This window comes from Hyphomonas pacifica (assembly GCF_000682675.1).
GTDB lineage: Bacteria > Pseudomonadota > Alphaproteobacteria > Caulobacterales > Hyphomonadaceae > Hyphomonas > Hyphomonas pacifica.
On sequence record NZ_AWFA01000008.1, the window covers coordinates 1 to 57,477 of the forward strand.

The window sequence follows — 57,477 nt, forward strand, 5'->3', positions numbered from 1 at the left end:
GCTCGAACCGCTGACCCTCTCGGTGTAAACGGAATGCTCCCTTAATAACTACAACAGATTCGCTGTAAACTATGAGCGAATTTAGACTGAAACCTTGCGCGAACATGTAAACCAACAAATCTGTCGGTAATCATCCCCGTCAATGCACGTTAATCTGATCGATCCTTCGCTCCGGTTCACTCCCATTTGGACAGCGAAGAATGCCTCCTCCTTGAAATGAGGCAAGATACTCGGTCGAAAATGGCGAAATGTTTCCAGGGTAGTAGTCCGTTGAGATGAACTGCGCTCCGGAATCAATTGCGGCGCGCAGCCGCCGCTTGTCGTTGGTTCGGGCTTCCTTCGTACCGATGTCCGCTGCAACACGAACCAGAAATCCCTGAGCAACCAGCTTCTGTATCTCTTCCTCATGTCCAAACAGATCCCAGAACATCATGAACGACGCCTCATCATCGGTAGTCGGGTATTGGGCAAACATGACCCGCCCCCTGAGAGACGGATGTCCTTGTCTGTAGACTTTCGATGCCTTCGGCTTGTCTTCATCAAGAACGAACATAAATTTCTGCTGCGTATCAGCCAGACGCGGCCAACCCTTTTCAAGAATCGCTTGCCGGAGAGAGTCGGAATCGCCACGAACGTCATCCGGAACCAGCAACCGGCCTGGCCCGAATACTTCCAACAAGAGCTCGTCTATATCTGCTAGCAATTCAGCATCAAAATTCGGTGGTACGAGCAGTCCACTGAATATATGATCATCTTTTAAATTGAGTGTTACAGTGATCAGCGTGTGCTCCGGATGCTGATCTGACCACTGCTTCAATGCGATCAGGCAATCCCGAAATGCCAAACAATGCGAGTAGTTGTCATACCCTTGAATGTGCATGACTTTGAAGCCTGTCTCATTGATGGAGGTCTTGCTGTACGGTGGGGGATCCCCTTCCCGCAAAAATTTCAAATTGGGTGGCTGCTCATACAAGCCACCCTCTGGGTCTGCGTAAAAGTCGAGCTCAAGCAATCGCAGTCCCAGGTCCAGTTGCACGTCCAGCGGGGGGTGCTCATACTCCAGCTTGCTCTTCAAGCCGGGCCGCAGGCGGGCAGGCCGACCAAGCTCCCCGCAATAATTGTGTATTTTCCAAGTCGCGCTAAACCCAAACTATCAATCCCTTGTTCCAAAGCTAAAGACAGGAACCGGGGGCATCGCCCCGGCTCCCTTGAAGCATGCATCGTTGCTAAAATTGGTAGGTGAAACCGACCCAGTGCAGGGTTCCGGAGTCCCGCTCCTGGCGGAAATTACCAAAGCCGGTCTTCGAATCGATCGGCTCACCTGTCAGGTTGTTGGACCTCGCCTGTATGATGAGATGATCTGTCAGATTGTACCGCAATTGCGCACTGATGATGCCTCGAGCATTCCAGATGTCGTCGTCGGCGGGCGAACCTGACAATGTGTACAGGTACTCCGATTGGTAATTGTACGCCAACCTTGCTTCCAATTTTCCGTATTGGGCAAAGAGAGAAGCATTGAATATGTTTTCCGGTTGGCCAATGAGCGTCGGCAGCTTCCGCGTGTCTCCACCACTTCTAGTAACCGTCGCATCTGAACCAACATAGGTGTAGTTCGCCGAGGCGCCCAGGAAGCCGAGAGTTGGATGGATGAAACTCAGATCGTTCAATACAGTTCCGATTTCAAAGCCCTCGATCTTATAGGTATCGAGGTTGATCGGAATACTTTCTGTCAGATCAACTGTTACGGCGTCTGCACCGGTACCACCGAAGGTAAAGGCACCATCGGGCGTCGGCGTAATGATGACCCCTTGAGTTGTTACTCGAGGTGTTGCGATCTCATTTGAAATGTCCTTCCGGAACACAGCAACGGAGAAGAGGCCGTCGACCCACTTGGGATAATACTCCAACGAGATGTCGAAATTATCCGACGTTCGCGGTTCGAGGTCTGTATTTCCGCCTGTGATCGATGCCGTATTGAAAACCGGATCATACCGCAATGTGCTCTTGTTGGCCCGGAGGTCGTAATAACTCGGGCGGCTCACCGATTTTGAGACCGATGCCTTCGCAACAAGACCACTCGTCAAATCGTAAGTCACAAGCGCCCGCGGCAACCAATTGTCATAGCTGTTGCTGTCGGAGATCGAAACGAAACCATCATCATCCGCAGTGTCGGTCGTTGGACGGAAGCCTGTCGATTTTTCTTCGGTCTTTTCATAGCGGACGCCGCCGATGAACTCAAAAGGTCCAGCCTCATACTCCGCCTGAACATATCCAGAATAGACCGACTCCTCGACCGTAAAGTCATCGACAATGGAATTGCTGATCGAGCTTGCACGGGCAGTGAAATTTTCAGGATGCGCATCAAAATAACCTTGGATCGCATTCTGATCGGTGATCCAAAGAGGGTAGTTGTGCGTGCCGGTTGGTAACGTGAAAGACGTGCTCCCCACGAACAGACCGAGATTGTATTCGGACAGGGGAACGTCGCTGTTCAGGTCATAGTCGACCCAGTCCTGATCCTGTTCCCTTTTGGTGTTCGAAGCCTTTACGCCAAACTTAATAGCGAAATCGCCCGTACCGATATCGAATGGCTTGCGATAATCAATTTTGGCTTCGAGCGTTGTCTCTGTATTGTCGCTGCCCCAATATCGGTGCCCAGGCAGCGCGCCGTAAAGTGACAGGTCATTATACGCCGTTTCGTCCAGCAACGTCCGCACAGGGAAGTTTTCATTGTCGCCATGAAAGTCGTAGGTGTAGGCGAGACGTGTGTCACCAGTGGCTGTTGCATCAAAGCCAGTCCTGTACTGGGAAGTCGGATCGCTGAATTTTCCGACCCCATACAACGCATTGAACGACAACTCGTCGCGATCAAACAATGTATACTCACCACCTGATTGCAGGGACCATAGCTTGTTCGTCGTATCCCATGTCACGAGGGCCGGCGTTGACCTGACCTTCGCATCGACCAGGCCAGTATATTGCGTCTGGCCGATCGGCTGCGTATTCGCCCGCCAGTCCCATTCAACGCCTTGCCGGTCCGATTTCTCGAAAAAGTCGTAATAAAATCCCTGCACAAATGTGTAGGCATCGTCTGTCGGTTTCCATTCGAGTTTGGACAACGCGCCGGAATACTCACGATCATACCGCCAGGCAAACTGTGCATCGACCCGGTCAGCTGAATAGACATCCGAGGTCGACGCGAATGCATCGTCCGACGACAGTCGGGCGCCAGTTGCCGCATCGTAATAGTAATAGGTTCGAACTGCAGGATTGTAGAGAAACCGATCTTCCTTCGCATGAGTCCCCGCAAACGTGAAGCCAAATGCATCATTCTTACCGAACGTGTTTGAGTATGTTCCGGTCAGGCGATAGGTCGGACCTTTATCGGTTCAGCCCTCATTACTGGAGAAGCCATAATCTGCTGACACATTGGCGAATGCATCTTCACTATCGAATGCACTGCGCGTCTTGAGGCTGATATAGCCGCCAATCGCCTGCCCCTCCAGGTCTGGGGTAAATGATTTGAAGACCTCGGCTCGCTTGAGCACGGATGACGGAATGACATCCAGAAGAACCGTGCGTTCATTATTGGCTGTCGAAGCAATGATCCCACCATCGAGCTGGGTGTAGTTGTATGTCGAATTCAGTCCACGGACCGATACATAGCCTTCCCGGTCAAACCTGAAATCCAGCTGAAGCGATACGCCCGGAATGCGCCGCAGTGCTTCGGCGATATTGAAATCCGGCAGCTGTGCGATGTCATCGGCCGTCACGAAATCTGCAACAGCGTCTGTGTTTCGTTTTGCTTCAATGATCTCTTGGTTCTGGAGGCGCGCTCCGCGAACGACAACGACATCCTGAATAAATTCGGGATTTTCTTCCGCCTTTGAAATCACCCCTGTCTCATCATCAGCAAACGCGGCACCCGCAACGAATGCAATTGCTACAGGCGAAATGGCTCCGATGCACGTGAGCCGGCGAAAAGTCTTTCTTCCCAACATAATCCCCTCCAGAGGTCTGAGTTAACCGATGGAAAGGCCCATAGCATCGGTATGCGACAATTCAATTACATTACGTAATTGAATTGATAATTGTTGTCCCTGTATGAAACGTGTAGCAGTTAGGCCACGGCAAATGATTTGGAGGTGTAAGCGAGTGACTCAGACGTCGGCCCCACAGCTGTCATCCAATGAACGACGCGTGCTCGACGTGATCTGGCGAGAAGGCCCAATCGCGCGCCAGGATATTGCCAGACTGACTGGGCTCACGGCAGCATCCATTACCCGTTTGACAAAGCAACTCGATGATGAGGGACTTCTAGCCACAAGTCTTGAAAAGACGGGATCCCGAGGCAATCAACGCCAGCCGATTTCGATCAATGCAGACGGCGCGCTCTCATTCGGCGTGAGCTTCTCCCATACCTTTGTTGATGTGGGCCTGATGAACCTGGGGGGCGAACTGCTGCAGACCATCAGGTCCCCCCTTTCAAAGCCGACGGTGGAGAATGTCGCCAGCGCTGCGAAAGCCGGGGTCGCCAAACTCTTGTCGTCCAGTCGCCGAGATAGAAACAAAATCATCGGGATCGGCTTTGCGCTTCCGGGCGATTTTGCATCTGAGCCACCTTACCTGCAGGCCCACGCATATTTTCCAGCACTCCGAGGGGTCGATATCCTGAAGAGCCTGGAACCGCACTTTGAGTTTCCCTGCTTTGTCGAGAATGATTGCAACACCGCCGCTTTCGGTGAACGCGTGCTCGGCTTCGGGAAGCTTTACAGCACATTTCTTTCAGTATTCGTGGGTCACGGAATTGGAAGCGGGCTTATCATTGACGGAAATCTGTTACGTGGCGTTCACGGAAACGCCGGAGCCATCGGTTATATGTATCCCATGGATCAGCCACGCCCCTCCGGACAGGATTTATTCGAAACCGCTCAGAAAAACGGCGTTGCCGCACAAGACTTTTCCGACTTCGAAAAACTGCCCTTCGAAAAAAATCCACCGATCACGAAATGGTGCGAACGTGCCGGTAGTCAACTGTGCGAAGGTCTTAGCATTGCAGCGCGCCTTTTCGATCCCGAGGCAATCATCATCGGCGGGCGCCTGCCCCCGCCCTATCTCGACGCTCTTGTTCGATGGATCGATGTCGACGCTTTCTGTGCGGCCGGCGCTCCATTGCGCAAACCCGTCATTCGCGCGTCGGACCTGGGCGCCAGAGCAGGTGTGATCGGAGCCGCTGCCTTGCCGATTTACCATACATATCTAAGGTCAGACATGACGCTCGCGAGTGACAACTATGTCAACGGCAGACGTTAAAAAGATTGCTGCGTCTGGAGAGACTATTTCTCGTCTCGCCCTCGCCGGCTTTTCCACAGCCAACTTTGGTAAGTCGGTTTTCTGGTCGGCTGCGGATACATTCTGTCTGGTATTCGCAACCGACACTTTGGGGATCGAGCCGACGATTGCTGGTTCGATTATTTTGCTGACAATCGTCTGGGATGCAGTTTCAGACCCCTTGGCTGGCACGATGATTGACCGTGTTCAATGGCTCCACAAGCGCTATGGAACCCTCATCGCCGTTTCAGCACCTGTCAGTGCAATCCTTTTGTTACTTACCTTTGCAACTCAATTTCTGCCTGTCCCGGCGAGAGGTCTTTGTTTTGCTGCCTCACTCTTGGGATTCCGGACCGCTTTCACCCTGATCGATATTCCTGAAAATGCTCTGTTCTCCAGGATTGCCCGAACCAAGGGTCATCGAATATTTGGCGCTGCCATCCGCAAGCTGATGGCGACTTTCGCGGCTGTATCCATCTCAATGAGCACCGGTTGGATATTCGTAGAAACAGCCCCATTTACGGAAGGCACCCGCATCTTCATCGGTGTTTGTGTCTTTGCACCAATTGGCGTCTTGGCTATTTACTGCGGCACAAAGAGCATCGGCAAATGGGATCGAGCGATTTCAACCACTGTGACACGCCGCCGGATTGGGTTCGCAAGCTTAAAACCCACTCACCCCGCCTTTGGACTAACGATTCATGTACTTCTGGTGTCCCTCGGCATGTCATTGTTTATGGCCGCGTTGGTCTACTATGCGAGGTTCATCCTTGGAGACAATGCATGGTTTGCATCGGCCATGACAACGCTACTGATTGCGCAGACTGCTGGTATATTCCTGTGGGGATATCTTGCGACCCGATGGACGACGACTTTAGCATTGATGTTGGCGACTTGCTTGGCGTCATTCTCATGTATTTTCTTTCTGGCACCTCCATCATCCGAAGTGCTTATTTTTTCCTGCTGTGTTTTTGGGGTATCCGCTGGCGGACTGAATTCACTTCGATGGGCCCTTGCACCGACCGCAATTGATCAAGCTGAAGAAATCCTTGGGTACCGAGATGAAGCCGCCACAATGGCATTGCTGAGTCTGTCGATAAAATCCGCGATCGGACTTGCGTCTGTTTTTCTAGGAATGGCCTTATCGGCTTCCGGATATGAAAGCGGCGCAGTTGCGGATGAGGCGCAATCAATGACGTTCAGATTGGCCGTTGCAGCCATATCGACCCTGGTCATTCTCGCTGCAATCGTACCGCTTAGACAAAAGAACTTTGTTGTTCACTAGCAGAGCCCAATTAAACCAAGTTGCCCTGCGCTATGATCCGCTCCGTGCCACAAATCGCCTGCAAATTTTGTTCACAACATCGCACAAGATAAAAACGGGGATGAATGCCCCTTAAGGGACCAAGTGCGGATCGCGCAGCACGTGCACTTACCCTGCTTCGAGCTGTAAACTAGCGAGCCAGTTTACAGTTCAGATACACAGCGAATAACCCACAACACCTTGTAATACTTTAGTTTATGGTGGGCGGTAACGGGCTCGAACCGCTGACCCTCTCGGTGTAAACGAGATGCTCTACCAACTGAGCTAACCGCCCCTTCGCGCCCAAATGCACGGGCTTGAGGAAAAAAGCAAGACGGCCATTCAGTGTTTGAATGGCCGTCTGCAGTTTAGGGGTGTGGATAGGCCTTAATGCGGCCCTTGGTGCGGGCGGGCCGGATCAGCCGCACCGGCACCTGGCTGGCCCGCGAGCGAGGCCTGCAGGGCCGCCTCATCGGCTTCCGACCACTCGATCGGCGTCAGCGGACGTGTCAGCGCGATCTTCAGCACTTCATTGATGTCCGACACAGGCACAATCTTCAGGCCGGTTTTCACATTCTCCGGAATTTCCTCGAGATCCTTCTCGTTCTCTTCCGGGATGAGCACCGTCTTGATGCCGCCACGCAGGGCCGCGAGGAGCTTCTCCTTCAGGCCGCCAATCGGCAGAACACGTCCCCGCAGGCTGATCTCGCCGGTCATGGCCACTTCCCGGTCGACCGGATTGCCGGTGAGCAGGGAGACAATAGCGGTCGTCATGGCGACACCGGCTGACGGGCCATCCTTCGGCGTCGCGCCATCCGGCACGTGCACGTGGATGTCGGTCGTGTTGAACACGGTCGGCTTGATGCCCAGCATGACCGAACGCGAGCGCACCAGCGAGCTGGCCGCCTGGATCGATTCCTTCATCACATCGCGCAGATTGCCCGTGACCTTCATATTGCCACGTCCCGGCATCTTGACCGCCTCAATGGTGAGCAGGTCGCCGCCGGTTTCCGTCCAGGCGAGGCCTGTGACCGCGCCCAGCTGGTCGGTCTCATCTGCCAGGCCGTAGCGGAATTTCCGCACGCCTGCGAACTCGGCAAGATTGTCGGACGTGATGGCCAGCGTTGCGCCATCCTGATCGGCCAGCTTGCGCACGGCCTTGCGGGCAAGGCGTGCAATCTCGCGTTTCAGGCTACGGACACCGGCTTCGCGGGTGTAGTAGCGGACGAGGTCGCGGATCGCTTCATCGGACACCGTCCACTCACCTTCCTTCAGGCCGTGATCCTCACGAACCTGCGGGATGAGGTGACGCTTGGTGATCTCCACCTTCTCGTCTTCCGTGTAGCCGGCAATGCGGATGATCTCCATCCGGTCCAGAAGCGGCTGGGGCATGTTGAGCGAGTTCGCCGTCGTCACGAACATCACGTCTGAAAGGTCATAGTCGACTTCCAGATAATGGTCGTTGAATGTCGAATTCTGCTCAGGGTCCAGCACCTCCAGCAGCGCAGACGCCGGATCGCCGCGATGGTCCATGCCCATCTTGTCGATCTCGTCCAGCAGGAAGAGCGGGTTGCCCGATTTCGTCTTCTTCAGGGACTGGATGATCCGTCCCGGCATGGAGCCGATATAGGTCCGGCGGTGGCCGCGGATCTCGCTCTCGTCGCGCACGCCGCCCAGCGACACGCGCACAAAGTCGCGTCCCGTGGCTTCGGCAATGGAGCGGCCCAGCGAGGTTTTACCCACGCCCGGAGGGCCAACGAGGCATAGGATCGGGCCCTTCATCTTGCCCGTGCGTTTCTGCACGGCGAGATATTCCAGAATCCGCTCTTTCACCTTGTCGAGACCATAATGGTCATCGTCGAGCTGTGTCTCGGCCTTCTCCAGATTGGTCTGGATGTCCTTGCGCTGCCCCCATGGCAGGGCGAGCAGCCAGTCGAGATAATTGCGCACAACGGTCGACTCGGCAGACATCGGAGACATCTGACGCAGCTTCTTGATCTCGGCCTCGGCCTTGGTGCGCGCCTCTTCCGACAGCGGGGCGTCAGCAATCTTCTGCTCCAGCTCGGCCAGCTCATCGCGTTCACCGCCATCGCCGCCTTGCTCACCCAGCTCGCGCTGGATCGCCTTCATCTGCTCGTTGAGGTAATATTCGCGCTGGGTTTTCTCCATCTGCCGCTTGACGCGGTTTTTGATCTTCCGCTCCATCTGCAGCATGCCCATCTCGCCTTCCATCAGCGCGAAGACCTTCTCAAGACGGTCCTTCACATCCGGAAGTTCAAGCAATTCCTGCTTTTCAGACAGTTTGACAGACAGGTTCGAGGCGACCGCATCGGCCAGGCGGCCAGGCTCGGTCAGCGCGGCAATCGTGGTAACGGATTCCGGCGGAATCTTGCGGTTCAGCTTCACATAATTCTCGAACTGCTCCTGAACGGCGCGCATCAGGGCCTGCACGTCTCCGTCAGCACCTTCAGCCTCGTCCAGACGCTCAACCTCGGCTTCGAAATAGTCGCCGCGATCGTGCAGCTGGTTGAGGCGCGCACGGGTCTGGCCTTCGACCAGCACTTTGACCGTGCCGTCCGGCAGCTTCAGCAATTGAAGAATGGTGGCAATCGTACCGACCGCGTGCACGTCATCGGCGCCCGGATCGTCTATCGCTGCGTCGCGCTGGGCGACGAGCATGATTTCATTATCGGCTTCCTCGATCATTTCGAGGGCGCGCACGGATTTGTCACGTCCCACGAAAAGGGGCGCAACCATGTCTGGAAACACAACGATGTCCCGAAGCGGCAACACCGGAAGGTTTTTGATTCTTGGCATATCCTATGCCTCCTTCATTATGGTGAGCCCCGACTGGGCGGCGGCTCGGCATACCCTATTCCCTAAACGTCAATCATGTCGGGAGTCGGGCGTTTCACCAGATGTGGAGCGCGAGGGGGGGCTCTTCAAGCCAAAGGATGCGCTGGACCGCTCATCAATTGTGGAAACTGATGACAATTATGACATTGCCGCCTTGCGGGCTTTCTCTGTGGCGACTTCCTTGCGCTGGTTGGACAGGAAGGCAGACAAGAGGCCCATATCCGGGTCCGTCGACTTCCCTGCCCCCAAAAGGCGCAATTGCTCGTAAAACCACCCCATTGCGCCGAAGCCATTGAGGGTCTTGATCAGCTTGAACGGCGAATTTGGGCCGAAAATTCCGGGCCCCAACTGCAAAGTCTTCTCCCAGCTTTTGGCCTCTTCCAGCTCTCCGGACAAAAGTTTCGCCGGCACATCCGTATCGACGCAAAGCGGCCGGCCAATCCCGATCAGATCCGCTTCCCCTTCCGCAAGCGCCGAATTCATCGCCGCCGCCGTGCGGAAGCCTCCGGTCACCATCAGGGGCAGCTGGCTGCGCGCCTGTACACCCTTGGCATAATTTAGGAAATACGCCTCGCGCTTGCGCGTGGACTCGCGCACCTCTTCCTCAAACACCGGCTGCAAGCCTTCGAGGTCCATCATGCGCGGCTGCTCATAATTGCCGCCGGAAATCTCGACAAAGTCGATCTCCAGCCCGTTCAGAATGTCAATCACAGCCAGGCAATCCTCAAAACTGAAACCGCCTTTCTGGAAATCGGCCGAATTCAGCTTCACCGAGATTGAAAGGCCTACACCGCCTGCACGCTTGGCTTCCTCCACGCACTCGACCAGCAGACGCGCCCGGTTTGCCAGCGGGCCGCCATACTCATCCTCGCGCTGGTTCGCCAATGGCGACAGGAAGGAGGAGAGTAAATAGCCATGCGCGCCATGCACCTGAACGCCGTCAAACCCGGCCTTTTGCGCCACGCTTGCGGCGCGGCCAAAGCCCTCGACCACGGCGCGGATTTCCTCTGCCGTCATCGCGCGCGGCTCGCCGAACTGGCCCCCAGGCAGGCCCAGCGCCACCGGGCTCGGCGCTGCAGGGCGTGGATTGATCAGTTTCGGCGTCTGCCGCCCGGCATGGCTTACCTGCATGATCATCACCCCGCCCTGTGACTTGCCCGCCTCTGCCCAGCGCGACAGGCGGCCCATCTCATCCCCGGAGGGCGTACGATCTATGACCACATTCCCGGCACGTTCGAGATGATTGCGCTCAATCTGCACATTTCCTGTGATCATCCCGCCAATACCACCTTCCGCCCAGCGGCGATACAATGTCAGATGTGCTTCAGTTACCTGGTTGCGGGGATTTGCGAGTCCCTCTGTCATGGCCGCCTTCACAAGACGGTTTGGGAGTGTGACACCACTCACCAGGGTTAACGGGGTATTAATCGAGGCAGTCATCTTATGTCCTCCCATATCGACACTGAGTCGTTCGCCCTTTACGGAGACATCATATGGCTGCCGCCAAGCAAGCAAAGCTGTTTGACCAAATGAGTACAGAAAGTACCGGCTATTCGGCGAAGGATATTGAAGTCCTTGAAGGCCTTGAACCTGTCCGCAAGCGGCCAGGTATGTATATCGGCGGCACGGATGAGCGCGCCTATCACCATCTCTTTGCCGAGGTGCTCGATAACTCCATGGACGAAGCAGTGGCGGGCCATGCCAGCCGCATCGAGATCAAGCTCGACACCCAGGGCTTCATCACGGTGACGGATAATGGCCGCGGTATTCCGGTTGATCCGCACCCGAAATTCCCCAAGAAATCCGCGCTCGAAGTCATCATGACGACACTACATGCGGGCGGTAAATTCTCAGACAAGGCCTACGAGACCGCTGGCGGTCTGCACGGCGTCGGTATTTCCGTCGTCAACGCCCTCTCGGAACTGGTCGAAGTGGAAGTTGCCCGCGACAAGGTGCTTTACCGGCAGACCTTTTCTCGCGGCATTCCGCAGGACAAGCTGAAAAAGGTCGGCAGCGCACCGAACCGCCGGGGCACGTCTGTCCGCTTCAAGCCGGACTTCCAGATCTTTGGGGATAAGCTGCGCTTCCGCCCGGCCCGCCTGTTCCAGATGGCACGTTCGAAAGCCTATCTCTATCGCGGCGTTGAAGTACGCTGGAGCTGTGACCCGGACCTGCTGCCGGAAGATTCCAAGGTGCCCGCCGAAGCGACCCTCTCCTATCCGAATGGCCTTGCCGATCAGCTGGACGAGGTGTTCAAGGGCAAGGCGACGATCACCGATGCGGCCTTTACCGGCCTCGTCGACCAACGCGGCGAAGGCAAGGTTGAATGGGCGATTGCCTGGACACGCGCCGGATTTGGAGAAGCGGACGGCTTTGCCCGCTCCTATTGTAACACCATTCCGACCCCGGACGGTGGCACGCATGAGGCGGGCTTCCGCTCAGCCATTACAAAAGGTCTGCGCAATTTCGGCGAATTGACCGGTAACAAGAAAGCTGCGGAGATTACGGCGGAAGACATTATGGGCCATTCCGGTCTGCTCTTGTCTGTCTTCATCAAGGGCCCGGAATTTGTCGGGCAAACCAAGGACAAGCTTTCCACCACGGCGGCCTTCCGCCTTGTTGAAAACTCCGTGCGCGACCGGTTTGACCACTGGCTTGCCGGCTCTCCGAAAGAGGCTGACAAGCTGCTCGGCTGGGCCGTTGAGCGCGCCGAAGAGCGACAGCGCCGCCGCAAACAGAAAGAGATTTCGCGCAAATCCGCCACCAAAAAACTTCGCCTGCCGGGCAAGCTGGCCGACTGTTCCGACAAAGGCCCGGAAGGCACGGAACTGTTCCTGGTCGAGGGTGATTCCGCTGGCGGCTCTGCCAAGCAGGCACGTGACCGGAAATCCCAGGCCATTCTGCCCCTGCGCGGCAAGATTCTGAACGTCGAAAGCGCCTCGCTCGACAAGATGATGAACAATCAGGAGATCAATGATCTGGCCCTTGCTCTGGGTACGGCGCTTGGCAAGAAGTTCAACATGGATGATCTGCGCTATGACCGCATCATCATCATGACGGATGCTGACGTTGATGGCGCCCACATTGCCAGCCTGCTGATCACTTTTTTCTATCGGATGACGCCGGGCCTGATCGAAAACGGACGTCTGTTCCTGGCCATGCCGCCACTCTACAAGCTCTCCAACAAAGGCACGATCGTCTATGCCATGGATGATGCAGACCGGGCACAGAAAATGAAGGAGCATTTCAAACCGAACCAGAAGGTCGACATGACCCGCTTCAAAGGTCTCGGCGAGATGAACCCGTCCCAGTTGAAGGAAACCACCATGAACCCTGCCACACGCACGCTGGCTAGGGTGACTTTGGAGGCCATTGATGATGTTGAAATTCCGGCCGAGGAACTGATTAACACATTGATGGGCAAGAAGGCTGAATTGCGCTTCCGATTCATCCAGGAGAATGCCGCCTTCGTCGAAGAGCTGGATATCTAGGTTAACAAATTCTGACACACGGCCCGGCAATTATTCCCGGAAACCAAAGTTGACCCTAACCCTGTTTAGGTAAACTTGGGCTATGTCATCTAACGGGCCAAAACTTCAGTTCAGGAAAAGGACGCGGCCGCGGAAGCTGATGCGGCTGGAAACCTTTTGGCATCGCTATGTTGTCGCCCTTAGCCTGATTCTGGGCCTGTTGCTGACCAGCCATGTATTCTCGCTCGCCGAACTGCGCCATGGCGCGCATGACGCGGCAGCAATCAATATGAGCGGCAGCCAGCGTATGCTGTTGCAACAAATTGCGCATGTGATGCACGACTATGTTGAAACGCCAACTGAAACGTCGCGCACAAGGCTGAAAGACAGTATCGAACTGTTCGAAAGCTCGCACTACGAACTGGTCAAACTGAGCCAAGAAGACGCTGCGCTCAAAAGGCTATACTCGACCGGAGAGGCTCCAATTCACACGAAGGTCCTGCGCCTGATCAATGACGTGAACTGGATACTCGTGGATGCGCGCGGAACGGAGTTTGCCATTCGGGATATCGAACAGATGGCCGATGGAGAACTGAGTGCGCAGCTGGGCGAAGCCGCGGATGCTTTTGAAGCCCTTGCCCGCCGCCGCTCGATTCAACTTACAGCCATTCAGGACTTTTCCCTCTACGCGGCCGTTCTGACAATTATCGGTGAAATGCTGCTGATCTTCTGGCCAGCCCACAAGACCATCAAGCGAAGCTTTGCCCAGCTGAGGGAAGAGCATGACGCCACCGAAGCGGCTCTGAAGAGACTGTCCAACTTTGCCAGCCTGGCTTCCGACCTGTTCTGGGAGACCGATCTGGAAGGCCGTGTAACCTATGCGGAAGGGCGAGCACTGACCTATTTCAAGGGCGGACGCGACACGATTCAGGGCTGTGACTATCTGGACATCATCCAGATGGATGACAAGAACCTCGCCATTATTGCCAAAGCCATCAGCATGCTGAGAGACTATAAAGATGTTCGCGGCATCTTCACGGATGCCAGCGGGCGCAATTACAGCATGCGCCTGGCGGGAATGCCGCGCTTTGACAAAAATGGAAACCTGGCCGGCTATTTGGGCACAGCCGATGACATCACGAGCGATGTGGAAGAACAGGAAGAAGTCCGCAAACTTGCCTATACGGACCCGCTGACCGGCCTGTCGAACAAGCGGGCCTATGATGAGGCCATTCCGGATCTGGTAGCGACCTCCTCACCGGCCAGACCGATTTACCTGCTGGCCCTGGACCTGGATGGTTTCAAGGCGGTCAACGACACTTACGGCCATGGCGCAGGCGATGAAGTGTTGAAGGTCGTCGCGGCGCGGATCAGATCCATCATCCGGGATGACGATATGGCCGTGCGTGTGGGCGGCGATGAGTTCTTCATCATCTGCAATGCGATGCCGTCTCACCTGGCCATCATGGGCCTGGCCCAGCGCCTGAACGACCGGCTGAGCGCGCCCTATTCCCTGTCTCATGGTACAACCGTGCGTGTCAGCGCCTCTATCGGGGTGGCCTGCGCGCCGCATGATGCGACCGAGCATGTCGCGCTCTGCGAGGCTGCCGACCAGGCACTCTACGCGGCCAAGAAACGCGGCCGCAACCAGACCTGCTTCGCCCGCGACCTGGAACAGGGCGAATTGCAAGCCTCATAAGGCCGCCTCAGCCATGTGCCAGCAGATGCGACCGGAAATGCGGCCTGCGTTCCGGCTCTCAATCTTGAATTTTTCAGGAAATTCAGCCGGAGCCTTCCCAGCCTTCCAGACCGGCGCGGATCATGCCGGGCAAAAGGCTGGCAATCGCGCCAAGCTCCGGCGATAGACGAAAGGCGCTATCCACCGGCCCGGTCATGGGCTTTGGCTCTCACTTCGCCTGCGCCGCTTCAGGCTGCGCGCGCGGCGATTGCGGCGTGAGGCCAATACGCCGAGATCATCTATTTGGCGTTGTGACGGAGGCGCTCGGTTTGTGAGACAGCTTTTGCGGAAAATGCGTTCCGTCTCACCCCGGCCCCTCTCCCGAGGGGGAGGGGTGAGTCTTCAATTGATAATCCCGGCGCATCCGCCTAAATGCTCCCCATGAGCAAAAAGCTGAAAATTCTGGTCGCGCAATTCAATCCCGTTGTTGGGGATATTTCGGGCAATCTGGGGCTGGCGCGGCAGGCGCTGATGGAGGGCAAGGCCCGCGGGGCGGATCTGGTCGTGCTGTCAGAGCTGTTCATTCTGGGCTATCCGGCGGAAGACCTGGTGCTGAAATCTGCCGCGGTGGAAGATTCCATGAAGGCCGTTCAGGCGCTGGCCACGGATACGGCAGACGGCCCGGCCGTTCTGATCGGCAGCCCCTGGGCCGAAAATGGCAAGCGGCACAACAGCGTCGTCTGGCTGGCCGGCGGCAAGATCACCGGGCGCTATGACAAACGCGAGCTGCCCAATTATGGCGTATTCGACGAGAAGCGCATCTTCGATGCCGGCGAAGGCCCCCCGCCCCTTTTCGAGCTGAACGGCGTGACGCTGGGCATCGCGATCTGTGAGGATATCTGGTATCCGCGCGTGCCGGGCCAGCTGGCCGAGGCGGGCGCGGAAATGCTGATCGTGCCGAATGGCAGCCCCTGGCGGCGCACCGTGCAGGTGGAGCGCCACACCAGTTTTTCCGCCTGGCACAAGACGGGCGTGCCCTACCTGTTCGTCAATCAGGTGGGCGGGCAGGACGAACTGGTCTTCGATGGTAGTTCGTATGCGGTTGATCATGACGGGACGGAGCATCAGTTACTAGGCGATTTCGTCACCGGCACGGCGATGGTCACCTATGATGGCGAAACGCACCGCTTCGACAGCGACGCGCAGGCGAAGCTGACCGGCGGCTGGGAAGCGGAATATCGCGCGGCGACGCTGGCGCTGGGCGATTATGTCAACAAGAACAAATTTCCCGGCGTCGTGCTGGGCATGTCGGGCGGGATCGACTCGGCGCTGACGGCGGCGATTGCCGTGGATGCTCTGGGGGCGGATCGTGTCTGGTGCGTGATGATGCCGTCAAAATACACGTCCAGCGAAAGCCTGGAGGATGCCAAGGCCTGCGCCGAGGCGCTGGGCGTGCGCTATGATATCATCAATATCCGCCCCGGCGTGGACGCGATGGACGAGATGCTATCGGGCGCCTTTGCCGAGACCCAGCCCGACACGACGGAAGAGAACATCCAGTCCCGCCTGCGCGGGGTGACGCTGATGGCACTGTCTAACAAGTTCGGCCACATGGTGGTGACAACCGGCAACAAGAGCGAGATGGCCGTCGGCTATGCGACGCTGTATGGCGACATGTGCGGCGGCTACAATGCGCTGAAGGATTTCTACAAGACCGAAGTGTTCGAACTGGCCAAGTGGCGCAACACGGCGGTGCCGAAGGGCGCGCTCGGCCCCGGCGGCGAAGTGATCCCGGAACGGATCATTACCAAGCCGCCCTCGGCTGAGCTGCGCGAGGACCAGAAGGATGAGGATTCCCTGCCGCCCTATGACGTGCTGGACGACATTCTGCGCGGGCTGGTGGATCTGGAAGAGCCGATCGAGGCGATCCTGGCACGCGGGCATGATCGGGCGTTGGTCAAACGGATCGAACATCTGCTCTACATTGCCGAATACAAGCGCCGTCAGGCCCCGCCGGGCGTGAAAGTGGGCGGCAAGAATTTCGGCCGTGACCGGCGCTATCCGATCACGAACCGCTTCCGGGATGATTGAGGGCTGAGGTTTTGCTTCGGGTCAGGGCGGCTCAAAAGCCGACGCTATTCCTGGTCCGGCAGTGCGGCCTCGGGCTCTATCCCTTCATAGGCGTTGGCCATGGCCGCCGCACCGGCGCGCACCTCTGCCACATCATCGGGCGCAATGTCTGACGCCTCGCCATAGCCCATGATCGGAGACGCGACGACGCCCGGCAGGTCCACCATGGTAGAATAGAGCAACCAAGCGCGGCTGCCATCCTCGCACTCGACATTGACCCATTGGTCTTCCGTCGGCGCTGGCAGGCTGGAAATATCGCTGATCTCGCGCAGCTCGGCCTCGTTGATGTCATACTCTTCGCCGCCAAAGGAGACGATGGTGAACCCCTCCCCCAGATAGCGCAGATAGGTCAGCTGGTCGCCGGTCTTGAGGTCCAGCGTCTTGATGCCGGTATCGGAAACATATTCGATGGACGCATCCTGGGAGAGCGTTACCGGGAAGGTCTTCGTGGCGACGAAGAAATCGAGATCGTCCTTCTCGACCCGATCGCGGTTCCACAACTGGTAGTTGGCATATTGCGGCAGCGGGCATTCAAGGTCTGCCGGTACGCCGGAATTGGGCTGTGACCAGCCATTCACTACAACACCGGGGTCCAGCACAGCAAATCCGGCGGGATATTCGCCCGGCCAGCCAGGGCTGACATACCATCCCTCGCCATAGCCGGAGACGGCCTGGTAATCCGTCTCGCCATCCGACTTTGCAATTTCTGCAGGCGTTTCAATCGGGTCGGGGGCTTCCACCACCGTTACGTCCGGTTCGACCGGCTCTTCAACCCGTTCCCCACAGGCCGCCAGCAGCCCTGCTGCAGCCAAAATCCAGCCCCGTCTCATCCACATCTCCTCGATGACGACTCACCTGCCCGTCGCACATTATCATAAACAATAGCAACAATGTGGCATCCCTCCCTTGGCTTTTTCCGCAATTTGATGTCGAAAGCGGCTTAAGTGACACAGGTTTTGTTCCAATGACTGCACCGATCGTTCGTTTTGCCCCTTCGCCCACCGGCCGCCTGCATGTCGGCAATGTGCGTACCGCGCTGATCAACTGGCTGTTTGCCCAAGGCCAGCAGGGGAAATTCATCCTGCGCATCGACGATACCGACGTGGAACGCTCCACAAAAGAACATGAAGACGCGCTGAAGGTGGACCTGGAATGGCTGGGCCTTGTCTGGGCCGACACATTCAACCAGTCCGACCGGTTTGGCGAGTATGACGCCGCCGCCGACAAGTTGCGCGAGATGGGCCTGCTGTATCCCTGCTTCGAGACGGCCGACGAGCTGGAGCGCAAGCGCAAGATCGCGCTGTCGCGTGGCCGCCCGCCGGTCTACGACCGCGCCGCGCTGGACCTCAGCGATGAGGAGAAAGCCAAGCTGGATGCCGAAGGCCGCAAGCCGCACTGGCGCTTCAAACTGTCCGGCGAGCGCGTCGAGTGGAACGATTTGGTACGCGGCCCACAGAGCATCGACACGTCCAGCCTGTCCGACCCGATCCTGATACGCGAAGATGGCTCCTACCTGTACACCCTCCCCTCCGTGGTGGATGATATCGAGGCCGGCATCACGCATGTCGTGCGCGGCGAGGATCATGTCACCAATTCCGGCGCGCAGATCGAGATATTCAAGGCACTCGGCGGCACGGCGCCGGACATGGCGCATACGCCGCTGCTGATCGGCGCGGATGGTCAGGGCCTGTCGAAGCGGCTCGGCTCTCTGTCCATGGGCGAGCTGCGCGCGCAAGGCTATGAGCCGATGGCGGTCTGCAGCCTGCTGGCAAAGATCGGCACGTCCGATAATGTCGAAGCGCGCGAAAGCCTGGACCAGCTGGTCGAGGAATTCAGCTTTGACAAGATCGGCCGGGCCCCGGCGCGCTTTGACGAGGCCGAGCTGCTGGCCGTCAACGCCACGCTGCTGCACGCCCTGCCCTTTGACGCAGTGAAGGATCGCCTCGCTGCGGTCGACCCGCGCGCCGCCGATGAGGCCTTCTGGACCGTAGTACGTGAGAACTGCTCCCTGCTGCCGGACGTCGCCGCATGGGTGGAGACCGTGTTCGGCACAATTACGCCGGTGATCGAGGATGAGGACAAGGACTTTGTCGCCACCGCCGCCACGCTGCTGCCGGACGGCGAACTGACGGGCGAGACGTGGAGCCAGTGGGCTAATGCCGTGAAGGCAGAGACCGGCCGTAAGGGTCGCGGCCTGTTCATGACACTGCGCAAGGCGCTGACCGGCCAGGACCACGGCCCCGACATGGGCGCCTTGCTGCCCCTGATCGGCCGCGAGCGGGCACTGGCGCGGCTGCAGGGCTAGGTCATAAAGCGGACTGGAATAAAGCTGGACGGTTAAGTCCCTGATTTCCAGTGCGTTTTCACTTTTTGGAACAAAGTCAGAACTTTTTCCTTTCCAAAAGATGAATATTCTGCTTATGTTCTCTTATTGAAGAACACGCGGAACACGGGGGCCGCAGCCCCCGAAATCTTGAGGAGTTGCACAATGGTACAGTTGGTCATCAAGGGATGTGAGTTTGACCCGGCCCATGCGAAGGATGTTGTCTTTGGAGACGGTTTCCGCATGGAACTGGACCAGGCCATTGAGCTGGCCATGGGCGGCATTGAGTTCTGGGCGGCAGAAGCAGACGGCTCTGCCGCAAAAGTCAGTGTCGAGAAGAATGAATATGGCGAACTGATCCTCAAGACCGAGCCGAGTGCCCGCGCCGCCAATCATTTCGGCGAGATCTGCGCCCCGCCCATCGTGCACCGCCGCTATCGCGCCGAAGCCCATCATACGCCGGTGCAGATCCATCACGGTTACGCTGTCGCAGCCTAGGTTACGCAGCGGCCCTCACCTTCCAGACGTTTCTTCCCCTGCGGTCACCACACCCAAGCCATCGGCCGCAGACAGGATATGCCGCTCTCCAAACCGGGACATCCGGGATCACACCAGCCTCTGGAAGGTGGGGGTTACTCTGTCGGCCTTGCGCTGTCGCGCGCAGGAAAGGCCCGTTTATCGCCCCTTCCCTACAGCACTCATGCAGAGCAACGTCGAAGCATGAACGGAACGGAGACTTACTCCGCCTCAAGCGTAACGAGGACATCGCCTTCGGCGACCTGATCGCCTGTGGCTGCCTCGACAGACTCCACGATGCCGTCGCGCGGGGCGGCGAGCGTGTGTTCCATCTTCATGGCTTCCATCACGGCCACGGCATCGCCCTTGGCCACACTGTCGCCCGGCTTCACATTCACGGCGAGCAGCTTGCCCGGCATCGGCGCGCTGACGTTGTCACCGCCCAGAACCGCTTCAACATCGGCGTCATAATCCGGCACCTCGACCAGAACCGTATCGCCACCGGTCGTCACCGCATAGCGGCGCGGGGAAAGATCCGTCACGAAGGGTAGCGGCGTTTCGGTCGGCAGATCATACGAGGTCGGATCAAGCCAGTCGGCATCGGCGCCTACGGCGACGGCTGCCTTGCGCACCGGGGCAGCATTGGCCCGGAAACCATCGCGAATGTCCCATGGCATGGCACCGCCTGCATCATCCAGCCGAATATCAGCAACCGCCAGAAGCGAAGCGAGTTCATGGTCGCTTTCCGGCTGGGTCAGCGCCTTGTCCTGCTCGGCAATCCAGTTGACATGATGCGTGCCCGTCCGGAAGGCCTCCGACAGGGCACACCGGCGCAGAAAGCCCGTATTCGACGGCACACCGGCAAGCTGCGTGTGCGACAGGGCCTCCGTCAACTGATCAACCGCGTCATCCCGATGATCGCCATAGACGATCAGTTTGGCAATCATGGAGTCGTAATTCGATGGCACACGGTCGCCCGTTTCAAAGCCGGCATCCCAGCGGATCGTCTCACCATCCACGGGCTGCAGCAGGCCGAATTCCAGGATCAGGCCTGCGCCGGGGCGAAAGCCATCAGCCGGGTCTTCGGCGCAGATGCGCGCTTCAATGGCATGGCCCATAAGCGGGATTTCCGTCTGGTTGAGCGGCAGCTCCCCGCCGCTCGCGACCAGCAATTGCCAGGCGACCAGGTCTTGCCCCGTAATCATTTCCGTCACCGGATGTTCCACCTGAAGCCGGGTATTCATTTCAAGGAACCAGAACGTGTCGGTGGCGAGCGGCTTTGATCCGTCCACGATGAATTCCACCGTACCGGCGCCTTCATAGCCGACTGCCTGGGCGAGGCGCACGGCTGCATCCGTCATCGCGGCGCGTACCTCTTGCGGCATGCCGGGCGCGGGCGCCTCTTCAATCACTTTCTGGCGGCGGCGCTGCAGCGAGCAGTCGCGCTCATACAGATGCACGACATTGCCATGGGAATCGCCAAACACCTGCACCTCGATATGACGCGGCTGCTGGACCAGTTTTTCCAGCATCACCCGGCCATCGCCGAAGGCGCTTTCGGCCTCGCGCACAGCGCTTTCCAGTTCGGCCTTCAAGTCTGCGGCCTTGGAGACAAGGCGGATGCCGCGCCCCCCTCCCCCGGCCACGGCCTTGATAAGCAGCGGAAAGCCAATCTCCTTGGCAGCCTTGGTCAGCGTTTCGGCATCCTGCGCCTCGCCGCGATAGCCGGGCAGCACGGGCACGCCCGCTTCCTCGGCAATGCGCTTGGCCTCATCCTTCGGGCCCATGGAGCGGATCGCTTTCGGGGATGGCCCGACCCAGATCAGCCCGGCATTGCGCACATCCTCGGCAAAGTCGGCATTCTCGGACAGGAAGCCATACCCCGGATGGATCGCATCGGCGCCAACCGCCTTGGCTGCCGCGATGATGGCATCGCCCTTCAGATAGCTCTCCGGCGCGGGCGCGGGCCCGATATGCACGGCCTCATCAGCTTCGCGCACATGTTTGGCGCGGGCATCGGCATCTGAATAGACGGCGACAGTCCCGATGCCGAGCTCCCGGCAGGTTTCAAAGATGCGGCAGGCGATCTCGCCCCGGTTCGCGACGAGCAGCTTCTGGATCTTCATCTGAGGGCCCTCCCGGCACCCGGCGCGTGCCTTTGTGAATGGCGGCGACCAGGACAAAACTTATGATCATCAGCAGATACCACGAACCGAGTTTTGATAAAGAGACCATTTGCCAGCCATGTTCTTGCCCGGGATAGGCCCATGCCCGGGCGAATGTTCCAAGATTTTCGGCAAGCCAGATAAAAAGCGCCACCAAAAGGAAGCCAATCACCAAGGGCATCGGGCGATGCGTCTCGTCTGCGCGAAACCAAACCAGGCAAGGCCCATAGATCAATGCCGTCGCGATGAAGAGCGCAATCCTGATATCCGGCAGCCAGTGATGCGCAAAGAAATTCACATAGATCGCTGTCGCCAGCACGCCCTGCATCCAGAGCGGCGGGAAGCGGTCAAACCGGAAATCGAAGATGCGCCACACCCGCGCGAGGTACGAGCCGACGGCAGCGTACATGAAGCCTGTGAACAGAGGCACCGCGCCTATGCGCAGCACGCTGTCTTCCGGATAGATCCAGCTGCCATGGGCTGTCTTGAACAGCTCCATCACCGTGCCGACAATGTGGAAGACGAAGATGATCTTCGCCTCTTCCCAGGTCTCCAGCCCGGTCCACAGCATCATGATCTGGATGCTCACAGCGCCGAGAACCAGGGCGTCATAGCGCGACAGTGCCGCATTTTCCGGATACCAGAGGAATGTGCCCAGCAAGAGGCCCAGCATCAGGCCGCCAAACAGACAGGCCCAAGCCTGCTTGATGCCGAAGGCGACAAGTTCGAACGCGGCCTGGCTCCATGGGCCCTTCACGCAGCGCGCATGCAGGGCGGCGCGGGCCGCATGCAGATAAGTCTGTGCTCTTGTGGACGTGGTCCCTTCAGATGTCATGCCCACTCTATCGCCTCCCTTCACGGCGCAAATGCGGCCAGTAGCAAGCGTGGCAAGGCATTTGAGAGGGTCATTTTCCGGCTTTGCCGATAGCGGGCAAGTGTCGTAAGGATTAACGCACAGAAACCAAGGGGAGTTATCTCATGGCCTATGCTTCAGGTGTGCGCCTCAGCAGTGTTGCAGGCATCGTCGGCGCCGTGGTGGGCGGCTATATCGGCTACACGCAAGCGCAGGATGTCAGCAATCTTGAGCCTGTGACGGCTGCCATCATTCTGGGCGCCATCGGCATGGTTGCCGGCAGCGCAGGGGCCTTTATCCTGAAGTCCCTGCTGCAGTTTGCGATCTACATCATTCTCTTCGGCGTGGTCGCCTATGTGTTCCAGAACCAGATAGAAACGCTGACCGGTATCAATCCGGTCGACGCGACCCTAGCCTTTTTGAGGGATATGGGGATTCCCGTTTAGGGAACCTCCGGCCTCCCAATTCCCGTACCTAGCGGTTCCAGTCCGGCTTGCGCTTTTCCAGGAAGGCGGAGATGCCTTCCTTGCCCTCATCTGAGGCGCGACGATAGGCAATGCGTTTTGACGTCTCGTGGCTGACCTCCCGGTCAATGAACACGCCGGCGACATCGCGCACCAATTCCTTGGCGTCAGCAATTGCGCCAGGCGCTGCGGAGAAAACAAGATTGGCGAGGTGCTCTTCCATGGCGAGCATTGCCTTCTCATCTTCAACGACATACTGGATCAGGCCGATTTTCTCGGCATAGTCGGCATCGAATGTCTCGGCGGTCACAAACAGGGAGCGGGCAAGCCGCGCGCCAATGGCCTCAATGACATAGGGGCTGATCGTAGCCGGGGTGAGGCCGAGGCGCACTTCGGAAAAGCGGAACTTTGTGTCCTTCATGGCCACGGCCACATCACAGGCTGCCACCAGACCAGCGCCGCCGCCCATGGCAGCTCCGCGCACAAGAGCGAGCGTCATTTGCGGCATCTCGTAAAGGGCACGCAGCATCTCTGCCAGATTCATGGCGTCCCGCTCATTATCATCGCGCGTATGGACTTCTGCGGCCAGCTTCATCCAGTTGAGGTCTGCGCCTGCCGAAAAGCTCTGCCCATTACCGCGCAGGATCATCATGCGGATTGTGCGTTGGTCTGCGATGGATTTGAAAGCGTCCGTCAGCTCGGCAATCAGCTCCGCATTGAAGGCATTATGTACATCGGGCCGGTTCAGTGTGACGACCGCGAGGCCTTCCTGCGTCATTTCAAGCTGGATAAGATCATATTCGGCGTCGCGCATGGGGTACTCCATTGGCTAGAGCCTTCCTTCCTTACATCAGGGCAAGCCAAAGGGAAGAGGGATCGCCGTCTTGTGTGCAGCCCTATTCGCCGCACCAGCGATAGACACGGCCGCCATCATGCTTTTCGCCCGTGTCCTCGACACCGGGGAATTTGCCCGCTCGGACAGCCTCAAGGAAGTTACGGCCCTTGCGGACCTTGTCGCCAATATAGAGCTGGTCCCAGTCCGGGCCGTAGACATCCGGAAAGTGAAACGGGCCGGGCGCGCGCCGGACAATACGTTTCCGCAAGCGGTTGATTTCTTCATCGTCCATCATTTTTCAAGGTGAGGAATCCTGCACGACAATCAAGATATGGGCAAAAAAAAGGGGACTCGCAGGACCAGCGAGCCCCCCATTCAGGAGACAGAGCAGGCAGACTACCAATCAGGCGTCGACACCCTGCTTTCCTCCTTCGAGGTGGACTGTCCCCGCCATGCGTCAAGGGCTTCAGTGAGTTCTTCTTTGGAGACAGTCCTGTTCGAATTGAGGTCCAGCTTTGTGAATTTCGCTTTCGCTTCAGCCTCGCTGACAATGCCAGCGTTTGCCTTATAGCTCACAAACTCATCCTCCGTAATCAGAACATCATCGTCCAGGTCCAGCAACGAGAAGTCAGGCATTTCGCCTGCATGCCCCATCAGGGCGGTCATCATGGCTGCGGTGACAAGAAAGCTGGTGCGTCTGATCATCTCCGAAATCCTTCCACATTTCCGGCCGCTGACCAGAGCGGCCAGGATCAATTTACGCCAGAAGGCCGGTAATGATGCGTGAAAAGGGGTTCACGAACGAATTGTAATGAAGGCACCTAAACCGCGTCTTCGCCAATCTCACGCATGAAGGCGAGCCAAGAATCCACTTTGGACTCTGTCAGTTCCCCTGCCCCGCCGATGATGGTGTGATGCAGCGGCTTGAAACCGGACAGGCCGAGCACACCGCGCTCAAGACCTTTCGTGGCCGCCGCATCCATGCCGAAGCGGTAAACGAAATCCGGCATACCCATCGTCACCACAACACGGGCGGACTTTCCCTTCATCATCTGTTCGGGCCATCCGGAAGTCGACTGCTGGATGAAGAAATTCCCGCTGGCGGCCAGCTCCAGAAAGGATTTCAGCTTGGCCGGCATTGCGCCCAGCCAGAGCGGAAACGCGATGAACAGATGATCGGCATCAGCGATCTTTTCGCGTTCTGTCAGAACCGGCTCCTCCGGCGGAGTATCGAATTCGGCCTGGGAGGTGAGATAGGGCAGGTCCAGCGTAGCGATATTAATCCGCTCTACCGCATGGCGTCCTGTGTCTGCGCCTTCGGAATAGGCATTGCACAAGGCATGGATCAAATGCTCAGGCGCCGGGTCTGGATGGCCGTCTATAATACAGATCTTGTGAGACATGGAAGTTACCTCCTGCCATAACGCAGAAGGCATTCTACCATGCGTTCATGACGGTTGTGCTACGTACGGGTCCCTACATCCGAAACACGCCGAAGCCACGGTCCGGGAACGGAGCGTTGAGGCTGGCCGACAGGGCAAGGCCCAGAACGCGGCGTGTGTCTGACGGAGCGATGATACCATCATCCCATAGACGCGCGGTCGAGAAGTAGGGCGAGCCTTCGGCCTCGTAGAGATCGCGGATCGGCTGTTTGAAGGTCTCTTCCTCCTCCGTGCTCCATTCCCTGCCCTTGCGCTCGATGCCGTCGCGCTTAACCGTCGCCAGCACGGAGGCCGCCTGTTCGCCGCCCATGACCGAGATGCGCGCATTCGGCCACATGAACAGGAAGCGCGGCGAATAGGCCCGGCCGCACATGCCGTAATTGCCTGCACCGAAGCTGCCGCCGGTCACGACCGTGAATTTCGGCACGCTCGCGGTGGCGACGGCCGTCACCATCTTGGCGCCATCCTTGGCTATACCGCCAGCCTCATATTTAGAGCCGACCATGAAGCCGGTAATGTTCTGCAGGAAGACGAGCGGGGTACGGCGCTGATCTGCCAGTTCGATAAAGTGCGCCGCCTTCTGGGCGCTTTCCGAAAACAGGATGCCATTATTAGCGAGGATTGCGACCGGCATGCCGTAAAGGCGCGCAAAGCCGCAGACAAGGGTCTCGCCATAGAGCTTCTTGAACTCATGGAATTCCGACCCGTCAACCAGGCGCGCAATCACTTCGCGGGCATCATAAGGCTCGCGGACATCCTGCGGGACGAGACCATTCAGTTCTGCCGGATCGTAAAGCGGCTCGGCCGGTTCGGTCAGCTCGAAGGGCTGCGGCTTTGGGGTTGCCAGCGTACGGACAATTGACCGAACGATGGCCAGCGCATGCGCGTCATGGGCGGCATAATGGTCGGCCACGCCGGACTGGCGGGCATGCACGTCCGCGCCGCCAAGATCTTCTGCCGAGATCACCTCCCCTGTCGCCGCTTTGACCAACGGCGGACCGCCAAGGAAGATAGTTCCCTGCTTGCGCACGATAACCGACTCGTCGCTCATGGCCGGCACATAGGCACCGCCTGCCGTGCAGCTTCCCATGACGGAGGCGATCTGCGGGATGCCCTTCGCGCTCATCTGCGCCTGATTGTAGAAGATGCGGCCGAAATGCTCGCGGTCCGGGAAGACTTCGGACTGGTGCGGCAGGTTCGCGCCGCCGCTATCGACCAGATAGATACAGGGCAGATGGTTCTCCATCGCAATTTCCTGTGCGCGGAGATGTTTCTTCACCGTCATCGGGAAATAGGCCCCGCCCTTCACCGTCGCATCATTGCAGACGATCAGGCATTCGCGGCCCTCGACACGGCCAATGCCGGTGATCAGGCCCGCGCCGGGGGCCTCATTGTCGTACATGCCATTGGCGGCCAGCGCGCCAATCTCAAGAAAGGCGCTGCCTGGATCCAGAAGACGCTCAACCCGCTCACGCGGCAGCAGCTTGCCGCGCTCAACATGGCGCTGACGGCTGGCCTCGGGACCACCCAAAGCGGCCTCTTCCGTCTTTGTATGCAGTTCGGCAAGTAATGCCTGCATCGCGCTTCTATTGGCGGCAAATTTGCTACCGGACACGTCAAGGCTGGATTTCAGAACCGGCATAAAGCCTCCCACTGGAATTTTAAGCCTGCTTAACCGCCCGAGCCGCATGTGTCACGCGTGCGTCACGTGAATTTGAAACAGAAGGGCTAAAGAGAAAGGCTATGAAAAGGATATCAGAATGGGCATGTTCTGGGACATGGGCATAGATATTACTCCCCGTCTCCAGGCGATTTCCTTTCTGAAGGATGTGCCCGGCCGCGCGATGAAGGCGGCAGGCAAGGAAACCATCTGGTTTTCCATTCCGGCGGGCAAGCCGCTCTTCCTCGCCGGAGAACCTGCCGACACGCTGTATTTCGTCATGTCCGGCACGCTGGGCATTTTCCGCCAAGGGCCCCACGGCAAGACCGAATTCATCGGCCATATCCGCTCCGGCGAGCCTGCGGGGGAAATGTCCCTCTTCCAGGGCGGCATTGACCTGACGGGCGACGGCCTGCCGAATGATGCCCCGCATAACAGTTCCGTCTATGCCATCCGCGATACCGAAGTGGTCGGCGTCTCCCGCAAGGGGTGGGACCGGATGGTCCGCGCCGAGCCGGAATTGCTGGAATCCATGATTCGCATCATCCTGACGCGTCTTGGCAAGCCGATGGAGCGGGTGGCGAGCGCCGCGCCGAAAGTCTTCGCGCTGGTGGCTACCTCCCCCACGATTGATCTGTCGCTGCGGGCGCGCGCCCTGAAACAAGCCTGTGACCGGCTGGGCAAGAAATGCATCATCGTGACCGAGCGCCAAGGCGATGAAAAACCGGCCGCCTATTTCGATGAGCTGGAACAAGCACATGATGTCGTGATCCTTGTCTCTTCCATTGGTGATAATGCCTGGTACCGCCTGTCGACGCGGCAGGCAGACCGCATCTGGGTTGTGGGCCGCGCCGATGCGCACCCGTCCAATCCGCTGATGCCGGATGATGAGTCCCCGGCCCGCACCCTGAAGCTGGTCGATGTTGTCTTACTGCACCACGCCGAGGACCGGCCGGGCGCGCCGCCCAGCCGCTGGCTGTCTGCTGCGGGGGGCAGCCGGATTTTTCACTGGGGCGGCATGGAAGGCAAAGACTGTAACCGTCTGGCACGCATCATGTGCGGTGTCTCGATTGGCCTGATCCTCTCCGGCGGTGGCGCGCGGGCCTATTCGCACATTGGCGTCGTAAAGGCGCTGCGGGAGTTGGGCATCCCGATCGACTTTGCCGGTGGGGCCTCCATGGGCTCGGTCGTCGCGGCGTGCGTGGCAATGGGATGGAGCAATGAGGAAATCGAGCGCCGCATCCGCAAGGCCTTTGTCGATTCCAATCCGCTCGGGGACTATCACCTGCCCGTTGTCGGCATGGTGAAGGGCGCGCGCGTCAACAATCGCCTCAAAGAGCATTTCGGCGATGTGGACATCTGCGACCTCAAAGTGCCTTTCTTCTGCACGTCGACCAATCTGACCTCTGGCAGTTCACGCATTCACCGCACAGGACTGCTGCGGGACGCGCTGCGAGCGACGATCTCCCTGCCTGGCATTCTGCCACCGGTCGTGGACGGCAAGGATGTGCTGGTGGATGGCGCAGTGCTGAATAATTTCCCGGCCGATGTGATGCGGGATTTGCATCGCGGCCTGGTCATCGGCTCTGACGTGACCCGCCAGCCGGACAATATGGATGTCGAAGAATTCGCCAACCCGCCGAGCTTTTTCCAATGGGTGTTCAAGAACGGATTTTCCAGCGCTCCGCCCATTGCCGGCCTGCTGATGCGCGCGGCAACCATCCGTGCAGATACACAATTCGGCCACGACATGACCGATGTGCTTATCCTGCCCGACATGGCAGACGTGCAGCTGCGCGATTGGAAGATCTATGATGACGCCGTTCAGGCGGGCTATGACGCCACGATCAACGCCATGAAAGACAAGAACATCACAGCCATAAGCGGCGCAGCCTAGACGCTAGGCCGTTTCGCCGAACAGTTCCCGGCCGATCAGCCAGCGGCGGATTTCGCTGGTCCCCGCCCCGATCTCATACAGTTTGGCATCACGCAGCAGGCGCCCGGTCGGGTATTCGTTGATATAGCCATTGCCGCCAAGAATCTGAATTGCATCGAGTGCCAGCTTCGTGGCGGTTTCTGCCGCATACAGAATGGCACCGGCGGCATCCTTGCGCGTTGTCTCGCCCCGGTCACAGGATTTAGCGACGGCATAGACATAGGCCTTGGCCGCGTTCATCTGAACGTACATGTCTGCGACCTTGCCCTGAATCAGCTGGAACTCGCCGATCGACTGGCCGAATTGTTTACGGTCATGGATGTAGGGAATTACGACATCCATGCAGGCCTGCATGATGCCGGTCGGCCCCGCCGACAAGACGGCGCGCTCATAATCGAGGCCGCTCATCAGCACGCGGGCTCCGCCATTCAGCGGCCCCATTATGTTTTCTTCGGGCACTTCGCAATCTTCGAACACAAGCTCACCGGTTTCAGAACCGCGCATGCCCAGCTTGTCGAGCTTCTGCGCAACGGAGAAGCCCTTCATATCCCGTTCGATCAGGAAAGCGGTGATGCCTTTTGATCCGGCGTCCGGCTCCGTCTTGGCGTAGACAACCAGCGTGTCGGCGTCCGGCGCATTGGTGATCCACATCTTGGTGCCGTTCAGCACATAGCGGTCGCCTTTTTTCTCGGCGCGCAGCTTCATGGAAACGACGTCGGAGCCGGCCCCGCTCTCGCTCATGGCGAGCGAGCCGAGATGCTCTCCGCTCATCAGTTTTGGCAGGTAGCGGGCCTTCTGGTCATCACTGCCCCAGCGGCGGATCTGGTTCACGCAAAGGTTCGAATGCGCGCCATAGGACAAGCCGACAGACGCAGACGCGCGGGAGATTTCCTCCATCGCCACGACATGCTCAAGATAGCCGAGGCCCGTGCCGCCCCATTCCTCTTCAACCGTAATACCCAGCAGGCCCAGCTCACCCATTTTGGGCAGCAGGTCACGCGGGAACGTATCTGTCCGGTCGATCTCAGCGGCGCGAGGCGCAATTTCATTCTGGGCAAAACTTGCCACAGTTTCGCGGATCATGTCCGCTGTTTCACCGAGATCGAAGTTCAAAGTGGGATATGTGTTCGGAATCATGGCCCTGCCCTAGCAAGGCTTTTCCGCCCTGTCAGCCTATTCTTGATGTGCCAGCATACGATAGAGGTAGTAGACAGACACGAAAAGCAGAAAGCCGCTACCCAGAGCGATCAATGGCCCTGCATAGGATTGGCTCGCAGCTTGGCCCATCTGGTTTGCAGCTGTGCCGACAAACCGGCGCATCCCGTCATACAGGCCAATCATGCCGAGACCGGCCAGCAAGGCGAACGGCACCCAACGCAGATTGCCCTGTCCCTTGTCAAAGCCAAGCGGGCGATCATCCAGCGGTGGCTCGACCTTGGCCGGATCCACATAGATCGGGGCCAGATCATCAATCAGGCGTCGGTCTGTTTCCGGCAGGCGCAGAGGCTCCAGGCTGAGCGAGGCATCAAATTCAGGAGTTGACTGACGTCCGTGGCGACGACGCTCTGACATGGAGGCAGGTGGCGGTGCTTCATTCGTTCCTTCCGGATCAGCCAGTGCAGACACCGCGCGGGTAATCTCGTCCACGGTCGGATCACCACTCTCCTGTGCCCCCTGCTCTCCTGAAGCACGCGAGGCATTCTCCCCAAGGATACGCGTCAGGCGCTCTGCAACGGCGCGGGCGGCGGCTTGCGGTGCTGTCTCCCGATTAACCGTTCGCGCAGCACGAAGGCGGTCTGCTTCCGTTCTTGCCTCGACAATGATGGGGGTTTCACGCGGAACTGCCGGGCCGGAATGCGGGTCACGCTCCGGCCGCACAAGCGCGCCGGGAATGGCTACGGGGCCATTAGGCTGCGACAGGAAGAGCGCAATTTCAGCGGCTCGGCGACGTGCCAGCGCATCAATGATGCGCGACTGGCCATCAACACGGCCGCGACGCCAGCTCATCATCGCTTCGCTTGCCAGAATGCGGTCGCCAGAGTTCAGATAGGCCAGCACATCGGACGACTCAAAGGCCTCTTGCCCGATATTGAAAACAAAGGAGGCCAGCGCGTCGAATTCATTCTGGCTGAGCGGCGTGAACACACAGGTGTAGAGAGCGTCTTCGATCTTTTTGAGATCGTGGAAGCGCAGAATCAGCTCGGCATCGAAGGCGCCTACGGTCAGGCCAGCCCGCGCCGTTTCGGTATGGCCATATCCAAGCAGCCACCGCCCATCCGGCAGGCGGCTGGCACGCGCACGGAAGCCCTCGAAGCTCTTGATGAGCTCGACCCCCTTATCTGATGTGCGCATTTGCCGAGCCATGCAGCGGCATCCCATTTTGAAACACTTGGACTTTTAACTACCCACCAGTGCTGCAAAACTCGCGCCCATTCACCCAAGGGGCGAGAAACTGCGGAAAATCCCGCATGTTTACAGCAGAACGAGTGTGGCGAGGCCCAGAAAACTGAAGAAGGCCATCACATCTGTCAGCGTCAGCACAAAGACGGACGAGGCGACAGCCGGGTCCGCGCCGAGACGCTTGAGACCCAGGGGAACAAGAATGCCGGAAAAGCCTGCCCAGACGAAAGTCGCCATCATGGCCACCCCCATGACGAGCGCCAGTTCAATGTCCCGGAACCAGACCAGGGAGATCAGACCGACCCCCACGGCGAAGATCAGACCATTGACCATACCGCTCATCACCTCGCGCCAGATCGCGCGGCGCGCCGCATCGCCATCCAGCTGGCGTTCTGCAATCGCACGCACGGCAACGGCCAGGCCCTGACTGCCGGCATTGCCCCCCAGCGCCGCCACAACGGGCATCAGAACCGCCAGCGCCACAATCTGAGCAATCGTCGCCTCGAACAGAGAAATGATTGCTGACGAAATGAACGCCGTAAACAGATTGACGCCCAGCCAAGGGGCACGGGCCTTCACTGTATCCCATACCGTGTCCGCACCATCGGCCGAATTCACGTTCAAAAGCGAGAGCAGGTCTTCCGCGTTTTCTTCCTGCATGACGTCGACCATGTCATCGACGGTGATCATACCGACAAGACGGCCGCCATCATCGGTCACCGGCGCGGAAGCCAGCGAGTATTTGCGGAACTGGAAGGCCACCTCTTCCTGGTCCATCTCCGGCTTCAGGGTGGAGAGCGGGTCTTCCATGATATCTGATAGCTGCACGTCACGCGGAGTGCGCAGCAACGTGGCCAGCGAGACCGTGCCCAGCAGACGGTGCCCCGGATCGGTCACATAGAGTTCGTAGAACACTTCCGGCAATTCTTCGCCCAACGCGCGGGCATGGTCGATGGCGTGACCAACGGTCCAGTATTCCGGCGCGGCAACGAATTCCGTCTGCATGAGACGGCCAGCCGTTTCCTCCTCATAGGACAGGCCGCGTTCCAGCTGGGCCCGTTCAATCGGTGCCAAATCTTCCAGAATGCGTTCGCGGCGTTCATCCTCAAGATCTTCAAGAATGGTCGTCGCGTCATCTGAATCGAGTTCATCGAGCGCGCTGGCGACGGCGGCGTCCGGCAGAACTTCAACCGCTTCTTCCCGATAGGAATCACGCAGCTCGATCAGAATGTCGGCAGGCAGTTCTCCGCCGAGCAGCTCCACGGCTTCGGAAAAGGTGTCAAAGGACAGCGCTTCCAGCAGGTCTGCTGCGTCCGCCGGGTGCATGCGCTGAAGTGTGCGCGCCAGCCAGCGCGTATCATGCTCATCGACCGCATCGATGAGATCATCCAGCAGTACCGGGTCGACATTCGGCATCTCGGCGGTCTGCGTCGGCTGGGCAGGCGTTTCACTCATGGCATTCTCTTGCCGGGCCTAAGCCATGGCGGCAAGGCCCGATTATCCTGACCTAGCAGGGATTCGCGCGAAATTCACAGGCTGCCCACAAGGCAAAGAGCATGGCGTGGAAATTGGCCCCTCCCCCGCAGATAGAGACGGGTTCAAAGCAGGGTGCGCAAACCCGCCTTCAAACGCCCCAAACCTTCTTCCCCCAGACGGGTCTCTGTACGGTTTTGCACTTCCTGCCAGAGCGGATAGACCTCTTCCAGTCGACCTACGCCCAGCGTGGTCAACAGCAGACGGCGACGGCGGCCCTCGCTCTCCTCCCCGCGAAAATGAGGCCCGCCTTCTCGAGAGGCTTCAGGTTTCGCGAGAGGGTCGTGCGGTCCAGCGCTAGCAGATCCGCCAGTTCCGAAATGGAGTCCGGCTCGTAACGGTCCACAGAATTGAGCAAACCAAACTGGGTGACTGTCAGGCCGACAGGGCGCAGCGCATCATCATATTCCCGGGTGATCCTGCGCGCGGCCCTCAGCAGTCGTCCGGCCATGCACCGCCCAGTTAATGCGCCGATCAGCTGGCACGCACTGATGGGGCTTCCCTGCGCTTGCTGCACCTTTGCAATAAAGGGGTAGCCCAGCGGGATTTGACCGCGCAAGGCCGCGCCGCTGCCCTGGCCAATGCCGGGAAGGTGCGCCTGCGCCCCGGAAATCTGGAAGAGGCCGTCATCTACCCCTCCAAAGCGCAGAATCTTGGGGCACCAAAGGGCAGCGTCATCAGCTTGAGCGCCGCCCTGATCCGGATGAATCGTCCGGAAGAAGCCATCGAGACCCTATCAGACCTGAATGGCGTATCTACACCGCTGAAGCCGATAGCGCTGCACAATCGCGCCATGGCACAACTGCAGCGCCACAATGCAAAAGCGGCCTATCTTGATTTGCTGGAAGCTAAGCGGCTCGCACCGGGCTATGCGCCCGCACAGGAATTGCTGACGCATTTCACGCTGACGCCTTATCCCGCAACGGCGGATACTGGAGAAAGCGCCTTAAAATCCTGAAATGGGCTGAATGCGCCCCGAATGGCGCATAGCTCTTCATGTCTGGAAATAAATGGTGCGGTCGAGAGGACTCGAACCTCCACGGGTTGCCCCACAGCGACCTCAACGCTGCGCGTCTACCAATTCCGCCACGACCGCACATTTCTCATTCGAGGCAGACGGGCCGTATAAGGCGACACTAGCCCTTTGTGAAGCCCCGAATGTCGCCTATATGCCTCCCGTAATGCAGAAATTTCCAGACACCGAATGGGCCGTCTCTGACAGCCAAGTCCCTTACGAAGATGCCGTCCAGTTCATGGAGGCCCGCGCCCGCGCAATTCGTGAGGCCGATGCGCCGGATCTGGTGTGGTTCCTGGAGCATCCACCGCTCTACACGTCCGGCACATCCGCGAAGCCTGAAGACCTGCGCGATGCGACGCGGTTCCCGGTTTTTGATGCCGGGCGTGGCGGCCAGTACACCTATCACGGCCCCGGCCAGCGGGTGGCCTATGTGATGGTGGATGTCGCCCGGCGCGGGCGCGATGTGCGCGCTTTCGTGCAAAATCTAGAAGCCTGGATCATTGCTGCGCTCCACGCCTTCAATGTCGAATCAGGTCCCCGAGATGGCCGTGTGGGCGTCTGGGTAGACCGCACACAGGCTGGCGGCCCGCTGCGTGAAGACAAGATCGCCGCCATCGGCGTGCGCCTGAAGAAATGGGTCAGCTTCCACGGTATTTCGCTGAACGTGGAGCCGGAGCTGGAGCATTTTTCCGGCATTACCCCGTGCGGCATTGCAGACCCGCGCTATGGCGTGACCAGCCTTGTAGACCTTGGCATTCCCGCCACTCTGGCAGAGGTGGACATGGCCCTAAAAGCCGCGTTCGAGACGGTCTTCGAAAGCCGCCTCGTGCGGGTTCAGGCGCCGCTGGACGGCAAGGTTCAGGCCGTCGTCTGATAGGCTGTCGGCGCGGTTGCCAGTTTGCGCTGTTCTTCCTGCGTCAAATCACTCCCGGTGCGGACCGGGCCGACGCCGCCATTGGGCAGACGTGCGACATGCAGCAGAGTCCACAGCATGACCGGAAGTGCCGCCAAGACCCACAGCGCCGTGGCCATACCCATACCCCCGCCCAGCGCCATTTGCTTCATGGTTGGCGGAGGGCCGCGGCGGGGTTGTGTCTGCCCTGACTCAGGCTTGGCTTTAGCCTTGTCCGCTGCCGGAACAGCATCTGGGACGGAGCCCTCTTCACTTTCGACCGCCGCCTTGGCGGCTTGTGCCTTCTGCGCCTCGTAGCCGGCAACCCCCATCGTTACCCCGCCCGCAAAGCCGACCAGGCCAAGGATCAAGGGAATGAGTACGATCATCGCCTTCAGGGTCGAGCGGTTGGCATCCGCAAAGCGCCGGACATGCGCCACCCAGGAGGTAAAGGCTGTGACAATTGTGAAGATGAAAAACGGCACCAAGAGAGCCGGAATGGGCAGAGGGAAAAAGCTGAGCGGTTTCCAGGCTGCGGCGAGATTGGCCCCCGCCATGCTGGCGATGGAGGCGGAAAAGACCGGCACGACAAATAGCAGGACACGGCCCATGAACATGAAAGTCCAGGCCCGGCTGAAGTGCAGCTTCCCGGTCATGCCAAAGGGATTGAACAGGGTTTGCAGCCAGTCCATGCGCGCAGGATCATCCCGCTCATCCCGGATCCAGGGCCGGTGGTGGTCAATCGGTTCAGCCAGATGATGAGACGACATGGTCTTGCAGTCCTTTCAGGAACTCAGGAAAATGTTTGGCTCGCCCCGCCCCTGCCGGGAGGCGGACCATAGCGATTGCTGTCAGGGTCAGAGGGCAGACGGCTGCCGACAAAGCCAAGTACGGCACTGCTTAGCAGGAAGCTGGCGATCAGCGTGGGCGACAGCGCACGCGCCAGGACAAACTGGTTTTCCTGCATGAAATTTTCAGCGCTGACGGAGTCTCCGTTCATCACATAGCTGAAAAATTCCATATACATTTCATAAGCATGCGGCGTCAGCATGGGCAGTAGCACCATGGTGATGATGGTGTTTACGACAATATAGCCAACCAGGAACAACAGGTAGAGCCAGCCGGATTGCCCTGCATCATGCAGACGTTTGGAAAAGACACACACATACATGTAGATGAAGCCCAGAGAGAGCAGGCCGAAGACCGGCGCGATAAAGATCTCGCCCAGCTGCATCAGCATGTAACCGCCCGTCAGCAGGATGAAACCGCGCAGAAAGGTGCGCGGGCCAATACGGCCTTTCGGACTGAGCAGGACAGTTTGTACGTCCATAGGGTGCAGGTCTCCTGAGGTATGTGCCCGGACAGGGTCATCCCCTCTCTATGCATGCGTCTTATCAATAAACGATAAATGCATGCAACAAAAAAGAGCCGGGCACAGGGCCCGGCTCTGCAATCCTGTCGATTTGGGACAGCTATTAGACGAAGGTGTCTGCCGCCATGCCTGGGTTTTTCGGGTCCGGACCATACTTGTTCGGGCCAACCGTACCAGGGATCAGACTGATCACAAAAATGGCAATGCCGACCAAGCTGCCAATGAACGGAATGAGCGCGGCCAGCAAAATCCATCCTGTGATGTTTACGTCATGCAGACGGCGCACTGTCAGCGCGATACCTGGGATGAGAACTGCCAAGGCGTAGAGAACGAGGACAACAAAGACCAGATATGCCAAAGGACCAGGTCCATCACTGGAGGCCCCGATTGAGCCCAGAATGCCTGCAAGCACCATGCCTACAGCCATCACAAGGAAATTGAACAATTGTACCCACCAATATTCAGACCGGCGCGAACGGCCCTGAAAATCTGTATAACGGGCAAAGAACATTTTTACTGCGTCTGGAAAACTGACCATCTTAAAGGCCCCCTTTAAAATAATGGGTATGGCGCGCGCGCCATACCCCGACCAATACAATTCAAGAAAATTCTACTCAGGCTGTTGGTGGACCGTACTGGTTCTCGTTCGGGTCCGACTTGAACAGCCCCATGACAATCCCGACCACGCCCACCGACAGGACGGAGGCAAGGATATTCGGAATAAGGCTTGCCTGCGCGATGCGGCGGGAATGCTCCATCGTGGCAGCCATCATGGCGGCAGGATCATTACTCGCGGCCATGTCTTCCATGTCGCGCTGCATCTCAGCCTGCAATCCGGCCATATCGACACCGAAAAGCGGCGGCAGGATAAGGCCAGCTACGAAGGAAACGATGATCGCCAGAACGACCATGGCGACTGTCAGCCAGCCTGTCTTGCCGGCATCGTGAAACCGCTTTACGTGAACGGCAATCCACGGCCAGATAAGCAAGAGCGACAGGAAGCCCACAAAAGGCGACGCATAGGCCGAAAGAGCACTAATGAGCACGCTGAGTACCAACAACACGATTACGCCCTGCCAATAAGTTGACTGAGCAATCCGTCCATTCGGACTGAGATAAAGTGCCATGACGTCCCTCCTTTTAGGTACAGATCTTTTAGCACAAGTTTTGTGCGCGACCATGACATTCGGGAGACAAAATCGCTTTGCCCCCCACCTGAATGGAGTGGATACCGACGTAATTCGGTTAGCAGCTGGTTAATCTGCCCAGTTCGGGGGTTAGTCGAACTCGACCATCACCTCGTCAGCCGCCACGCTGTCACCTGCGGCAACATTAATGGCCTTGATCGTGCCCGTGGTCTCGGCGCGGATGATGTTCTGCATCTTCATCGCCTCAACCACGCAAACGGCCTCCCCTTCCTGCACTTCCTGTCCGACTTCGACATCCATCGAAACCACAAGGCCAGGCATCGGAGAAATGACCAGTTTGGACATGTCCGGCTTTTCCTTTTCAGGAAGGCGGGCATGCAGATCAGCCACCTGAGGCGTGCAGACCAGCGCACGCAGGGCAACGCCGCGATGGCGGAAGAGATAGCCTTCGGTACGGTCTGCGAATTTCACGGCATAAGGCTGACCGTCCAGCAGGCCTTCAACCAGGTGCAGGCCCGGATACCAGCCGGTTACCAGCGCGTGGGTCTTGCCGCCATTGATGGTGATTTCGGCTTCACCCGCATCCCCAAGCTCCAGCGTCACCGGATAATGCTTGTCGCCCAGGATGACGACCCACTCCGTACGCGCCTCATCCGGCGGGGCCAGACGCCCCGTCACATCGGCTGCGCGGCGTGACATGAAGCCATGCACATAGGCCGCCGAACAGATCAGCTGGGTCAGCTGGCTGTCAGTCGGCTCAACGCCATTGAAGCCTTCAGGAAACTCGTCCTTTATATAGGCGGTCGTGATCTTGCCGGAGCGGAATCGCGCTTCATCCACAACAGCTGCAATGAAGGGCATGTTGTCCTGAATGCCTTCGATGTGGAAACGGTCCAGCGCCTCGCCATGCACGTCGAGCGCCGTGTCGCGATCCTTGCCCCAGGTGATCAGCTTGGCGATCATCGGGTCATAGAACATAGAAATCTCGTCGCCCTCGCGGACACCGGAATCCATGCGCACTTCCCCATCTGCCAGCTTGCCTTCCGGCGGCGCCTTGAAGCGCTTCAAGCGGCCAATGGATGGCAGGAAGTTGCGATACGGATCTTCGGCATAGACTCGGCTTTCGACGGCCCAGCCATTGATGCCGATGTCGGACTGCTTGAGTTTCAGCGTCTCGCCATAGGCAACAAGCAGCATCTGCTCGACAAGATCCACACCTGTGATCATTTCCGTCACCGGATGCTCAACCTGCAGACGGGTGTTCATTTCAAGGAAGTAGAAGCCCTTGTCCTTGCCGGAGGCGACGAACTCCACGGTGCCCGCGCTATCATAGTTCACCGCCTTGGCAAGCGCGACGGCCTGCTCGCCCATCTTCTTGCGGGTTTCCGGATCGAGCAGAGGAGACGGCGCTTCCTCGATCACCTTCTGGTTCCGGCGCTGAATGGAGCATTCGCGCTCGTTCAGATAGATGCAGTTGCCATGCTTGTCGCCCAGCACTTGGATCTCGATGTGGCGCGGCTCAAGAATGAATTTCTCGATAAAGACGCGGTCGTCACCAAAGGAGGATTTTGCCTCGGCCTTCACGGCCGGGAAGCCCTCTTCGACTTCCTTGTCATTCTCGGCGATGCGGATGCCCTTGCCGCCACCGCCGGCTGAGGCCTTGATCATGACCGGATAGCCGATCTCCCGGGAGATCTTCACCGCTTCCTTGGTGTCTTCAATCAGGCCCATATGGCCCGGAACCGTGGACACACCAGCTTCGGCAGCGAGTTTCTTGGAGCTGATCTTGTCGCCCATCGCTTCGATCGCGTGTGCATTGGGGCCGATCCAGCCGATGCCCTCTTCCTCAAGGCGTTTGGCAAAGGCCGGGTTTTCGGACAGAAAGCCAAAGCCTGGATGGATGGCCTCTGCACCTGTTTCTTTCACTGCCGCAATGATCTTGTCGGCCACAAGATAGGATTCAGATGCTGGCGCCGGACCAATGTGCACGGCTTCATCTGCCATTTCTACAGCCATAGAGCCTGCATCTGCATCCGAATAAACCACGACCGTTTTGACGCCCAGACGTCGGCAGGTCTTGATTACCCGAACTGCGATTTCTCCCCGGTTGGCGATCAGAATTTTCTTAAACATACTGTCTCTAGCCCACTGCAAACTCTTTCGAGCATTGCACTAAGCCGCTCTTTTACTGATGTCCACATTTGCCATCGAGGAAACCGTCTTGCTATTACGCCGCAAGCATGTTAGTAAGCGCTCACTATATTAGGGATTGAGAGCATGAGCCGTATCACCTTGGACCTTGAGAAGCTGGTTGCCGATGGACACCTTGGCCAAGTGGAAGCTGAACGCCTCTCGGGGTTTGCGTTGCCGGACCCGCGCAACGGCCTGCTCATAAATCTTCTTCTGATCTTCGGCGCAATTTCCGTTGCCGGGGGCACAATTGCCCTTGTTCCGAACGCCATGACAGGGCTGGTCCTGGCCTTGCTATCGCTGATTGGTGCGGAGGTTCTGCGCCGCAGCGCGAAAGGAAACTCTCTGAAAACTCTTTCAATGGCGCTGGTCCTGATGGGCACACTCGGTGTTGCGGGCTGGGTCGGGTGGGAGTTTCAGCATGTCGAAGACGGCACGTTTCCAACCATTCTGATTGCCACCATCATGACAGGGGCGGCCATCTGGTTCCGGTCAGCTCTTCTGGGGGCGTTTGCGGTTTTCTCCCTTGGCGCGGTTCTGGGCTCCGGCACAGGATACTGGCATGCCAGCTACGCCCTCTTTGTTGAAGAGCCTACCATCACCATTATCGCCTTCGGGCTGCTAGCTGCCAGTCTCTACAAGGCACGCGACGTGCTGGCGGAAGCGTGGCAGAATCTGCTGACTGTCTCAGCACGCACCTCCATTTTCATGATGAATTTCGGCTTTTGGGTCGGCTCACTCTGGGGAGACCGTATCGGAGAACACTGGTTTGCGCCTCAGCGCTGGTCAGATCGGTCTGAGTGGCGCGAAGCAGCCTTCACCATTCCAGATTACATCTTCAGCCTGGGCTGGGCCGGTGCCCTGATCGCCATCATCATCATGGCACGTAGCAACAGCTTCCTGTCGATCACTTCCATCGTCTTCCTGGCGATCCATGGCTACACCCAGTACTTTGAATATCTGGGTGCCAATCCGGAAACTCTGGTCATAGGAGGCCTGGTCCTGGTGGGGCTAGCGGTTGCAGCAGCGCGTTTTCTGATCCGCACGACCGAAGAAGAAACGACCGCAGCTTAACTGCGATCCTCGGAGTCTTCTTCCAATTCTTCAATACGCGCTTCCAGAACGCGCACCTTTGCGGTGATGGAGACAAGGAAAGCGGTCGACCAGCCAATCAGCAAGAAACCGTTCATGCTTTCTGCTGCGCCCAGCATCCGCCAGTCCTTGCCGATAACAACATCGCCAAAGCCAACTGTCGTAAATGCGGATGTGGAGAAATAAACCGCTGTCCCGATATCCGGAAAAATGCCAAGCATCCTGTAGACGAAAGTGTAGACCCAGATCTCCAAAGAATGCAGTGCAAACAAGCTAAATACGATGAACAGGATCGCAGCGCCCTGGCCGGCCACAGTCGAAATATTCACATGATGCACATGACGATTGCGGATCAGGGCTGACAGGCCGACCAGCCCAATAAAGTGTATCAGGAAGGTGATGAACACCAGAACCGTGGCCACAGCGAGATTCAGAAGCAGCATCATCCCCTCCCCCTGACTATCCAGTCGCGACGACCAGTCCGGTCGTCAATCCTGGGGCTTCCTGATTGAGAAAGTCCACTAGTGCCCGGTCTGCCTCCCCGGTTTTCTCCCAGCCAAGCCTGCGACGCAACCAGCTACGCTTCTGACTCTGAGCGACAGCCTGATCATTGGCAGCCTCACTGGCCATCTGGCGCGCCAGACGGGCCAATTCCGGAGACTGGCTGACGTCTTCAAACCATCGCCCCTTGTTAAAGCCTAGAGCCAGACAGCCAATATACTGGCCAGGTCGACTATCCGCTGAGCCAATCCAGTTCTTCCGGGCCAGAGCCTGACGGTCGCCCTGAGGATTGGGATGCGCGCGAGCCATCAAATAATTGCCGACCGCCCGGGCGAACACCCGGCTCCATGCCGTATCATCGCCAGCACGACCCAGACTGTCATTCGTACGCAGCAACACCACTGCCTCTGCATGGCTGACCCATGGTGTGCCGCCCTTTTCGCCCATGGCCAGAACCGTACCGATGCGCTCAATAATCGGGCCTTCCGCCTTGCCCGCGGAAATCATCCATTCACACAGACATTCCAGCACGAACAGCCCATACCCTTCTGTGACCGTCTCGGCCTGCCTGTAGAGCACGATGAGGAGATCCAACTCGCTCAGGGTGCGGACCCGGCCATCCGGGGCAACATGCTGCCTCAGCCAAGCGAGATTGTCTGCCGATACTTCGCCCTCAGGCTCAGTGCGCAGCAGCAGATAGTCTCTCAAGGCACGTATGAAGAGACCCGGCCAGTCCTCACCCAGCCGGTCCAGCCGGGCATGGCAGTACAGCACCGCCTCGGCCTCTGGTGCCGTGCGGATACCATCTGCGCACATTTCTGCCGCCAGACGTCTCATGTCTGCCTCGGAAAGTCGCACGGCAGACTGAATGCGCTGCACCAGGTCTCTGGACGCCAAGTCCATCAAAGGGTCTCCATAATAGGGAAAATACCTATCAATCAGGTCTTTCCGCTTCCTTGATGAAACCATGAAACCTGTTGACGGGATTAGCCTGTTCCTCGCAGGTACGCACGACAAGAAACCATACGAAAAGGGAGCCAACATCATGTCAGACCTGAAAGACCTTGCAGGCCGCAAAGCCCTCGTCACCGGCTCAGCTACGGGCCTGGGGCGGGAAATTGCCCTGCGACTGGCCCGGCGCGGCGCAGATGTAATCATCAATTGCAGTCGCTCGGTCGAAGATGGCGAAGCCACGGTGGCAGACTGCCAGGCGGAGGGCGCCCAGGCCCGTCTGGTACAGGCTGATGTCTCCACCAAAGAAGGCTGCCGCAAGCTGGCCGATGCCGCAGCTCAATTCGGACGGCTCGATATCCTTGTCAATAATGCAGGCACCACAAAGCACGCCCGCGACCATGCGGATCTCGATGCCCTGAACCGCGAAGACTTCCTGCATCTCTACGCCGTCAATGTTGTCGGCCCCTATCTGATGATGCAGGCGTGCAAGCCCCTTCTGGTTGCCAGCCATGAGCAGACAGGACGCGCTGCAGCCGTGCTGAACACCTCTTCCATCGCAGGCGTTACAGGTATCGGGTCTTCCGTTGCCTATGCGGCAACGAAAGGTGCCCTCAATACCATGACGCTGTCGCTGGCCCGCGCCCTTGCCCCTGCTATCCGTGTAAACGCGATCTGTCCGGGTTTTATCGGAACACGCTGGTTCAAGGATCAGATGGATGAAGAACAATATCTGAAGATGGAAGAAAATGTCGCCGCTTCCGTGCCGCTGAATGTCGCCAGCGGTCCCGAAGACATTGCGGATTCGGCCCTGTTTTTCTTGACGGATGCCTCTCGTCACGTCACCGGGGAAACCCTGATCGTGGACGCCGGGATGCATCTTGGATACGCCCCGGCCAAGGCGCGCTAAGCCGCAGGACCGCGCACAAAGCTAAGGCATTGGCGCGGCATGCTGCCCAATTCTGCGGCGTTCCGAAACACCCCGCTCAAACGTTATAAATTTGTTTCCGATCCCGGATGAAGCCGCGCAATTCTTTGTGTGGCGCTGGCGACAGCGCGTTTTAACAACGGGGTATAAAAAATGAAAAAGCAGCTTTATCGCGCGGGCGTTGCACTGGCAGCCATGCTGGCTGTTGCAGGTACAGCAGCCGCTGAGGGAGAATGGTCAGGCAACGTAGCGCTTGGCACGGATTATGTCTGGCGCGGCGTTTCCCAGTCCAATGAGGACATGGCAATCTCCGGCGGCTTCGACTACGCAAACGGCATTTTCTATGCGGGGACATGGGCATCGAATGTCGACTTTGAAGACGGTGCCGACGATACCAATGTCGAACTTGACTTCTATGCAGGCTTGGCCAGCGCATTTTCCAATGGCGTGACCTGGGATGTGGGCGTAATCTATTACGCCTATCCGGATGCAGACGATTCTGACTATGACTTTGTCGAGATCAAAGGTGCCCTGGGCTATGAGTTCGCCAGCGGCTTGGGCATCGGTGGCGAGGTCTACTGGGATCCGGACAACGAGAACATCTACTATCAGGCCACCGCAGGCTATTCCTTCACGGACAGCTTCTCCGTGGACGGCAGCGTCGGCAATTATGACTATGATGGCGGCGGTGACTACACCAACTGGTCACTTGGCGGCACCTACTCCACGCCGGTCGGTATCGATATCGACCTGCGTTACTGGGATACTGACATCGACAATTCCGGTATCGCGGATGAGCGGGTCGTGCTGACCTTTTCGAAAAGCCTCTAGTCAGGCCTGACATCTTCCCAAACTGCACACGGACATTTGCCCTCCTTCGTGTGCAGCCAGGTGAAGGCCGCTGGTTCCCTCAAGAACCAGCGGCCTTTGTTTTTCCGCAATAAGCCCTTACCTTATACAGGATCACACAAATCCGGAGCCTTTTCCCCATATGGCAGCTGAACTCAGTCCTGCAGAAGCCGTTGACGCCCTTGTGCCGGCAATCACCCTGCTGGGCTTTGGGGCTGCAGCGGCTCTGGTTTCGCGCGCGCTGAGCCTCAGTCCAATTGTCGGCTATCTTCTGGCGGGCATTTTGATAGGCCCGCATATGCTGGGCCTGATCCAGGAAAGCGGCGGCACCCATTTGCTGGCAGAACTGGGCGTGGTGTTCCTGCTGTTCGATATCGGGATGCATGTTTCACTTCGGGAATTGAAAGAAAGCCGGGGCGACCTTCTGGGCCTGGCACCCATGCATCTGGCATTGACCGGCCTGTTGAGTGCTGGGGCGCTGTACATGCTGGGCATCTCCTGGCCCATCGCGATTGCCGTAGGCCTGAGCCTTGGCCTGTCCTCAACCGCTGTCGTCGCACGCATCCTGACCGAGCGGGAGCAGAATTCCTGCCCCATAGGGCGCACAGCCACACACGTCCTGATCTTCCAGGATATTGTCGCTATCTTCCTGATGATCTTCGCAACATCCTTGGGTGAGGAAGAAACTGGCGCGACAGGCTTGGCTGGCCTTGTCTCCGAGCATGTGATGGGCGGGGCCGGCGTGCCGCTGGTTCTGGCCCTGTTGCTGGCCGTGATTCAGGCCGTGATCGCCTTCGGCGCCGCGATGATGTTCTCGCGCTATCTGCTGAACCCGGTCTTCCGCACGCTGGCCGCAACCCGCAACGATGAGGCCTTTACCGCCTTTACCCTGCTTCTGGTGCTCGCTGCAGCCTGCGCGACTGCCGTGATCGGCTTGTCGCTGACACTTGGCGCGTTCCTGGCTGGGCTTGCAGTTTCAGGCACACGCTTCCGCCATCAGGTACAGACGGAGATGGGGCCATTCCGCGGACTGCTGCTGTCTTTCTTCTTCATCAGTGTCGGACTGGCGATCGACCTGCCCAGTCTCATCCGCAATCTGCCGCTGGTGATCCTGGGCGCTGTGGCGATCCTCGTTCTGAAGACCGGGCTTGGCTACATTGCCGCACGCGTGAACAAATGGAGCGTACCCGGCGCGGTACAACTCGCCACGCTGCTGGCCCAAGGCTCTGAATTCACGCTGGTTATCCTGTCCCTCTCCTCAATCATGGCGGGCATGCCCCCTGCCCTGATGGGCAGCCTGATCGCCGCGATAGCTTTGTCGCTGGCGCTCGCGCCCAGCTGGGCCATTCTTGGTGGCAAGCTGTCGCGTGAACTTGCCCGCCGCAAACAGGTGACGATGGAAACAGCCAATACGCCGACAGTGGGTCGCCCGGTCATCGTGATCAGTATGACCTCCGCCGGGCGCCTTGCCATCGACGCACTGATCGATTTTGGCATTCCCTATATCGCTATCGATAATGAGCCGGACCGTTTCCTCGCCGCCGTGGCAGATGGCTACAATGTCTCCTTTGGCGACGCGACCAACATGAAACTGATCGAGGCCATCGGCGGCAACAATGCCCGTGCGCTGGTGCTGGGCCAGGCGCGCTATGAGGTGTCTGCCGAAGTGACGCCCACCATCCGCCGCCAGTATCCGGACCTGACCCGCTTTGTCGCTGTCGACAATCACCATGATCTCGACCGCTATCTGGAACTGAACGTTCGTGCACACCTGCTGGGCGGTGACCCCAAAGGCATCGAGATGGTGGCCGACATGCTGCGCATTTTGGGCGTGCCGGATGACGGCCTGAAAGACTGGCTGAGCCGCGAAGCTGACCTCTTCACCATCGGGGACGGTTCAGACCGCCATAGCCGCGCGGATGAAGATGACGATGAAGACGTCGAAGATACGGTCGAGGAAGCGGCCTGATCCCTTCCGTGCCGCCTTCAGGGGTGACGGGGAATTGAAATTTGTGTCATCTGTTTCCCATGAAACCAATGGTGAGGTGCGGGGGCGCCACACTCAGGGAAGGGATAGGATGAAACCGTTCAAATACATGTTGATGGCGGGCGCCGCTGCAGGCCTGCTGGGCGCCTGCGCTACACCGGAAACCGAACTCACAGAGACGGTCACTGTGGAGCGCGACGCCCCGGAAACCGCACCTAACGAGACCGAGGAAACCGATAGCGGCGAGTTCAAACTGGACTATGAAAAGTTCACCCTGAACAACGGACTGGAAGTTGTCCTGAACGTTGACCGGTCAGATCCCATCGTCGCCATCTCAACCGTGGTGCACGTCGGTTCCAACCGCGAAAAGCCCGGCCGCACAGGCTTTGCCCACTTCTTTGAGCACATGTCCTTCAATGATTCCGAAAACGTGCCGCGCGGCTGGAATCGCAAGGCCATTCCGGAATGGGGCGGCCAGCGCAATGGCGGCACCTGGAGCGACGGCACGATCTATTACGAAGTCGTGCCCACAGACGCTTTCGACAAGATCCTCTGGATCGACTCTGACCGCCTTGGCTACATGATCAATACGGTCACCCAGCAAGCGCTTGAACGCGAAAAGCAGGTCGTCAAGAATGAAAAGCGCGAGCGCGTGGACAATGCGCCTTATGGCTATACGCAGGAAGTGATCCGCAAATCGCTGTACCCGGAAGGCCACCCGTATAGCTGGACCGTGATCGGCGCGCTACCGGACCTTCAGGCGGCCACGCTTGAGGATGTGCGAGGCTTCTATGATGAATATTACGGCGCTGCGAACGCCACACTGGTCATCTCGGGCGACATAGACGTTGAGGAGACTAAGGAGAAGGTGCAGCGCTGGTTTGGCGAAATCCGCTCTGGCGGTGATGTCGAGAGCCTGCCCCCGATGCCGGTCACGCTGAAGGAAACAAAATCCCTCTATTTCGAGGATAATTTCGCCACCCTCCCGGAACTGAGGATCACCTTCCCCACCGTTGAGGCCTACAGCAAGGACGAGCAGGCGCTAAACGTTCTGGCGCAGCTTCTGGCGGGCAGCAAGAATTCGCCGCTCTATCGCTCTGTCGTCGAGGAAGAGAAGCTCGCGCCCGAAATCTACAGCTATAATAACAGCATGGAACTGGCAGGCGAGTTCGTCCTGAGCGTCCGCGCGAATGCTGGCTCGGATCTGGATGATGTCTACACCGCCATCGAACAGGGCCTTGCCGAGTTTGAGACAGACGGGGTCAACGAGACAGACCTTGCCCGCATCAAAGCGGAGCAGGAAACCATTCTGTACTCGAACCTGTCGACAGTCCTGGATAAGGCGATCCAGATGTCACAGGACAATGAGTTCGCAGGCGATCCCGCCTATGCCATTAAATCCGCGGAGTTGCTGCGGAACGTCACCGCAGAAGACGTGATGTCCGCCTATGAGACCTATATCAAGAACAAGCCCTCTGTGATCACCAGCTTTGTGCCGCAAGGTGAAGCTGAGCTCGCTCTGGAAGGCGCAGAGCTGGCGACTGTTTGGATCGAGGAAGTTCGAAATGACGTGACTGCTGAAGAGGTCAGCCAGGGCGAGGAAGCCGAGTATGAGCGCACGCCCTCCACGCATGACCGCTCTGAGCCGCCCTTCGGAGACCTGCCGCTGTTTGAGATGCCGCACATCTGGCATGCCACCCTGCCAAAGGATGTGGACCTGCTGGGCATTGAAAGCGACGAGATCCCGCTCGTCACGTTCGAGATCAGTTTTGATGGCGGTGCTTGGCTGGACCCAGCCGACAAGAAAGGCACGGCCAATTTGCTGGCCGAGCTGATGAATGAAGGCACAGCCACGCGCACCCCGGCGGAGATGGAACAGGCGATCGGCCTGATCGGTTCCGGCATCACGGTCAGTGCGGATACGGATGAAATCACGATCAGCGCAACTACCCTGGCCCGTAATTTCGAAGACACGGTGGATCTCGTGGAAGAAATCCTCGCCGGCCCGCGCTTCAAGCCTGAAGACTTTGAGCGGGTGAAAACCGCCACCCTGACAGAAATCCGCGACCGGGATGCAAACCCGACCGCCATCGCCTCATTGGCTTTCAACCGCCTGATCTATGGCGATGCGCATCCGCTCGGCACGTCCAGAAGCGGCACATTGGAAACAGTCGAAGACATCACTCTGGCAGATCTGCAGGCCGCCTATTCCACCCTGCTGAACAGTCACGCCACAGTACATGTCGTGGGGGATGTCTCCCCTGCCCGCGCCGAAGCGGCCTTCACCGGTCTTGCAGACATCGTGCAAACCCAGGATGTCGACTTGCCGGAATACGCCATCCCCGCGCAGAAGAATGCGGGCAAGGTGTTCTTCATTGATGTTCCGGACAGCAAACAAAGCGTCATCTTCGCCGGCAAGTTGACCGTTGCCTCAGATGAAGAGGACGCGCCGCGTGTCAGCTTCATGAATGAAAAACTTGGCGGCGGCATCAGCGGAGATCTGGCCCAGACGCTCCGTATCGAGAAAGGCTACACCTATGGTGCCTATTCCTATATCTCTGACGGACATGTAAAACAGCCTTGGCGCGCCTATACCAGCGTGCGAGCCAATGCGACGCGGCCATCGCTGGAAATCATCCGTGAGATGATCAGGGACTATGGAGTGACCTTTGATCAGGCCGCCGTCGACCTGACACAGAACAAGGTGCTGAAAGACAATACCCGCGCCTATGAAAGTCTCAGCGCCAAGCTAGGCATGCTCCGCATGATCAGCAAGTATGGCTTTGGAGATGACTATCTGGAAACAGAGCAGCAGGAATTGCTGTCCATGGAAGCAGACGATTTCAAATCCCTGGCTGCCGAATATCTCAGCGAGCCAGAGATGGTATATGTCATCGTCGGAGACAAGGCGACCCAGTTCGACGCCGTGAAGGACTTTGCGGACGGAGCGGTCACCGAGCTGGATATATATGGCGCAAAGATCGCCGAATAAAATCGAAAGGGCGGGCGGCCATTCTACCGCTCGCCCTTTCTAGCCCTTCAGGTGCCCCTGAAGCGTATCAGGAATTCAGGGCCTTGATGGCGTCATCAATAGTCGCGTGCGGACGGTCCATGATGGCGGCAATCTGGGCGCGCTGTTCAATGGCCAGCCACAGGCCGGCAACCTCAACATCCACCACGCGCCAGTCGTTATCTTTCTTGATCACGCGCCAGCGAACGGTTTCCGGATCTTCACCCGGGCGGTCCACACGGGTTTCCACAATGGAGTCATCATCACCGCGATCCTTGGACCCCAGAATGGTGACTTTCGCGTCGCGGAACTGCTCACCATGCCCTTCAAGACTATCCAGCAGATAGTTCTCGAAAGCCTCGACAAAGCGGGCCCGCTCTTCCTCAGAGACGCGGCGCGCATGTTTGCCAAGTGTGAAATTCGCAACCGTGTCAATGTCGACAGACTCGCGGATAGCCTCGCGGCTTTTTACGGGATCGCCAATCTGTCTGGCGGCTCCTTCAATGACGGCTTCAGCCTCCGGACCGGCGGCGGCCGGCAGAGCCATCAGGGCCAAAGCAGTTGATGCAACAAGCGCACGAAACATGAGAACAATCCTTCTGCATTATCTCTTATCGTGCCCTATCTATGTTCGACCTTGCCGTTTTGTTCCCCGGCAATTTGGATATTGCTTATGCGAGACGAGCATGAAACCGGCATCTGGCGGCCGATCAGCAGCTCACCGTTAAGACGGATAACCTTATAGGCCGGGCCCCGGCAGGACAGGATGGCTGGGTACATGACATTTCTCCTCTGAGGCGAGAAATGCAAACCCCATACCAGTCAACAGAGAGTACAAATTTTTACTCAACGCAGGGGAACGGTGTGGAATTCGAGCGCTCAGTCCGCCTCTGCGCCCCCATGAGACCCGATTCTGGCACAGTTTGGCAGGTGGTGCGGGCGGCCGGGATTGAACCGGCAAGGCCTTGCGGCCGACGGATTTTAAGTCCGTTGCGTTTACCAATTTCGCCACGCCCGCGCAGCAAAAACTGGACATAACGGGTTTTGCCCGAGGATGCTATGTGTCATCGAACAAACTTGCAGGTAGAGGGTTATTCGAGATGAAAATTGCACTTCCCGCAATCTGGTTTGTCCTGGGGGCCCTTGTCTTTGTGGCCGCTATCGGCATCTCCGGCGTAGCCGTTCCGCAGGAAACTATCCCCAGCATGCTGGCCATGAACATGCCGGTCGCAGTATTGACCCTGACAATGTGCGTGGGCATTGGCCTTGCCTATATGCTGGCGCTAAAAATACGGTCCTCAACACCTCTTCTGGTGTTTGGCGTCCTGCATCTTGTCGCAACAGCATTCAGTCAGGTGTCTGCCGTCATGGGCAATATCATCCGCCAGAAGCTGATGTATCAGTCCATGTCCATGCCCGATGGCAGCCAAATGATGAGCCTCTACTATTCCGGTGCTTCACTGCTGGGCTTTCTCGGGTGGGTCTTCTTCATTATCGCGATGACCATCGCGCTGAATACCAAGCCCCCCGTGGAAGAGACCTTTTAGCTGACCCGTTCAAACACGGCTGCGAGCCCCTGCCCGCCGCCAATACACATCGTCTCCAGACCATACCGCGCCTCGCGGCGTTCCATCTCGCGCAGCAGAGTCGTCAGGATGCGTACGCCCGTACAACCGACCGGATGGCCGAGAGAAATGCCGGAGCCATTGACGTTCAGCCGCTCCATGTCGCCGTCGGTCATCTCCAGCGCCTTGATGCAGGCCAGCACCTGCGCGGCGAAGGCCTCGTTCAGCTCGATCAAATCAATGTCCTTCATTTCAAGGCCCGCCGTTTTCAGTGCTTTCTGAGAGGACGGAACCGGACCTATCCCCATGACTTCCGGCCCAACCCCGGCCACAGACCATGAGACGAGTCGGCCCAGCGGCTTCAGCCCGTATTTATCGGAGACTTCCCGCGTGCAGACGATACAAGCCGCAGCGCCATCATTCTGGCCGGAGGCATTGCCCGCCGTGACAGTCGCCTGATCATCCATCTTTCCTCGAATGGCACGCAATGTGGAAAGTTTCTCCAGCGAGGAATCCGGGCGGATATGCTCGTCTGAATCCACCACCGTGTCAGCCTTGCGCCCTTTCACGGTGTACGGAATGATTTCTTCGGTAAATTTGCCGGCCTTTTGCGCCGCCGCTGCTTTCATATGGGAATGATAGGCGAATTCGTCCTGCGCCTCACGCGAAATCTGGTATTCCTTGCGCAGGTTTTCTGCCGTCTCGATCATACCGCCAGGCACGGGATGGTACTTGCCGCCAGCGGTGTATCGCCCGCGTGACAGGCCATCATGCAGCATCAGGCCATCGCCCTTCAGGCCCCAGCGCATGTCGATGGAGAAGAAAGGCGCATTGGACATGCTCTCTGCCCCACCAGCGATCACGACATCATTAGCCCCGGTCGCAACCTGCATGATGGCATTGATCACCGCCTGCAGGCCGGAACCACAGCGACGATCTATCTGATAGCCGCCCGTAGATGTCGTCAGCCCGGCATCCAGCGCGATCATGCGTCCAAAGGCCGGGGCCTCCATCGTCGGATAGCATTGCGCAAAGATACAGTCTTCGACCAACTCGGCTGGCAGTTTCGTCCGGATCATCAGCTCACTGACGACATGGGCTGCCAGCTCGTGCGCATGGACTGTCTTGAAACCGCCTCCAAAACCACCCACCGCTGTGCGGACCGGTTCACAGATGACAACATCTCTCATGGCGATCCCCTAACCCTGCTGACCTCGACCGCGTTCGGTCACCTGCTTGCGGGCCTCTTCAACCGCATCGGCAGTCACGGACTCTGAATGCGCAATCGACCGTCGCAACTCTTCCTTCATGCCCTCGGCGAACGACATGCCAAAGCCGTCATCTATCAGGGCCTTGTACTGCTTCAGCAGATCCGGCTGTGTGCTGCACATATCATGCGCCAGTTTCATGGCGTGCGGGATCAGTTCGTCAGACGGATAGACGCGGTTCACCAGGCCCCAGCGCTCTGCCGTGTGGGCGTCCAGGAAGTTGCCGCTGAACGACAATTCCTTGGCGCGGCTGATACCGATCAGACGGGACAGTTTCTGCGACAGGCCCCAGCCCGGCACGATGCCGACGCGGGCATGGGTGTCGGCAAACTTTGCATGTTCGGAGGCCAGTAGCACATCGCACATCAGTGCCAGCTCAAACCCGCCAGTAATCGCAAAGCCATTGATCGCGCCAATGATCGGCCATGGATACTCTTTCAGCGCGCGGGCCATATCAATGGATTTGGAATCCTCATCTGCACCGAGGGCAAAGCCGGTCTGCCCCGCTTCCTTGAGGTCGATCCCCGCCGTGAAGGCGCGGCCAGAACCAGTCAGCACAACGGCGCGCACATCTTCATCATCTTTCAGCTCTGTGAACACCCGGACAATCTCGGCGCGCAGGGCGCGGCTCAGGGCGTTCAGCGCATCGGGACGGTTCAGCGTGACCAGAGCCACCGGACCATCGCGCTCTACAAGTACTATTTCTTCTGACATGCAATTTCCTCCTGCTACCTCTTTCTATTAGAGGCCCAAGCGGACTGACACCATGCCTGACGTTGCGGCGTATTATCCGGCCTTGCCCCTGCATACCCTGTTCACAGTGGCGATCAGTAGCGCCACGAGCGCAATCCCTGCGGCCAGAAAGAACAAGCCAAACTTCAAGGGCGTCAGCCAGACCTTGGCATCCAGCGCATCTACCGCGCCGGACAGGGCCAGCGCCTGCACCATGTTCTCCGTCAGATCGACCACCACAACGGCCAGCGCTGGCAAGGCGGCCAGCCTGCCATAGCGTCCAAGACAACGCAGCGCCAAACCGGCAAACAGCGCGCCATAGGCCAGCGGGTAAGCGGTATCCAGCAGAACCGTCAGCCAGAAATGCGCGCTGCGCTGGGCGGGCGTCATACTGGCGATCAAAGCGCGGGAGACCTCACCGCCGTCCAGAGTATCAAGATACGCGCCCCCAACAACGCCGCTGAAGATGCCAAACCCGACACCGATCAGAAGGAACAGAATGAAACTGCCCCACAGAACCGGTGTGCGGGTCAGGAGTACCATCAGCCGGCCTCCTCCAGCCGCTCAGCCTGCACACCACAGGCTTTGACAATCTCTTCCAGCCTGTCCGCCGCCACTTTCAGCTGCGCCTCATCTGTTGAGCGCGCGACAAGATGCACACCGCTATCAGAGATGCTGACAAACCAGGGATAGGAGCCGAGCGAAACCTCCGGCATTTCCTTTGCCAGCGCGCCCAGCGGCTCGGCAATGTCGCCTTCACGCAGGCCCCTGCCCCGGATCGTTACCTTGTGGACCACCGCACCCGTCTCAAGCCGCGGGCCAATGTCTTCCAGCATCGCCCGGGCGACGGAAGGCACGCCGGCCAGGGTAAAGACGTTCCCGGTCTGGAACCCCGGCGCACCGGAGACGGGGTTTTCCACAATGCTCGCCCCATGCGGCACGCGCGCCATTCGGCGACGGGCGGGCGTGTATTCCGTGCCCATCTCGCGGTAGCGCTCAGCCAACATGGCTGTCACTTCAGGATGCTCTGAAATGCCGACGCCGAACGCCTTTGCAATTGCGTCTGCCGTGATGTCATCATGGGTTGGGCCTATGCCGCCGGTCGTGAAGACATAGGTATATTTCGCCCGTAGCGCGTTCACCGCATCGACGATTTCGTCCTCAATATCCGGCACAATCCGCGTTTCGCGCACTGGAATCCCGAGCGGCGCCAGATAGCTGGCAATCTGTTGCAGATTGATGTCGCGCGTGCGGCCCGACAGCAATTCATCGCCAATCAGAAGGACGGCGGCAGTGGGGGCTGATTTGATCATCCCTCCACTTTGCCCAGACTGACCTATTCTTCAAGCGCCTCATAGACCAGCCGCATCGATTCCGCGCGGAAATCGGCAGTCTCGCTGGGTAAAGCGCCGAAGCGCTGGATCATGCCAATGAAGAAAAGATCATTCTCCGGGTCGATCCAGAACCATGTCCCTGCGGCGCCGCCCCAATAATAAGTCCCCTTCCCTGCAGGAGACTTCATCGCCGCAGGATCGGTGATGATCCCGAAATCCAGCCCGAATTTATGCTGCTGCATGCTCTCCGGCCCGGCCAATGTTCCGTCAATGCCAATGCCGAGCCCCTCGGGCAACTGGTCAGACCGCATCATCAGGATGGTTTCCGGCTTCAGCACGCGGTGCCCGCTCAGCATGCCGCCATTCAGCATCATCTGGCAAAAGCGGCCATAGTCATCCATCGAGGAAATCAGGCCGCCTCCACCAGATTCGAACGGGATCGTCTCTTTCCTGAACTGCATATTCTCGCTGTAGAGCGGGATGAATTTCCCATCCTCAGGCGAATAGAACATAACATCTGCCAGGCGGTCATATTCGGCCTCCGGCACATAAAAGCCGGTATCGTCCATGTTCAGAGGCGCGAAGATATTGGTCTTCAGGTAATCTCCGAAAGACATTCCGGAGAATTTCTCAACCAGATAGCCCTGCACATCCACGGCGGCGGAATAATACCATTTCGTGCCTGGCTCATAGAGCAGCGGAATGCCCGCCACCTTGTCGATGAACGTGTCCAGATCCGGCGCTCTCAGAACCTCCTGCACGCGGAATTGCTCATTGGCATAATCGTCTCCGCCCAGCCCATAGGCAAAGCCGGCCGTGTGGCTCATCAGTTCGCGCATCGTGGCCGGGCGCTGCAGGTCTTTCAGCTTCGGCGTGCCGTCCTCATTCATCCCGTCCAGAACTTTCAGATTCTCGAATTCAGGAATGTACTTCGTGATCGGATCATTCAGGGAGAACTTGCCCTGCTCATGCAGCTGCATCAGCGCGACGCCGGTAATCGGCTTCGCCATGGAATAGATGCGATACAGCGTATCGGGCTTCACCGGAGCACCGGTTTCCACATCGCGCACACCATAGCTGCCATATTGCACGACCTGACCGTCCTTAACGAGCAAAGTCTGCATGCCGATCACGCTGCCCTCATCGACAAAGGCCTGCATTCGGTCGGCCAGCGCCTGCAGGCCTGCGGCATCAAAATCATCCGCTGGCTGGACAGCGGCCAGGGTCGGCCAGCTCTTCGGCAGAGCCATTTCCCGGGGTGCCGGAACGCTGGTGCATGCTCCCAAAAGAACAATCGCCGCGCTGCACGCCAACAGGCTTTTACGGCAGAACTGGATTATGGACATCGGCATTTCCCCCATGAGTTTCCATCATACAACCACACCCTTATTTCGGCGCTCAACTTCGGCAAGCGCTATTTCAATCTGAACCTTCCGATGCAGCAGACATGGCCCCTGCCCGGAACGTTGCGGCATGGCGCGCATTGATTCCACGAAACCCTGCCTAGCGCAGATTTGTGAAACCTGTTTATCGAAAGGACACGCCATGAAACGCCATGCGACCGCCCAATGGAAAGGCAATCTCAAAGAAGGTACCGGATCTCTCGACACCCAAAGCGGCGCGCTGATGGATCACGGCTATTCCTTCAAGGCCCGCTTTGAGGATGAGAACGGCAAATCCGGCACCAATCCGGAAGAATTGCTCGCCGCGGCCCATGCTGGCTGCTTCACCATGCAGCTGTCACACCTGCTGGCCGAGAACGGGACACCGGCTGAAAGCTTGGTCACAAAATCCGAAGTCACGGTCGAGCCTAAGGATGGGGGCGGCTTTGAAATCAAGAGCAGCGCGCTGACGCTGAAGGCCAATGTACCGGGCATCGAGAAAGAGGTTTTCGAATCCATTGCCGGCAAGGCGAAGACCGGGTGTCCAGTTTCGGTCGCCCTTGGCGCCATCGACATCAGCCTCGACGCGCAGCTGGAATACTGACGCAGACTGGAAATTCCCGGCCATAACTGCCACATTAGCCGGGAATTTTACCGGAAAGCCGAATGATGAACGATACAGACCTCCTCCTGCCCATGCGTACGGGCGAAATCCGTATTCACGATGCCGAAGGCTTCGAAGGCATGCGCAAGGCTGGACGCCTTGTCGCAGAATGCATGGACATGCTGGTGCCGGAAGTAAAACCGGGCGTCACGACAGAGCATCTGGACACTCTCGTACGCGAATATGTTCTGGACCATGGCGCACAGTCAGCGACGATCGGCTATCGCGGTTACCGCCACGCCACCTGTATTTCGGTGAACCATGTCATCTGCCATGGCATTCCCAGCCCGAAACCGCTGAAGGAAGGCGACATTGCCAATATCGACATCACGGTCATCATTGATGGCTGGCATGGCGACCATTCCCGCATGTTTGCGGCCGGCGAACTGAAGCGCAAGGCCGAACGTCTGGTGGACGTGACCTATGAGGCCATGATGGCCGGGATCGCGCAAATCCGCCCCGGTCGCCGCTTTGGCGACATTGGCGGCGCGATCAGCGAGATTGCCCACAAGAACCGGATGTCCGTCGTGGAGGATTTCTGCGGCCACGGCCTTGGAAAGCTGTTCCATGACGAGCCGAACGTCGTGCACTCAGCCGCCTACAATACCGGACCGGAACTAAAGCCTGGCATGTTCTTCACCGTGGAGCCTATGCTGAACCTTGGCCGCAAGGATGCGAATATCCTGCCCGATGGCTGGACCGCCGTAACGCGCGACCGCCAGCTATCGGCTCAGTATGAACATTCCGTCGGCGTGACAGAGGATGGCGTGGAAATCTTCACCACCTCTCCCAAAGGCTGGCACCAACCCCACAAGGTGAAGCTCTAACTCTATGCCGGAGGGCGGTGAGTCTTCGGAAAAACCCCACTGGCAAGGCCATCGTGAACGCCTGCGCGGTAAGCTGTTGAAGCGCGGCGCGGCGGCACTTGATGATTATGAAGTGCTGGAAGTTTTGCTGATGGCCTTCATTCCGCGCCGAGATGTAAAGCCCATCGCCAAAGCCCTGCAGGCACGTTTCGGCAGCCTGTCCGCCATCCTCGCAGCCCCATCTGCAGACCTTGTGAAAGTGGACGGCGTGGGCGAAACTGTGGCAGCGTATCTGAAAGCCATAGCTGAACTGAATGCCCGCGCATCCCGCGAGACGATTCAGCAAAAGACGGCCATCTCATCCTGGTCTCAACTGATCGATTATGTCCGCATCGAACTGCAGCATGAAAAGCGCGAGCAGTTCCGCATCCTGTTTCTGGATCGCAAGAACCAGCTGATCGCCGACGAGATCATGGGCCATGGCACTGTAGACCATGCGCCGGTCTATACCCGCGAAGTGGCCCGGCGCGCACTGGAACTGCAGGCCTCCGCGCTGATCCTGGTCCACAACCATCCATCAGGCGACACGACGCCGTCGCGCGCCGACATAGACATCACGCGAGAGATCATCGACGCGCTCGACCCGTTCGACATCACGGTGCATGATCACCTGATTGCCGGAACCGGCGGTGTGACCAGCCTGAAATCTGCCGGCCTGATCTAGCTCTGCCCAAACTGGCGCAGCAGGTTCGAGATCGTCTTTGACAGCACCAGCAGCTCGGGCGATTGCAGATCCATCTTCTTGGCCATGCCGGACCGCAGATTTTCCAGATCAAACAGCACTTCCCGTATCGCCTCATCGCGCACGGAACTCTCGATCCAGCCGATGCAGA

Annotated in this window: 50 protein-coding genes, 3 tRNA genes and 1 pseudogene (1 of these 54 only partly in view); 20 read left to right on the forward strand and 34 right to left on the reverse strand. The window is 58.3% G+C overall.

Annotated elements, in window-relative coordinates:
- Positions 1–139: 139 nt before the first annotated feature.
- From HY2_RS03710 to HY2_RS03720, 3 genes and pseudogenes are all read right to left on the reverse strand, one after another.
- Positions 140–1,075: a Ca2+-dependent phosphoinositide-specific phospholipase C gene (locus HY2_RS03710; RefSeq protein ID WP_051594686.1), complete on the reverse strand. Its 936-nt coding sequence runs from the start codon at positions 1,073–1,075 to the stop codon at positions 140–142.
- Between the two features lie 151 nt (positions 1,076–1,226).
- Positions 1,227–3,371 (reverse strand): annotated as a pseudogene (locus HY2_RS03715) (TonB-dependent receptor); the annotation flags it as partial.
- 18 nt (positions 3,372–3,389) lie between these two features.
- A complete protein-coding gene (locus HY2_RS03720; protein WP_034824849.1) occupies positions 3,390–4,001 on the reverse strand; it encodes a TonB-dependent receptor plug domain-containing protein in 612 nt (203 codons plus the stop codon).
- Between the two features lie 133 nt (positions 4,002–4,134).
- Between HY2_RS03720 and HY2_RS03725 the strand changes: the two genes are divergently transcribed.
- On the forward strand, positions 4,135–5,313 hold the full coding sequence (locus HY2_RS03725) for an ROK family transcriptional regulator (protein ID WP_267895823.1): 1,179 nt from the start codon (positions 4,135–4,137) through the stop codon (positions 5,311–5,313).
- Positions 5,294–6,616: an MFS transporter gene (locus HY2_RS03730; RefSeq protein ID WP_034824853.1), complete on the forward strand. Its 1,323-nt coding sequence runs from the start codon at positions 5,294–5,296 to the stop codon at positions 6,614–6,616. The genes HY2_RS03725 and HY2_RS03730 overlap by 20 nt, the downstream gene beginning before the upstream one ends.
- A 237-nt stretch (positions 6,617–6,853) precedes the next feature.
- Here the strand turns inward: HY2_RS03730 and HY2_RS03735 are convergent.
- The 3 genes from HY2_RS03735 to HY2_RS03745 form a co-directional block, all read right to left on the reverse strand.
- Positions 6,854–6,929 (reverse strand) — tRNA-Val (locus HY2_RS03735).
- 92 nt (positions 6,930–7,021) lie between these two features.
- Positions 7,022–9,451, reverse strand: coding sequence for an endopeptidase La (lon, locus tag HY2_RS03740; protein WP_034824855.1), 2,430 nt, complete (start codon positions 9,449–9,451; stop codon positions 7,022–7,024).
- Between the two features lie 177 nt (positions 9,452–9,628).
- Positions 9,629–10,930: an NADH:flavin oxidoreductase/NADH oxidase family protein gene (locus HY2_RS03745; protein ID WP_051594687.1), complete on the reverse strand. Its 1,302-nt coding sequence runs from the start codon at positions 10,928–10,930 to the stop codon at positions 9,629–9,631.
- A 53-nt stretch (positions 10,931–10,983) separates the two neighbouring features.
- Here HY2_RS03745 and parE point away from each other — a divergent pair, with 53 nt between their 5' ends.
- The 3 genes from parE to HY2_RS03760 all read left to right on the forward strand — a co-directional run bounded on the left by parE (position 10,984) and on the right by HY2_RS03760 (position 16,729).
- Positions 10,984–12,981, forward strand: a complete 1,998-nt coding sequence (gene parE / locus HY2_RS03750) for a DNA topoisomerase IV subunit B (RefSeq protein ID WP_034824859.1) — start codon at positions 10,984–10,986, stop codon at positions 12,979–12,981.
- A gap of 139 nt (positions 12,982–13,120) precedes the next feature.
- Entirely contained in the window at positions 13,121–14,659 is a 1,539-nt protein-coding gene (locus HY2_RS03755) for a diguanylate cyclase (protein ID WP_034824861.1), read from the forward strand.
- Positions 14,660–15,079: 420 nt separating this feature from the next.
- Positions 15,080–16,729 carry an NAD+ synthase gene (locus HY2_RS03760; protein ID WP_034824867.1) on the forward strand — a complete coding sequence of 550 codons (1,650 nt, stop codon included), beginning with the start codon at positions 15,080–15,082 and terminating at the stop codon, positions 16,727–16,729.
- Positions 16,730–16,773: 44 nt separating this feature from the next.
- Here the strand turns inward: HY2_RS03760 and HY2_RS03765 are convergent, their stop codons facing one another.
- A complete protein-coding gene (locus HY2_RS03765) occupies positions 16,774–17,598 on the reverse strand; it encodes a hypothetical protein (RefSeq protein WP_112063332.1) in 825 nt (274 codons plus the stop codon).
- Between the two features lie 134 nt (positions 17,599–17,732).
- Between HY2_RS03765 and gltX the strand changes: the two genes are divergently transcribed.
- Together gltX and HY2_RS03775 are read left to right on the forward strand one after the other, a co-directional pair.
- Entirely contained in the window at positions 17,733–19,073 is a 1,341-nt protein-coding gene (gene gltX / locus HY2_RS03770; protein ID WP_034824869.1) for a glutamate--tRNA ligase, read from the forward strand.
- Positions 19,074–19,256: 183 nt separating this feature from the next.
- The gene (locus HY2_RS03775; RefSeq protein WP_034824870.1) at positions 19,257–19,589 is read left to right on the forward strand and encodes a hypothetical protein; all 333 of its coding nucleotides are present in this window, start codon (positions 19,257–19,259) and stop codon (positions 19,587–19,589) included.
- A 239-nt stretch (positions 19,590–19,828) separates the two neighbouring features.
- Here the strand turns inward: HY2_RS03775 and HY2_RS03780 are convergent, their stop codons facing one another.
- Positions 19,829–21,733: an acetyl/propionyl/methylcrotonyl-CoA carboxylase subunit alpha gene (locus HY2_RS03780; RefSeq protein WP_034824872.1), complete on the reverse strand. Its 1,905-nt coding sequence runs from the start codon at positions 21,731–21,733 to the stop codon at positions 19,829–19,831.
- Positions 21,675–22,607 (reverse strand): DUF817 domain-containing protein, encoded by a 933-nt coding sequence (locus tag HY2_RS03785; protein ID WP_081814904.1) that lies wholly within the window; start codon positions 22,605–22,607, stop codon positions 21,675–21,677. The genes HY2_RS03780 and HY2_RS03785 overlap by 59 nt, the downstream gene beginning before the upstream one ends.
- A gap of 143 nt (positions 22,608–22,750) precedes the next feature.
- Here HY2_RS03785 and HY2_RS03790 point away from each other — a divergent pair, with 143 nt between their 5' ends.
- Positions 22,751–23,071, forward strand: a complete 321-nt coding sequence (locus tag HY2_RS03790; protein ID WP_034824874.1) for a hypothetical protein — start codon at positions 22,751–22,753, stop codon at positions 23,069–23,071.
- Positions 23,072–23,099: 28 nt separating this feature from the next.
- Here the strand turns inward: HY2_RS03790 and HY2_RS03795 are convergent, their stop codons facing one another.
- The 5 genes from HY2_RS03795 to HY2_RS03815 all read right to left on the reverse strand — a co-directional run bounded on the left by HY2_RS03795 (position 23,100) and on the right by HY2_RS03815 (position 27,008).
- On the reverse strand, positions 23,100–23,903 hold the full coding sequence (locus HY2_RS03795) for an enoyl-CoA hydratase-related protein (RefSeq protein ID WP_034824876.1): 804 nt from the start codon (positions 23,901–23,903) through the stop codon (positions 23,100–23,102).
- A gap of 82 nt (positions 23,904–23,985) precedes the next feature.
- On the reverse strand, positions 23,986–24,219 hold the full coding sequence (locus HY2_RS03800; protein ID WP_206740989.1) for a DUF1413 domain-containing protein: 234 nt from the start codon (positions 24,217–24,219) through the stop codon (positions 23,986–23,988).
- A 101-nt stretch (positions 24,220–24,320) separates the two neighbouring features.
- Positions 24,321–24,629, reverse strand: a complete 309-nt coding sequence (locus HY2_RS03805) for an EF-hand domain-containing protein (RefSeq protein ID WP_034824878.1) — start codon at positions 24,627–24,629, stop codon at positions 24,321–24,323.
- Between the two features lie 116 nt (positions 24,630–24,745).
- Positions 24,746–25,327, reverse strand: a complete 582-nt coding sequence (locus HY2_RS03810; RefSeq protein WP_034824880.1) for an NAD(P)H-dependent oxidoreductase — start codon at positions 25,325–25,327, stop codon at positions 24,746–24,748.
- Between the two features lie 73 nt (positions 25,328–25,400).
- A complete protein-coding gene (locus tag HY2_RS03815; protein ID WP_034824882.1) occupies positions 25,401–27,008 on the reverse strand; it encodes a carboxyl transferase domain-containing protein in 1,608 nt (535 codons plus the stop codon).
- A 118-nt stretch (positions 27,009–27,126) separates the two neighbouring features.
- On the opposite strand from HY2_RS03815, the gene HY2_RS03820 reads away from it, so the two are divergent.
- On the forward strand, positions 27,127–28,923 hold the full coding sequence (locus HY2_RS03820; RefSeq protein ID WP_034824883.1) for a patatin-like phospholipase family protein: 1,797 nt from the start codon (positions 27,127–27,129) through the stop codon (positions 28,921–28,923).
- Positions 28,924–28,926: 3 nt separating this feature from the next.
- On the opposite strand, the gene HY2_RS03825 is transcribed toward HY2_RS03820, so the two are convergent.
- From HY2_RS03825 to HY2_RS03840, 4 genes are all read right to left on the reverse strand, one after another.
- Positions 28,927–30,099 (reverse strand): isovaleryl-CoA dehydrogenase, encoded by a 1,173-nt coding sequence (locus HY2_RS03825; protein ID WP_034796680.1) that lies wholly within the window; start codon positions 30,097–30,099, stop codon positions 28,927–28,929.
- A gap of 36 nt (positions 30,100–30,135) precedes the next feature.
- Positions 30,136–31,326 carry a lysozyme gene (locus HY2_RS16610; RefSeq protein ID WP_158534017.1) on the reverse strand — a complete coding sequence of 397 codons (1,191 nt, stop codon included), beginning with the start codon at positions 31,324–31,326 and terminating at the stop codon, positions 30,136–30,138.
- A gap of 108 nt (positions 31,327–31,434) precedes the next feature.
- Entirely contained in the window at positions 31,435–32,817 is a 1,383-nt protein-coding gene (mgtE, locus tag HY2_RS03835; protein WP_034824885.1) for a magnesium transporter, read from the reverse strand.
- Positions 32,818–33,088: 271 nt separating this feature from the next.
- Entirely contained in the window at positions 33,089–33,346 is a 258-nt protein-coding gene (locus tag HY2_RS03840) for a MarR family winged helix-turn-helix transcriptional regulator (RefSeq protein WP_146617198.1), read from the reverse strand.
- Positions 33,347–33,442: 96 nt separating this feature from the next.
- On the opposite strand from HY2_RS03840, the gene HY2_RS03845 reads away from it, so the two are divergent.
- Complete coding sequence (locus HY2_RS03845; protein WP_034824887.1) at positions 33,443–33,853, forward strand: hypothetical protein; 411 nt, start codon at positions 33,443–33,445, stop codon at positions 33,851–33,853.
- A gap of 53 nt (positions 33,854–33,906) precedes the next feature.
- On the opposite strand, the gene HY2_RS03850 is transcribed toward HY2_RS03845, so the two are convergent.
- A tRNA-Leu gene (locus HY2_RS03850) sits at positions 33,907–33,991 on the reverse strand.
- A gap of 85 nt (positions 33,992–34,076) precedes the next feature.
- On the opposite strand from HY2_RS03850, the gene lipB reads away from it, so the two are divergent.
- Complete coding sequence (lipB, locus tag HY2_RS03855; protein ID WP_034824890.1) at positions 34,077–34,787, forward strand: lipoyl(octanoyl) transferase LipB; 711 nt, start codon at positions 34,077–34,079, stop codon at positions 34,785–34,787.
- Here the strand turns inward: lipB and HY2_RS03860 are convergent.
- The 5 genes from HY2_RS03860 to HY2_RS03880 all read right to left on the reverse strand — a co-directional run bounded on the left by HY2_RS03860 (position 34,772) and on the right by HY2_RS03880 (position 39,458).
- Positions 34,772–35,575: a DUF805 domain-containing protein gene (locus HY2_RS03860; RefSeq protein ID WP_034824892.1), complete on the reverse strand. Its 804-nt coding sequence runs from the start codon at positions 35,573–35,575 to the stop codon at positions 34,772–34,774. The genes lipB and HY2_RS03860 overlap by 16 nt on opposite strands.
- Positions 35,576–35,598: 23 nt before the next feature.
- Entirely contained in the window at positions 35,599–36,135 is a 537-nt protein-coding gene (locus tag HY2_RS03865; protein WP_034824893.1) for a DUF805 domain-containing protein, read from the reverse strand.
- 145 nt (positions 36,136–36,280) lie between these two features.
- Positions 36,281–36,715, reverse strand: coding sequence for a DUF805 domain-containing protein (locus HY2_RS03870; RefSeq protein ID WP_233346802.1), 435 nt, complete (start codon positions 36,713–36,715; stop codon positions 36,281–36,283).
- Positions 36,716–36,791: 76 nt separating this feature from the next.
- Positions 36,792–37,304: a DUF805 domain-containing protein gene (locus tag HY2_RS16615; protein ID WP_051594691.1), complete on the reverse strand. Its 513-nt coding sequence runs from the start codon at positions 37,302–37,304 to the stop codon at positions 36,792–36,794.
- 150 nt (positions 37,305–37,454) lie between these two features.
- Positions 37,455–39,458 (reverse strand): acetyl-CoA carboxylase biotin carboxylase subunit, encoded by a 2,004-nt coding sequence (locus HY2_RS03880; RefSeq protein ID WP_034824897.1) that lies wholly within the window; start codon positions 39,456–39,458, stop codon positions 37,455–37,457.
- A gap of 144 nt (positions 39,459–39,602) precedes the next feature.
- Here HY2_RS03880 and HY2_RS03885 point away from each other — a divergent pair, with 144 nt between their 5' ends.
- Positions 39,603–40,589, forward strand: a complete 987-nt coding sequence (locus tag HY2_RS03885; RefSeq protein WP_051594692.1) for a hypothetical protein — start codon at positions 39,603–39,605, stop codon at positions 40,587–40,589.
- On the opposite strand, the gene HY2_RS03890 is transcribed toward HY2_RS03885, so the two are convergent.
- A complete protein-coding gene (locus tag HY2_RS03890) occupies positions 40,586–41,053 on the reverse strand; it encodes an ion channel (RefSeq protein WP_034824899.1) in 468 nt (155 codons plus the stop codon). The genes HY2_RS03885 and HY2_RS03890 overlap by 4 nt on opposite strands.
- A 13-nt stretch (positions 41,054–41,066) precedes the next feature.
- On the reverse strand, positions 41,067–42,011 hold the full coding sequence (locus tag HY2_RS03895) for a hypothetical protein (protein WP_112063330.1): 945 nt from the start codon (positions 42,009–42,011) through the stop codon (positions 41,067–41,069).
- A 142-nt stretch (positions 42,012–42,153) separates the two neighbouring features.
- On the opposite strand from HY2_RS03895, the gene HY2_RS03900 reads away from it, so the two are divergent.
- The 4 genes from HY2_RS03900 (at position 42,154) to HY2_RS03915 (ending at position 48,815) form a co-directional block, all read left to right on the forward strand.
- Positions 42,154–42,969 carry an SDR family NAD(P)-dependent oxidoreductase gene (locus HY2_RS03900; RefSeq protein ID WP_034824951.1) on the forward strand — a complete coding sequence of 272 codons (816 nt, stop codon included), beginning with the start codon at positions 42,154–42,156 and terminating at the stop codon, positions 42,967–42,969.
- A 171-nt stretch (positions 42,970–43,140) separates the two neighbouring features.
- A complete protein-coding gene (locus HY2_RS03905; protein ID WP_051594693.1) occupies positions 43,141–43,818 on the forward strand; it encodes a TorF family putative porin in 678 nt (225 codons plus the stop codon).
- Between the two features lie 160 nt (positions 43,819–43,978).
- Positions 43,979–45,805 carry a cation:proton antiporter domain-containing protein gene (locus HY2_RS03910; RefSeq protein WP_051594694.1) on the forward strand — a complete coding sequence of 609 codons (1,827 nt, stop codon included), beginning with the start codon at positions 43,979–43,981 and terminating at the stop codon, positions 45,803–45,805.
- A gap of 109 nt (positions 45,806–45,914) precedes the next feature.
- Positions 45,915–48,815 (forward strand): M16 family metallopeptidase, encoded by a 2,901-nt coding sequence (locus HY2_RS03915; RefSeq protein WP_081814908.1) that lies wholly within the window; start codon positions 45,915–45,917, stop codon positions 48,813–48,815.
- A gap of 67 nt (positions 48,816–48,882) precedes the next feature.
- Here HY2_RS03915 and HY2_RS03920 read toward each other — a convergent pair whose 3' ends face one another.
- A complete protein-coding gene (locus HY2_RS03920) occupies positions 48,883–49,419 on the reverse strand; it encodes an MlaC/ttg2D family ABC transporter substrate-binding protein (protein WP_034824904.1) in 537 nt (178 codons plus the stop codon).
- A gap of 345 nt (positions 49,420–49,764) precedes the next feature.
- Positions 49,765–49,851, reverse strand: a tRNA-Leu gene (locus HY2_RS03925).
- An 82-nt stretch (positions 49,852–49,933) separates the two neighbouring features.
- On the opposite strand from HY2_RS03925, the gene HY2_RS03930 reads away from it, so the two are divergent.
- Complete coding sequence (locus HY2_RS03930) at positions 49,934–50,380, forward strand: hypothetical protein (RefSeq protein WP_034824906.1); 447 nt, start codon at positions 49,934–49,936, stop codon at positions 50,378–50,380.
- Here HY2_RS03930 and HY2_RS03935 read toward each other — a convergent pair.
- The 5 genes from HY2_RS03935 to HY2_RS03955 all read right to left on the reverse strand — a co-directional run bounded on the left by HY2_RS03935 (position 50,377) and on the right by HY2_RS03955 (position 54,982).
- Positions 50,377–51,588: an acetyl-CoA C-acetyltransferase gene (locus HY2_RS03935; protein WP_034824909.1), complete on the reverse strand. Its 1,212-nt coding sequence runs from the start codon at positions 51,586–51,588 to the stop codon at positions 50,377–50,379. The two genes, HY2_RS03930 and HY2_RS03935, sit on opposite strands and share 4 nt — an antisense overlap.
- A 9-nt stretch (positions 51,589–51,597) precedes the next feature.
- Entirely contained in the window at positions 51,598–52,380 is a 783-nt protein-coding gene (locus HY2_RS03940) for an enoyl-CoA hydratase (RefSeq protein WP_112062269.1), read from the reverse strand.
- Positions 52,381–52,452: 72 nt separating this feature from the next.
- Positions 52,453–52,941 carry a hypothetical protein gene (locus HY2_RS03945; protein ID WP_034824910.1) on the reverse strand — a complete coding sequence of 163 codons (489 nt, stop codon included), beginning with the start codon at positions 52,939–52,941 and terminating at the stop codon, positions 52,453–52,455.
- Entirely contained in the window at positions 52,941–53,711 is a 771-nt protein-coding gene (locus HY2_RS03950; RefSeq protein WP_034824911.1) for a competence/damage-inducible protein A, read from the reverse strand. The genes HY2_RS03945 and HY2_RS03950 overlap by 1 nt, the downstream gene beginning before the upstream one ends.
- A 23-nt stretch (positions 53,712–53,734) precedes the next feature.
- Entirely contained in the window at positions 53,735–54,982 is a 1,248-nt protein-coding gene (locus HY2_RS03955; protein ID WP_051594695.1) for a serine hydrolase domain-containing protein, read from the reverse strand.
- A 295-nt stretch (positions 54,983–55,277) separates the two neighbouring features.
- On the opposite strand from HY2_RS03955, the gene HY2_RS03960 reads away from it, so the two are divergent.
- From HY2_RS03960 to radC, 3 genes are all read left to right on the forward strand, one after another.
- The gene (locus HY2_RS03960) at positions 55,278–55,718 is read left to right on the forward strand and encodes an OsmC family protein (protein ID WP_034796651.1); all 441 of its coding nucleotides are present in this window, start codon (positions 55,278–55,280) and stop codon (positions 55,716–55,718) included.
- A gap of 65 nt (positions 55,719–55,783) precedes the next feature.
- A complete protein-coding gene (gene map, locus HY2_RS03965; RefSeq protein WP_034824963.1) occupies positions 55,784–56,605 on the forward strand; it encodes a type I methionyl aminopeptidase in 822 nt (273 codons plus the stop codon).
- 4 nt (positions 56,606–56,609) lie between these two features.
- Positions 56,610–57,308, forward strand: coding sequence for a RadC family protein (radC, locus tag HY2_RS03970; protein WP_051594696.1), 699 nt, complete (start codon positions 56,610–56,612; stop codon positions 57,306–57,308).
- On the opposite strand, the gene HY2_RS03975 is transcribed toward radC, so the two are convergent.
- Positions 57,305–57,477: the final stretch of a Fe2+-dependent dioxygenase gene (locus tag HY2_RS03975; RefSeq protein WP_034824912.1), read on the reverse strand. The gene runs 505 nt beyond the window's last position; 173 of the gene's 678 nt are visible here — the last part of the coding sequence; its start codon lies beyond the right edge, outside the window — the gene reads right to left on this strand; the stop codon is at positions 57,305–57,307. The two genes, radC and HY2_RS03975, sit on opposite strands and share 4 nt — an antisense overlap.

What these genes read in the sequence shown, in the direction of transcription:
- HY2_RS03755 (WP_034824861.1), top strand. Translation starts at nt 13,121, where the DNA reads ATGCGGCTGGAAACCTTTTGGCATCGCTATGTTGTCGCCCTTAGCCTG.
- HY2_RS03725 (WP_267895823.1), top strand. Translation starts at nt 4,135, where the DNA reads ATGATTTGGAGGTGTAAGCGAGTGACTCAGACGTCGGCCCCACAGCTG.
- HY2_RS03800 (WP_206740989.1), bottom strand. Translation starts at nt 24,219, where the DNA reads ATGATGGACGATGAAGAAATCAACCGCTTGCGGAAACGTATTGTCCGG.
- HY2_RS03720 (WP_034824849.1), bottom strand. Translation starts at nt 4,001, where the DNA reads ATGTTGGGAAGAAAGACTTTTCGCCGGCTCACGTGCATCGGAGCCATT.
- mgtE (WP_034824885.1), bottom strand. Translation starts at nt 32,817, where the DNA reads ATGAGTGAAACGCCTGCCCAGCCGACGCAGACCGCCGAGATGCCGAAT.
- HY2_RS03745 (WP_051594687.1), bottom strand. Translation starts at nt 10,930, where the DNA reads ATGACTGCCTCGATTAATACCCCGTTAACCCTGGTGAGTGGTGTCACA.
- HY2_RS16615 (WP_051594691.1), bottom strand. Translation starts at nt 37,304, where the DNA reads ATGGCACTTTATCTCAGTCCGAATGGACGGATTGCTCAGTCAACTTAT.
- HY2_RS03920 (WP_034824904.1), bottom strand. Translation starts at nt 49,419, where the DNA reads ATGTTTCGTGCGCTTGTTGCATCAACTGCTTTGGCCCTGATGGCTCTG.
- HY2_RS03870 (WP_233346802.1), bottom strand. Translation starts at nt 36,715, where the DNA reads ATGGTCAGTTTTCCAGACGCAGTAAAAATGTTCTTTGCCCGTTATACA.
- HY2_RS03825 (WP_034796680.1), bottom strand. Translation starts at nt 30,099, where the DNA reads ATGATTCCGAACACATATCCCACTTTGAACTTCGATCTCGGTGAAACA.
- HY2_RS03915 (WP_081814908.1), top strand. Translation starts at nt 45,915, where the DNA reads ATGAAACCGTTCAAATACATGTTGATGGCGGGCGCCGCTGCAGGCCTG.
- HY2_RS03795 (WP_034824876.1), bottom strand. Translation starts at nt 23,903, where the DNA reads ATGCGCGACGCCGAATATGATCTTATCCAGCTTGAAATGACGCAGGAA.
- HY2_RS03940 (WP_112062269.1), bottom strand. Translation starts at nt 52,380, where the DNA reads ATGTCAGAAGAAATAGTACTTGTAGAGCGCGATGGTCCGGTGGCTCTG.
- gltX (WP_034824869.1), top strand. Translation starts at nt 17,733, where the DNA reads ATGACTGCACCGATCGTTCGTTTTGCCCCTTCGCCCACCGGCCGCCTG.
- HY2_RS03950 (WP_034824911.1), bottom strand. Translation starts at nt 53,711, where the DNA reads ATGATCAAATCAGCCCCCACTGCCGCCGTCCTTCTGATTGGCGATGAA.
- HY2_RS16610 (WP_158534017.1), bottom strand. Translation starts at nt 31,326, where the DNA reads ATGGCTCGGCAAATGCGCACATCAGATAAGGGGGTCGAGCTCATCAAG.
- HY2_RS03785 (WP_081814904.1), bottom strand. Translation starts at nt 22,607, where the DNA reads ATGACATCTGAAGGGACCACGTCCACAAGAGCACAGACTTATCTGCAT.
- HY2_RS03945 (WP_034824910.1), bottom strand. Translation starts at nt 52,941, where the DNA reads ATGGTACTCCTGACCCGCACACCGGTTCTGTGGGGCAGTTTCATTCTG.
- HY2_RS03955 (WP_051594695.1), bottom strand. Translation starts at nt 54,982, where the DNA reads ATGGCTCTGCCGAAGAGCTGGCCGACCCTGGCCGCTGTCCAGCCAGCG.
- HY2_RS03865 (WP_034824893.1), bottom strand. Translation starts at nt 36,135, where the DNA reads ATGGACGTACAAACTGTCCTGCTCAGTCCGAAAGGCCGTATTGGCCCG.
- HY2_RS03840 (WP_146617198.1), bottom strand. Translation starts at nt 33,346, where the DNA reads ATGGCCGGACGACTGCTGAGGGCCGCGCGCAGGATCACCCGGGAATAT.
- HY2_RS03885 (WP_051594692.1), top strand. Translation starts at nt 39,603, where the DNA reads ATGAGCCGTATCACCTTGGACCTTGAGAAGCTGGTTGCCGATGGACAC.
- parE (WP_034824859.1), top strand. Translation starts at nt 10,984, where the DNA reads ATGGCTGCCGCCAAGCAAGCAAAGCTGTTTGACCAAATGAGTACAGAA.
- HY2_RS03895 (WP_112063330.1), bottom strand. Translation starts at nt 42,011, where the DNA reads ATGGACTTGGCGTCCAGAGACCTGGTGCAGCGCATTCAGTCTGCCGTG.
- lipB (WP_034824890.1), top strand. Translation starts at nt 34,077, where the DNA reads ATGCAGAAATTTCCAGACACCGAATGGGCCGTCTCTGACAGCCAAGTC.
- HY2_RS03810 (WP_034824880.1), bottom strand. Translation starts at nt 25,327, where the DNA reads ATGTCTCACAAGATCTGTATTATAGACGGCCATCCAGACCCGGCGCCT.
- HY2_RS03935 (WP_034824909.1), bottom strand. Translation starts at nt 51,588, where the DNA reads ATGAGAGATGTTGTCATCTGTGAACCGGTCCGCACAGCGGTGGGTGGT.
- HY2_RS03790 (WP_034824874.1), top strand. Translation starts at nt 22,751, where the DNA reads ATGGCCTATGCTTCAGGTGTGCGCCTCAGCAGTGTTGCAGGCATCGTC.
- radC (WP_051594696.1), top strand. Translation starts at nt 56,610, where the DNA reads ATGCCGGAGGGCGGTGAGTCTTCGGAAAAACCCCACTGGCAAGGCCAT.
- HY2_RS03960 (WP_034796651.1), top strand. Translation starts at nt 55,278, where the DNA reads ATGAAACGCCATGCGACCGCCCAATGGAAAGGCAATCTCAAAGAAGGT.
- HY2_RS03730 (WP_034824853.1), top strand. Translation starts at nt 5,294, where the DNA reads ATGTCAACGGCAGACGTTAAAAAGATTGCTGCGTCTGGAGAGACTATT.
- HY2_RS03805 (WP_034824878.1), bottom strand. Translation starts at nt 24,629, where the DNA reads ATGATCAGACGCACCAGCTTTCTTGTCACCGCAGCCATGATGACCGCC.
- HY2_RS03780 (WP_034824872.1), bottom strand. Translation starts at nt 21,733, where the DNA reads ATGAAGATCCAGAAGCTGCTCGTCGCGAACCGGGGCGAGATCGCCTGC.
- HY2_RS03930 (WP_034824906.1), top strand. Translation starts at nt 49,934, where the DNA reads ATGAAAATTGCACTTCCCGCAATCTGGTTTGTCCTGGGGGCCCTTGTC.
- map (WP_034824963.1), top strand. Translation starts at nt 55,784, where the DNA reads ATGAACGATACAGACCTCCTCCTGCCCATGCGTACGGGCGAAATCCGT.
- HY2_RS03765 (WP_112063332.1), bottom strand. Translation starts at nt 17,598, where the DNA reads ATGAGACGGGGCTGGATTTTGGCTGCAGCAGGGCTGCTGGCGGCCTGT.
- HY2_RS03910 (WP_051594694.1), top strand. Translation starts at nt 43,979, where the DNA reads ATGGCAGCTGAACTCAGTCCTGCAGAAGCCGTTGACGCCCTTGTGCCG.
- HY2_RS03775 (WP_034824870.1), top strand. Translation starts at nt 19,257, where the DNA reads ATGGTACAGTTGGTCATCAAGGGATGTGAGTTTGACCCGGCCCATGCG.
- lon (WP_034824855.1), bottom strand. Translation starts at nt 9,451, where the DNA reads ATGCCAAGAATCAAAAACCTTCCGGTGTTGCCGCTTCGGGACATCGTT.
- HY2_RS03880 (WP_034824897.1), bottom strand. Translation starts at nt 39,458, where the DNA reads ATGTTTAAGAAAATTCTGATCGCCAACCGGGGAGAAATCGCAGTTCGG.
- HY2_RS03860 (WP_034824892.1), bottom strand. Translation starts at nt 35,575, where the DNA reads ATGTCGTCTCATCATCTGGCTGAACCGATTGACCACCACCGGCCCTGG.
- HY2_RS03815 (WP_034824882.1), bottom strand. Translation starts at nt 27,008, where the DNA reads ATGCCGGTTCTGAAATCCAGCCTTGACGTGTCCGGTAGCAAATTTGCC.
- HY2_RS03900 (WP_034824951.1), top strand. Translation starts at nt 42,154, where the DNA reads ATGTCAGACCTGAAAGACCTTGCAGGCCGCAAAGCCCTCGTCACCGGC.
- HY2_RS03905 (WP_051594693.1), top strand. Translation starts at nt 43,141, where the DNA reads ATGAAAAAGCAGCTTTATCGCGCGGGCGTTGCACTGGCAGCCATGCTG.
- HY2_RS03820 (WP_034824883.1), top strand. Translation starts at nt 27,127, where the DNA reads ATGGGCATGTTCTGGGACATGGGCATAGATATTACTCCCCGTCTCCAG.
- HY2_RS03760 (WP_034824867.1), top strand. Translation starts at nt 15,080, where the DNA reads ATGAGCAAAAAGCTGAAAATTCTGGTCGCGCAATTCAATCCCGTTGTT.
- HY2_RS03890 (WP_034824899.1), bottom strand. Translation starts at nt 41,053, where the DNA reads ATGATGCTGCTTCTGAATCTCGCTGTGGCCACGGTTCTGGTGTTCATC.